Annotated in this window: 53 protein-coding genes and 1 pseudogene (2 of these 54 cut by a window edge); 23 read left to right on the top strand and 31 right to left on the bottom strand. The window is 65.3% G+C overall.

Going from position 1 to position 56717, the window contains the following annotated elements:
• Positions 1 to 536, top strand: the 3' portion of a protein-coding gene (locus TSA1_RS35410; protein ID WP_430649807.1) for an acetamidase/formamidase family protein. 406 nt of this gene lie to the left of the window's left edge; the window shows 536 of its 942 coding nt (coding positions 407-942); its start codon lies beyond the left edge, outside the window; its stop codon occupies positions 534 to 536.
• Positions 537 to 579: 43 nt separating this feature from the next.
• On the opposite strand, the gene hydA is transcribed toward TSA1_RS35410, so the two are convergent.
• Genes hydA through TSA1_RS35385 form a run of 5 tightly spaced genes read right to left on the bottom strand, consistent with a single transcriptional unit; the run spans position 580 to position 5358 of the window.
• A complete protein-coding gene (hydA, locus tag TSA1_RS35405; protein ID WP_174719217.1) occupies positions 580 to 1989 on the bottom strand; it encodes a dihydropyrimidinase in 1410 nt (469 codons plus the stop codon).
• A gap of 11 nt (positions 1990 to 2000) precedes the next feature.
• Positions 2001 to 2732 carry a maleate cis-trans isomerase family protein gene (locus TSA1_RS35400; RefSeq protein WP_100180358.1) on the bottom strand — a complete coding sequence of 244 codons (732 nt, stop codon included), beginning with the start codon at positions 2730 to 2732 and terminating at the stop codon, positions 2001 to 2003.
• 10 nt (positions 2733 to 2742) lie between these two features.
• Positions 2743 to 3519, bottom strand: a complete 777-nt coding sequence (locus tag TSA1_RS35395) for an ABC transporter ATP-binding protein (RefSeq protein ID WP_100180357.1) — start codon at positions 3517 to 3519, stop codon at positions 2743 to 2745.
• Positions 3519 to 4370 (bottom strand): ABC transporter permease, encoded by an 852-nt coding sequence (locus TSA1_RS35390; protein WP_100180356.1) that lies wholly within the window; start codon positions 4368 to 4370, stop codon positions 3519 to 3521. Before TSA1_RS35390 ends, TSA1_RS35395 begins: the two co-directional genes overlap by 1 nt.
• Positions 4354 to 5358: an ABC transporter substrate-binding protein gene (locus TSA1_RS35385; protein ID WP_100180355.1), complete on the bottom strand. Its 1005-nt coding sequence runs from the start codon at positions 5356 to 5358 to the stop codon at positions 4354 to 4356. Before TSA1_RS35385 ends, TSA1_RS35390 begins: the two co-directional genes overlap by 17 nt.
• 198 nt (positions 5359 to 5556) lie before the next feature.
• Here TSA1_RS35385 and TSA1_RS35380 point away from each other — a divergent pair, with 198 nt between their 5' ends.
• Both TSA1_RS35380 and TSA1_RS35375 read left to right on the top strand, forming a co-directional pair.
• Entirely contained in the window at positions 5557 to 6264 is a 708-nt protein-coding gene (locus TSA1_RS35380; protein ID WP_100180354.1) for a GntR family transcriptional regulator, read from the top strand.
• A 2-nt stretch (positions 6265 to 6266) separates the two neighbouring features.
• On the top strand, positions 6267 to 7016 hold the full coding sequence (locus tag TSA1_RS35375) for an aspartate/glutamate racemase family protein (RefSeq protein WP_174719367.1): 750 nt from the start codon (positions 6267 to 6269) through the stop codon (positions 7014 to 7016).
• Here the strand turns inward: TSA1_RS35375 and TSA1_RS35370 are convergent.
• Positions 7013 to 8404 (bottom strand): amidase, encoded by a 1392-nt coding sequence (locus TSA1_RS35370; RefSeq protein WP_100180352.1) that lies wholly within the window; start codon positions 8402 to 8404, stop codon positions 7013 to 7015. The genes TSA1_RS35375 and TSA1_RS35370 overlap by 4 nt on opposite strands.
• A gap of 88 nt (positions 8405 to 8492) precedes the next feature.
• Between TSA1_RS35370 and TSA1_RS35365 the strand changes: the two genes are divergently transcribed.
• Genes TSA1_RS35365 through TSA1_RS35350 form a run of 4 tightly spaced genes read left to right on the top strand, consistent with a single transcriptional unit; the run spans position 8493 to position 12357 of the window.
• Positions 8493 to 9587 (top strand): ABC transporter ATP-binding protein, encoded by a 1095-nt coding sequence (locus tag TSA1_RS35365; protein ID WP_100180351.1) that lies wholly within the window; start codon positions 8493 to 8495, stop codon positions 9585 to 9587.
• A 29-nt stretch (positions 9588 to 9616) separates the two neighbouring features.
• Positions 9617 to 10663 (top strand): ABC transporter substrate-binding protein, encoded by a 1047-nt coding sequence (locus TSA1_RS35360; RefSeq protein WP_100180350.1) that lies wholly within the window; start codon positions 9617 to 9619, stop codon positions 10661 to 10663.
• Between the two features lie 15 nt (positions 10664 to 10678).
• Positions 10679 to 11542, top strand: coding sequence for an ABC transporter permease (locus TSA1_RS35355; protein ID WP_100180349.1), 864 nt, complete (start codon positions 10679 to 10681; stop codon positions 11540 to 11542).
• Positions 11542 to 12357: an ABC transporter permease gene (locus TSA1_RS35350; RefSeq protein ID WP_174719216.1), complete on the top strand. Its 816-nt coding sequence runs from the start codon at positions 11542 to 11544 to the stop codon at positions 12355 to 12357. Before TSA1_RS35355 ends, TSA1_RS35350 begins: the two co-directional genes overlap by 1 nt.
• Here the strand turns inward: TSA1_RS35350 and TSA1_RS35345 are convergent, their stop codons facing one another.
• Positions 12358 to 12693 carry a hydroxyisourate hydrolase gene (locus tag TSA1_RS35345; protein WP_174719215.1) on the bottom strand — a complete coding sequence of 112 codons (336 nt, stop codon included), beginning with the start codon at positions 12691 to 12693 and terminating at the stop codon, positions 12358 to 12360.
• A 26-nt stretch (positions 12694 to 12719) separates the two neighbouring features.
• On the opposite strand from TSA1_RS35345, the gene TSA1_RS35340 reads away from it, so the two are divergent.
• A complete protein-coding gene (locus TSA1_RS35340) occupies positions 12720 to 13916 on the top strand; it encodes an MFS transporter (protein ID WP_100180346.1) in 1197 nt (398 codons plus the stop codon).
• Positions 13897 to 15264: an amidase gene (locus tag TSA1_RS35335; protein ID WP_100180345.1), complete on the top strand. Its 1368-nt coding sequence runs from the start codon at positions 13897 to 13899 to the stop codon at positions 15262 to 15264. Before TSA1_RS35340 ends, TSA1_RS35335 begins: the two co-directional genes overlap by 20 nt.
• Positions 15265 to 15427: 163 nt before the next feature.
• Here the strand turns inward: TSA1_RS35335 and TSA1_RS35330 are convergent, their stop codons facing one another.
• The 10 genes from TSA1_RS35330 to TSA1_RS35285 all read right to left on the bottom strand — a co-directional run bounded on the left by TSA1_RS35330 (position 15428) and on the right by TSA1_RS35285 (position 25567).
• On the bottom strand, positions 15428 to 16189 hold the full coding sequence (locus tag TSA1_RS35330; protein WP_100180344.1) for an SDR family NAD(P)-dependent oxidoreductase: 762 nt from the start codon (positions 16187 to 16189) through the stop codon (positions 15428 to 15430).
• Between the two features lie 21 nt (positions 16190 to 16210).
• Positions 16211 to 17950 carry a nitrilase-related carbon-nitrogen hydrolase gene (locus tag TSA1_RS35325; RefSeq protein ID WP_100180343.1) on the bottom strand — a complete coding sequence of 580 codons (1740 nt, stop codon included), beginning with the start codon at positions 17948 to 17950 and terminating at the stop codon, positions 16211 to 16213.
• A gap of 13 nt (positions 17951 to 17963) precedes the next feature.
• Entirely contained in the window at positions 17964 to 18953 is a 990-nt protein-coding gene (locus TSA1_RS35320) for an acetamidase/formamidase family protein (RefSeq protein ID WP_100180342.1), read from the bottom strand.
• A 29-nt stretch (positions 18954 to 18982) separates the two neighbouring features.
• Positions 18983 to 19702, bottom strand: a complete 720-nt coding sequence (locus TSA1_RS35315; protein ID WP_100180341.1) for an ABC transporter ATP-binding protein — start codon at positions 19700 to 19702, stop codon at positions 18983 to 18985.
• 1 nt (position 19703) lies between these two features.
• Positions 19704 to 20420 carry an ABC transporter ATP-binding protein gene (locus TSA1_RS35310; RefSeq protein ID WP_100180340.1) on the bottom strand — a complete coding sequence of 239 codons (717 nt, stop codon included), beginning with the start codon at positions 20418 to 20420 and terminating at the stop codon, positions 19704 to 19706.
• Positions 20420 to 21484, bottom strand: a complete 1065-nt coding sequence (locus TSA1_RS35305; RefSeq protein ID WP_100180339.1) for a branched-chain amino acid ABC transporter permease — start codon at positions 21482 to 21484, stop codon at positions 20420 to 20422. The genes TSA1_RS35310 and TSA1_RS35305 overlap by 1 nt, the downstream gene beginning before the upstream one ends.
• Before the next feature lie 15 nt (positions 21485 to 21499).
• Positions 21500 to 22372 carry an ABC transporter permease subunit gene (locus tag TSA1_RS35300; RefSeq protein ID WP_100180338.1) on the bottom strand — a complete coding sequence of 291 codons (873 nt, stop codon included), beginning with the start codon at positions 22370 to 22372 and terminating at the stop codon, positions 21500 to 21502.
• A gap of 114 nt (positions 22373 to 22486) precedes the next feature.
• Positions 22487 to 23734 carry an urea ABC transporter substrate-binding protein gene (locus tag TSA1_RS35295; RefSeq protein ID WP_100180337.1) on the bottom strand — a complete coding sequence of 416 codons (1248 nt, stop codon included), beginning with the start codon at positions 23732 to 23734 and terminating at the stop codon, positions 22487 to 22489.
• A 10-nt stretch (positions 23735 to 23744) separates the two neighbouring features.
• On the bottom strand, positions 23745 to 24410 hold the full coding sequence (locus TSA1_RS35290) for an ANTAR domain-containing response regulator (protein WP_100180336.1): 666 nt from the start codon (positions 24408 to 24410) through the stop codon (positions 23745 to 23747).
• Positions 24407 to 25567: a transporter substrate-binding domain-containing protein gene (locus tag TSA1_RS35285; RefSeq protein WP_100180335.1), complete on the bottom strand. Its 1161-nt coding sequence runs from the start codon at positions 25565 to 25567 to the stop codon at positions 24407 to 24409. The genes TSA1_RS35290 and TSA1_RS35285 overlap by 4 nt, the downstream gene beginning before the upstream one ends.
• Positions 25568 to 25704: 137 nt before the next feature.
• Here TSA1_RS35285 and TSA1_RS35280 point away from each other — a divergent pair, with 137 nt between their 5' ends.
• Positions 25705 to 25908 carry a hypothetical protein gene (locus tag TSA1_RS35280; RefSeq protein WP_100180334.1) on the top strand — a complete coding sequence of 68 codons (204 nt, stop codon included), beginning with the start codon at positions 25705 to 25707 and terminating at the stop codon, positions 25906 to 25908.
• Between the two features lie 86 nt (positions 25909 to 25994).
• Positions 25995 to 26894 carry a LysR substrate-binding domain-containing protein gene (locus TSA1_RS35275; protein ID WP_100180333.1) on the top strand — a complete coding sequence of 300 codons (900 nt, stop codon included), beginning with the start codon at positions 25995 to 25997 and terminating at the stop codon, positions 26892 to 26894.
• A gap of 164 nt (positions 26895 to 27058) precedes the next feature.
• Here the strand turns inward: TSA1_RS35275 and TSA1_RS35270 are convergent, their stop codons facing one another.
• The 8 genes from TSA1_RS35270 to TSA1_RS35235 form a co-directional block, all read right to left on the bottom strand.
• Positions 27059 to 28549, bottom strand: a complete 1491-nt coding sequence (locus tag TSA1_RS35270) for an amidase (protein ID WP_100181518.1) — start codon at positions 28547 to 28549, stop codon at positions 27059 to 27061.
• A gap of 16 nt (positions 28550 to 28565) precedes the next feature.
• The gene (locus tag TSA1_RS35265) at positions 28566 to 29363 is read right to left on the bottom strand and encodes an FAD binding domain-containing protein (protein ID WP_100180332.1); all 798 of its coding nucleotides are present in this window, start codon (positions 29361 to 29363) and stop codon (positions 28566 to 28568) included.
• Between the two features lie 11 nt (positions 29364 to 29374).
• Positions 29375 to 31762: a xanthine dehydrogenase family protein molybdopterin-binding subunit gene (locus TSA1_RS35260; RefSeq protein WP_100180331.1), complete on the bottom strand. Its 2388-nt coding sequence runs from the start codon at positions 31760 to 31762 to the stop codon at positions 29375 to 29377.
• A gap of 2 nt (positions 31763 to 31764) precedes the next feature.
• On the bottom strand, positions 31765 to 32256 hold the full coding sequence (locus TSA1_RS35255; protein ID WP_174719214.1) for a (2Fe-2S)-binding protein: 492 nt from the start codon (positions 32254 to 32256) through the stop codon (positions 31765 to 31767).
• Positions 32257 to 32275: 19 nt separating this feature from the next.
• Complete coding sequence (locus TSA1_RS35250; protein ID WP_100180330.1) at positions 32276 to 33382, bottom strand: ABC transporter ATP-binding protein; 1107 nt, start codon at positions 33380 to 33382, stop codon at positions 32276 to 32278.
• Positions 33383 to 33389: 7 nt separating this feature from the next.
• Positions 33390 to 34295, bottom strand: a complete 906-nt coding sequence (locus tag TSA1_RS35245; RefSeq protein WP_100180329.1) for an ABC transporter permease — start codon at positions 34293 to 34295, stop codon at positions 33390 to 33392.
• The gene (locus tag TSA1_RS35240; RefSeq protein ID WP_100180328.1) at positions 34292 to 35170 is read right to left on the bottom strand and encodes an ABC transporter permease; all 879 of its coding nucleotides are present in this window, start codon (positions 35168 to 35170) and stop codon (positions 34292 to 34294) included. Before TSA1_RS35240 ends, TSA1_RS35245 begins: the two co-directional genes overlap by 4 nt.
• An 81-nt stretch (positions 35171 to 35251) precedes the next feature.
• Complete coding sequence (locus TSA1_RS35235) at positions 35252 to 36601, bottom strand: ABC transporter substrate-binding protein (protein ID WP_100180327.1); 1350 nt, start codon at positions 36599 to 36601, stop codon at positions 35252 to 35254.
• A 104-nt stretch (positions 36602 to 36705) separates the two neighbouring features.
• Between TSA1_RS35235 and TSA1_RS39155 the strand changes: the two genes are divergently transcribed.
• The 3 genes and pseudogenes from TSA1_RS39155 to TSA1_RS35205 form a co-directional block, all read left to right on the top strand.
• Complete coding sequence (locus TSA1_RS39155) at positions 36706 to 36996, top strand: hypothetical protein (RefSeq protein WP_145984419.1); 291 nt, start codon at positions 36706 to 36708, stop codon at positions 36994 to 36996.
• A 413-nt stretch (positions 36997 to 37409) separates the two neighbouring features.
• Positions 37410 to 39128, top strand: coding sequence for a hypothetical protein (locus tag TSA1_RS40205; protein WP_174719213.1), 1719 nt, complete (start codon positions 37410 to 37412; stop codon positions 39126 to 39128).
• Positions 39065 to 40342: pseudogene (locus TSA1_RS35205) on the top strand (carbamoyltransferase family protein); the annotation flags it as partial. The gene TSA1_RS40205 and the pseudogene TSA1_RS35205, both read left to right, overlap by 64 nt.
• A gap of 70 nt (positions 40343 to 40412) precedes the next feature.
• Here the strand turns inward: TSA1_RS35205 and TSA1_RS35200 are convergent.
• Genes TSA1_RS35200 through TSA1_RS35175 form a run of 6 tightly spaced genes read right to left on the bottom strand, consistent with a single transcriptional unit; the run spans position 40413 to position 46278 of the window.
• A complete protein-coding gene (locus TSA1_RS35200) occupies positions 40413 to 41462 on the bottom strand; it encodes a LacI family DNA-binding transcriptional regulator (protein ID WP_100181516.1) in 1050 nt (349 codons plus the stop codon).
• Complete coding sequence (locus TSA1_RS35195; protein ID WP_100181515.1) at positions 41459 to 42103, bottom strand: ThuA domain-containing protein; 645 nt, start codon at positions 42101 to 42103, stop codon at positions 41459 to 41461. The genes TSA1_RS35200 and TSA1_RS35195 overlap by 4 nt, the downstream gene beginning before the upstream one ends.
• A gap of 10 nt (positions 42104 to 42113) precedes the next feature.
• Positions 42114 to 43211, bottom strand: a complete 1098-nt coding sequence (locus tag TSA1_RS35190; protein WP_100180322.1) for a Gfo/Idh/MocA family protein — start codon at positions 43209 to 43211, stop codon at positions 42114 to 42116.
• Between the two features lie 22 nt (positions 43212 to 43233).
• Complete coding sequence (locus TSA1_RS35185) at positions 43234 to 44082, bottom strand: carbohydrate ABC transporter permease (RefSeq protein ID WP_100180321.1); 849 nt, start codon at positions 44080 to 44082, stop codon at positions 43234 to 43236.
• On the bottom strand, positions 44075 to 45016 hold the full coding sequence (locus TSA1_RS35180; protein ID WP_100180320.1) for a carbohydrate ABC transporter permease: 942 nt from the start codon (positions 45014 to 45016) through the stop codon (positions 44075 to 44077). The genes TSA1_RS35185 and TSA1_RS35180 overlap by 8 nt, the downstream gene beginning before the upstream one ends.
• Positions 45017 to 45018: 2 nt before the next feature.
• On the bottom strand, positions 45019 to 46278 hold the full coding sequence (locus TSA1_RS35175) for an extracellular solute-binding protein (protein WP_100180319.1): 1260 nt from the start codon (positions 46276 to 46278) through the stop codon (positions 45019 to 45021).
• 167 nt (positions 46279 to 46445) lie between these two features.
• On the opposite strand from TSA1_RS35175, the gene TSA1_RS35170 reads away from it, so the two are divergent.
• The 9 genes from TSA1_RS35170 to TSA1_RS35130 all read left to right on the top strand — a co-directional run.
• Positions 46446 to 47204 carry an SDR family NAD(P)-dependent oxidoreductase gene (locus TSA1_RS35170; RefSeq protein ID WP_100180318.1) on the top strand — a complete coding sequence of 253 codons (759 nt, stop codon included), beginning with the start codon at positions 46446 to 46448 and terminating at the stop codon, positions 47202 to 47204.
• A 206-nt stretch (positions 47205 to 47410) separates the two neighbouring features.
• A complete protein-coding gene (locus tag TSA1_RS35165; RefSeq protein WP_100180317.1) occupies positions 47411 to 48661 on the top strand; it encodes an ABC transporter substrate-binding protein in 1251 nt (416 codons plus the stop codon).
• 125 nt (positions 48662 to 48786) lie between these two features.
• Positions 48787 to 49614: a helix-turn-helix transcriptional regulator gene (locus TSA1_RS35160; RefSeq protein WP_100180316.1), complete on the top strand. Its 828-nt coding sequence runs from the start codon at positions 48787 to 48789 to the stop codon at positions 49612 to 49614.
• Between the two features lie 192 nt (positions 49615 to 49806).
• Positions 49807 to 50817: a branched-chain amino acid ABC transporter permease gene (locus TSA1_RS35155; protein ID WP_100181514.1), complete on the top strand. Its 1011-nt coding sequence runs from the start codon at positions 49807 to 49809 to the stop codon at positions 50815 to 50817.
• A 1-nt stretch (position 50818) separates the two neighbouring features.
• Positions 50819 to 51901: a branched-chain amino acid ABC transporter permease gene (locus tag TSA1_RS35150; RefSeq protein WP_100180315.1), complete on the top strand. Its 1083-nt coding sequence runs from the start codon at positions 50819 to 50821 to the stop codon at positions 51899 to 51901.
• Complete coding sequence (locus TSA1_RS35145) at positions 51894 to 52676, top strand: ABC transporter ATP-binding protein (RefSeq protein ID WP_100180314.1); 783 nt, start codon at positions 51894 to 51896, stop codon at positions 52674 to 52676. Before TSA1_RS35150 ends, TSA1_RS35145 begins: the two co-directional genes overlap by 8 nt.
• The gene (locus TSA1_RS35140; protein WP_100180313.1) at positions 52669 to 54882 is read left to right on the top strand and encodes an ABC transporter permease; all 2214 of its coding nucleotides are present in this window, start codon (positions 52669 to 52671) and stop codon (positions 54880 to 54882) included. The genes TSA1_RS35145 and TSA1_RS35140 overlap by 8 nt, the downstream gene beginning before the upstream one ends.
• A gap of 3 nt (positions 54883 to 54885) precedes the next feature.
• Positions 54886 to 55719, top strand: a complete 834-nt coding sequence (locus TSA1_RS35135; RefSeq protein ID WP_100180312.1) for a phosphoenolpyruvate hydrolase family protein — start codon at positions 54886 to 54888, stop codon at positions 55717 to 55719.
• Between the two features lie 27 nt (positions 55720 to 55746).
• Positions 55747 to 56717: the beginning of a flotillin family protein gene (locus TSA1_RS35130; RefSeq protein WP_100180311.1), read on the top strand. The gene runs 1939 nt beyond the window's last position; the window shows 971 of its 2910 coding nt (coding positions 1-971); it begins with the start codon at positions 55747 to 55749; its stop codon lies off the right edge, out of view.

The following is a 56717-nucleotide window of genomic DNA, read 5'->3' as shown; positions in this document are numbered from 1 at the left end:
CGCGCCTGCCCTGGGGACAGGAGCTGCCGCTGTCCCCCTTCTTCGGCAATTTCGGCGTCGCGCCGCCGCTCGCCTGGGGCCGGTTGTCCTCGAAGGAGCCGCGGGCGTTCGGCGGCAACATGGACAACAAGGAGCTCGGCGCAGGCAGCACGCTGTATTTTCCCGTCTTCGTGCCGGGCGCGCTGTTCTCCGCCGGCGACGGCCATGCGCTCCAGGGCGACGGTGAGGTCTGCCTGACGGCGATCGAGGCCGCGCTCACCGGCACCTTCGAATTCCACGTCCGGCGCGATCTTCGCCTCACCTCCCCGCGCGCGGAAACCGCGGTCGACTGGATCACGATGGGATTCGACGAGGACCTCGACGATGCCGCCAAGGCGGCGCTGCGCGACATGATCGCGCTGATCCGCGAGAGGAGCGGCCTCAGCGCGCAGGACGCCTATACCCTCTGCTCGATCGCCGCCGACCTCAGGATCACGCAGATGGTCGACGGCAACAAGGGCGTCCACTGCGTCCTGACAAAATCCCGCATGCCCTGACCGCGCCCTTCTCCAGACCAGGCGCCAAGCGATCCGCGCCTGATCAGATCAGGCTCGACTTGCCGCGGCTCAGCACCTCGCCTGCGCCCTTGTCGCCGACGATCTCGCCCTGGTCGTACACGACCCGCCCGCGGGCGATGGTGGTGACGGGCCAACCGGTGACGTCAAAGCCTTCCCAGGGCGTATAGTCCGCGCCATGGTGAAGATCGGCCTGCTGAATCTTCTTCTTCAGCCTGGGGTCCCACAGCACGATATCGGCATCGAAGCCGACGCCGATTGAGCCCTTGCGCGGATAGAGGCCGTAGATCCTCGCGTGGTTGGTCGCCGTCAACTCGACGAACCTTTGCAGCGTGATGCGTCCCTTCGAGACGCCTTCCGAGAACAGGATCGGCAGCCGCGTCTCGACGCCGGGAATGCCGTTCGGCACCCAGCGGAACGAGGTGCGGGCGTTCGGCGTCAGCTTACCCCTGGGGTCATCGTAGCGGAACGGGCAGTGATCGGACGAGAAGGTCTGGAACACGCCTGTGGTGATGCCCTCCCAGATCGCCTGCTGGCTCTCGGCATCGCGCGGCGGCGGCGAGCAGACGTACTTCGCGCCCGTGATGTCCATGTTCAGGCCCTTCATGTCGTCGGCCGTCAGCGTGATGTATTGCGGGCAGGTCTCGGCATGAACAGGCAGGCCGCGCTGCTGCGCCCAGCGCACCTGCTCCATCGCCTCGCGCCCGGAGACATGCACGATCATGATGGGCACGCCGATCACCTCGGCATGGCTGATGGCGCGATGCGTCGCCTCGCGCTCGACCGCCTGCGGCCGCGACACGCCGTGATAATAAGGCGCGATGTGGCCCTCGCGTTCGAGCTTCGAGGTCAGGAAGCGGATGGCATCGTAGCCCTCGCAATGGACCATGACCAGCGCCTCCTCGCGGCGCGCGACCTCGAACACCTCGAGCAGCTGCTTGTCGCTGAGCACGAGGTCGTCATAGGTCATGAACACCTTGAAAGAGGTGTAGCCGTCCTTGACCAGGGCCGGCAGCTCCTGCCCGAGCACGACCGCGGTCGGATCGGAGATGATGAGGTGGAACGCAGTGTCGATATAGCACTCACCTTCCGCGAGTTTGCGGTAGTTCTCCACGCAGGTGCGCAGCGAGGTGCCCTTCTCCTGCAGCGCGAACGGCAGCACCATGGTGTTGCCGCCGGCCGCTGCTGCGCGCGTGGCCGAGGCGAAATCGTCGGCCATCACGACGTCGGGGCCGGAGGGCTGGGAGATGTGGACATGGCTGTCGATGCCGCCCGGCAGTGCCAGCAGGCCGGTCGCGTCGATCTCGCGCGCAGCACCTTCGAGATGATCGGCAATGCTGACGATGCGACCGTCGCGAATGCCGATGTCGGCGCGGAACTCGTCGCTGGCCGTCACGATGGTGCCGCCGCGAATGGCGAGATCGAGCTGGGTCACAGGCGCCTCCGTTACTTGATGACCGCTGGTGTCTGGAAGATCCGGCCCCACGGCGCAAGAGCGGAGATGTCCCCTCCGGCCAGCTCAAGGGTTCGCCACAACGTCACCGCGACCGAATCGAGCACGGCAATGTTCAATTCCCGTTCGAGCGAAGCCGCAAGCGCGGCCCCGTCGAGATTGGTGCAAAGGATAACAATCGCGTCGGCACCTTCCAACGCCACCGCGCGGATCATGTCCGCGATGGTCGCAGGCGCAACCTCGCCGAAGGAGAAATTGTCGCGCAGGCCCAGATGCCGCTCGGCGGACGGGGCAACGCCCTCCTCGGACCAGACATCGCCGATCCGCCGCTGCACGTCATCGGTATAGGGCGAGACCAAACCGATGCGTCTCGCACCGAGCGCGCGCGCGGCATCGATGCAGGCGAGCGTGGATGTCGTCGCGGGTACGCCCGTGCGCGCCGCGATCGCCTCGCACAGGCTCCGGTCGCGGCCGATGCCGAGCCAGCTCGCGGAGGTGCCGTTCCAGGCGATGGCATCGACTTTTGCGTCGGCCAGCAAGTCCGCCGCCGGCAGCATCACCGAGGCGTCGAACTGGTTCAGCGCCGCGGTATCGAGCGCAATCTCGGTGACGCGGAAGCGCGAGAAATGGGCGGTGACATCAGGCACGCCAGCGAGCATCGCGCTGGTGACGGGCTCGAGCACCGAGTTGGAGGACGGCGTGATCATGCCGAGACGCTTGCGCATGGCCTTAACCTTACGACGCCTGCGCAAGCCGCGTCGACTCCTCCCGGATCAGGGACAGGACGTGGCGCTTGGCGTCGTTGAATTCGGGGCTGGTGATGTCGCGCGGGCGCGGCAGGTCGAAATTGACGGCCTCGCGGATGCGGCCCGGCCTCTTGGTCATCACCACGATCTTGTTGCCGAGCACCAGCGCCTCGTCGACGCTGTGGGTGACGAATACGATGGTGCAGCGCCGTTTCTGCCAGATCGCGACCAGTTCCTCCTGCATTTCGAGCTTGGTCTGGGCGTCCAGCGCAGCAAACGGCTCGTCCATCAGGATGACGCTGGGGTTCATGAGCAGCGCCCGGGCGATGCCGACCCGCTGGTTCATGCCGCCGGACATCTCGGAGGGATGATGGTGCTCGAAACCTCGCAGGCCGACGAGATCGATGAACTCCATGGCGCGGTCGTGCCGTTCGGCTTTGGCGACGCCCTTGAGCTTGAGATGGAAGGCGATGTTGTCGATCGCGGTCAGCCACGGCATCAGGGTCGGCTGCTGAAACACGACGCCGCGGTCGGAGCCCGGCCGCTCCACCTGCTTGCCGCCAACCAGCGTCCGCCCGGAGGTTGCCTGCTCGAAGCCGGCGATGATGTTCAGGAGTGTCGACTTGCCGCAGCCGGACGGGCCGAGCAGGCAGACGAAGTCGTTGGCCTCGATGTCGAGATTGATGTTGTCCAGCGTCAGGAGGTCGCGGCCGCGCCGCTTGTCGGAGAATACCTTGACGATGTTGCGAAGCTCGATTGCCGCCATCAGCCTGCCCTGCCCTGCACGGTGGTCGTCTGCTGCCAGCGCAGCGTGCGCGCCATGATCGCCTTGAGGCCGAGGTCGGTGAGATAGCCGAGCAGCCCGATCGAGATCATTGCCGCCAGCACGATGTCGTAGCGCAGGAAGTAGTAAGAGTCCCACAGCACGTAGCCGAGGCCGCTCTTGACCGCGACCATCTCGGCCGTGACCGTCAGCATCCAGGCCGAGCCGACCGCGATGCGCAGACCCGCAAAGATCGAGGGCAGCGCCGCCGGAAGCACGATGTCGGTCAACATCTGCCGCCCGTTCGCACCCATCATCGCGCCCGCGCGGACCAGATTATGGTCCACGGTCTTCACGCCATGGATCGCGTTCATCAGCACGGGGAAGAAAGCACCCAGGAAAACGAGGAAGATCGCCGGCTTGTCGGCGATGCCGAACCAGATGATGGCGAGCGGAATCCAGGACACCGGCGGGATCGGCCGCAGCATCTGCAGCGTCGGCTCCAGCGTCTTCTCGAACAGGCGCGACCAGCCGATCGCGACACCGGCGAGGATGCCGAGCAAGCTCGCCAGCGCAAAGCCGCCGAACACACGCAAAGCGCTGGCGAGCGCATCGCGCAGCCAGTGTCCGGAATAGGTCTGCGTGGTCTCGTCGAAGCCGAACACCCAGTCGCCGAGCGCGTGCAGCACGGCGCTCGGCGCCGGCAGCAGCGCGGGCGGAAGCACGCCGCTGCGGGCAAAAGCCTCCCAGCCTGCAATCAGCAGCGCCGGCACGATCAGGCGTTCGAGCCCCTGGATCGCCCGCGTCAGCCGAAGCGCAGGCCTTGCGGGCGAGACGTCAGTAACCGAGGTCATTCTTGGCCTTTCCGGTGGCCTGCTCCAGGAACGAATAGTCCATGTTTTTCTCCGCTTCCGCGGAGACGTCCTTCTGGATGTATTTGAGGTCGCGCATCATGGCGGCGATCGCGAGCGTTTGCGACCGGTGGATCGCAGGATCGGGCGAAGCGTTCTTCAGCGCCTCCGCCGCCACGTTCTTATCGAGGCCGGTCAGCTTGTTGATGACGTCGATCCACGGCGTCTTGTCGGCGACCAACTTGTTGTCGAGCTCGACCACGGCGCTGACGACGCCCTGAACACCAGCGCGCTGGCTGGCGATGACGTCAGAGCGCGTCACGATCAAATTGGTCAGATTGCCGGCCGCCTGGTCGTACGGCAGCACGAAGTGCTTGCCGGCACCGGCGAGCCGGATCTGCGAGGCGAATGGCTCGACCGAGCAGATCATGTCGACCTCGCCGCGTTGGAGCGCTGCAAGATGGTCGGAAGGGTTGGGGATGTTGATGAACTGGATGTCCTTGTTGGGATCGACACCCTGCTTGAGGAATGCGCCGCGCATGTGGATGTCCTGCGCGTTGCCGCGGGAGGCCGCGACCTTCAGCAGCTGACCGTCGCTCCTGCCCTTGGCGACGACGGCCTTGAACGCGGTCCAATCGTCGGGCGGCAGGTTCAGCTTCGCAGAGGAGAGACATTCCGAGCCGCCGTTGATCTGGCCGGACACGGCGACGACGTCAAAGCCCTTGTCGAGCGCGGTGATGTAATGGAGGTAGGTAACCTGCGCGACGTCGATGCTCTTCGAGATCAGGGCGGTGAGCACGTCGTTGCCCGAGTTGAAGCCGGTGGCCTCGACCTCGACACCCTTGGCCATGCCCGGGATCAGCGACATCGGCAGGCAGTGCGCGCATTTGGCGTAGCCGAGCTTGATCTTCGCGGTCTGCGCAATGGCGAGGTCGCCTCCGCCCAATATCGCGGCCATCACCACGAGGCCCATTCGCAAACTCGTCCGCATTGCTCACTCCGTTTCGAAGGCGCGAGACCTCGCGCGTCTCGGGAGATCATCGGTCGGCCTTCGCGGCAGCGCAACGGGGATTCTGCATGCTGCATACAATTTGCGCGCTATGCCATTGTTTTCAGCGACATGCGTCGGTATTTTGGGCAAGCAAAGCGGCCGGAAACGGCTAGGATGAACTGAAGCAACGAGGCGCGCGTGCAGCAGAAGTCGGAAACCCCGAAGGGCCGAAAATCGCCCAAACTCAAGAGGATGGGCTTGCATGAGCGCGCCGCCGCGCGGATGCGGACGATGATCATTCGCGGCGAGCTGGCGCCGGGCTCGCAGACCCAGGAGACGAGGCTGTCGAAGGAGCTGGGCGTGTCCCGTACCCCCCTTCGTGAAGCCATGAAGGTGCTCGCGGCCGAAGGGTTGATCGAGCTTCGCCCCAACCGCAGCCCGCGCATCGCCGACATCGCGATCGCCGGCATCTCGGAGTTGTTCGAGGCGCTCGCGGGGATCGAACGGCTGGCCGCAGAGCTTGCCGCCGAGCGCGCGACCGAACGCGACCTCGCCCGCCTGCGGACGCTTCAGACCCGGATGGAGGGGCATCACCGCAACGGCAAGCTCGACGATTATTTTGCCATCAACGGCGAAATCCACAACACCATCGTCCGGATGGCGCGCAACACGCCGCTCCGCGAAGCGCACGAGACACTGATTTCCCGCGCCGAGCGTGCACGCTATCTGGCCCTGGGTGCCGACAAGCGCTGGAGCAATTCGGTCGACGAACACGCCGGTATCCTCGCCGCGCTCGAGGCGCGTGACAGCGAGGCGGCAGGACGCCTGCTCGGCGCCCATGTCCGCCAGACCGGCACCGCGCTGCTCGAAACGCTCGCGCCCAAGCCAAAACTGACGGCGGCATGACCATGAAGCTGCTGCTGCTCAATCCCAACACCAGCACAGGGGTCACCCAGTTGATGAGCGATGTCGGGCAGCGCGCGGCCGCGCCCGACACTGAGATCATCCCCTGCACCGCGACACGCGGCGTGCCCTATATCGCGACGCGAACCGAGGCGCAGATCGGCGGCGCCATCGCGCTGGAGATGCTGGCCGAGCAGCACACCAAGGTCGATGCTGCGATCATTGCAGCGTTCGGCGATCCCGGCCTGTTCGCTGCGCGCGAGACTTTTGACATTCCCGTGGTGGGCATGGCCGAAGCCGCGATGCTGACCGCCTGCATGGCCGGACGGCGCTTTGGCATTGTCACCTTCGCCCAGGCACTCGGGCCCTGGTACGAAGAGTGCGTCCGCGACCACGGCCTGCGGGAGCGCTGCGCCGGCATCCGCATGCTCGATACGCCGTTCAAGGCGATTTCTGAGGTCGGCACCGAGAAGGAGGATCTGCTCGTCGACCTCGCGCACCGCGCCATCGTCGAAGACGAGGCCGATGTCCTGATCTTCGCAGGCGCGCCGCTCTCGGGCCTTGCCGAACGCGTCGCCGACCGGATCCCCGTCCCCGTCGTCGACCAGGTCGTTGCCGCCGTGAAGCAGGCCGAGGCGTTGGTGGCCTTGAGCCTACGCAAGGCCACGGCGGGCACGTACCGCCGGCCCGCTGCCAAACCCACCATCGGTCTTGCCGGCGCGCTCGCCGCCCGGCTCGAGCATCGCGACAGCTAGGGGAGCTTCGGCCGGCGATGCGAGAAGCCCAATTCGTTTTCGATGGCACGGCCGAAGGCAAACAGGCGGGATTCGCAGCCCGGTGGCGCGATGATCTGGATGCCGAAGGGCAGTTCGTCCTCCCCCCGCCGCACCGGCAAGGTCAGGACCGGGAAGCCGACCAGCGACACGATGAAGGTGACGGCGAGATAGTCGATCGGGGTTTCCATGGCTGCGCCGTCGATCGCGGTGACGTCACTGACCTCGTTCGGCCAGGGCAAGACCGAAGCCGCTGGCGCAATCAGGAAATCGGCGCGCGCGAACAGCTCGCGAAAGCTGCGGTAGATCGCGGTGCGCCGCCGCTCGGCGTTGAGGTAATCCTCCGCCGTGAGCTTGGCGCCCGCCTCGATGTTCCAGATCACGGTGGGTGTGAGCTCGGCACGGCGCGTCCGCAGCAATTCGCCATAGCTGTTGGCGATGTGCGCGGCGCGCAACGTGCGGAAGGTCTCGATAGCGCCGCTGCAATCGGGCGAAAACGGCATCAGATCCGCAACACCAGCGAGCGCGTCGCAGGCGGCAGCAAAACGTGCACCAACGTCGCGCGAAACGGGCGCCACGCCGAAATCAGCTGTCACGGCGATCCGGGGGCGTACTGCGAGCGGCCGATCGTCATTGCAGATGCCGGTCGAGATCGGATCGTTCGCGTCGCTACCAGCGCAGACCGACAGCGCCAGTTCGAGATCATCGACGCCGCGGGCAAGAAAACCGTGGCTGGCCAGCATGTCCCAACCGAGTGGCCGGCGCGGCGACGGGATACGGCCGGGCGTCGGCCGGATCGAGGCAACGTCGCAGAAGCTTGCGGGCGTACGCACGGAGCCGCCGAAATCGGTGCCGTGCGCCAGCGGCACCATGCCGGCCGCGACCGCGACGGCAGAGCCGCCGGACGATCCGCCCGAGGTCAGCGCGCGATCGAACGGATTGCGCGTCGGCCCGCACAATTTGTTGGTGCAGACCGCGCCAAAGCCGAACTCCGGCGTGTTGGTCTTCCCCAGGATGATCGCACCGGCGCGCCGCAGCCGCGCGACCACGAGATCGTCCTCGACCGGCACGTGGTCGCGAAACAGAACCGAACCGCAGGTGGTCGCAAGCCCCGCGGTGTCGGTAAGATCCTTGATTGCGACGGGCACCCCATGCAGCGGGCCGGTCGGCGAAGCCGCCGCGTCGCAGATGTCCGCCGCACGGCGGGCACCGTCCGCATCAACAGTCACGAACGCCGCCAGTTGCGCATCCTGATCCGCAATCCGCGCCAGATGCGCCTCGACGACGTCACGCGAGGACAGCTCGCCCTTCGCAATGGCGCGCGCGAGAATTGTGGCGGTGAGGTCGCAAATCGATTGATCCGAGGTCATCGGACTACAATGCCAAAACACACCGCAAAAAGCGACCGCGCCGGGCACGAGACTTGCTTTCTCCTTAGGGGCAACGGGAGGCAACACCATGGCTGAAGCGCAAGGCGGACGTTCGCTCGTCGTCGACGCCGTCACCCACCGCTACCCGAGCGGCGCGCTCGCGGTCGAGAACATCAATCTGGACATCAAGGGCGGCGAGATCATCGCCCTGCTCGGCCCATCCGGCTGCGGCAAGACCACCCTGCTGCGCATCATCGCCGGCTTCATCGCGCAGACCCAAGGGCGCATCATCATCGGCGACGACATCGTCGATGCGCTGCCGCCGAACCGCCGCGCGGTCGGCATCGTGTTCCAGAACTACGCGCTATTCCCGCATCTCAGCATCAGCGAGAATGTCGGCTACGGCCTCGCTGCCCGCGGCGTCGACAAGGCGACGCGCCAGCGCGAGGCCCAGCGCCTGCTGGAGCTGGTGCAGCTGCCGACCATGGCCGAACGGCTGCCGCGGCAACTCTCCGGCGGCCAGCAGCAACGCGTCGCGCTCGCCCGCGCGCTCGCGATCAAGCCGTCGATCCTGCTGCTCGACGAGCCCTTTGCCGCACTCGACAAGAATTTGCGCCTGGACATGCAGATCGAGGTCAAGCGGCTGCAGCGCGTCTCCGGCATCACCACGCTGATCGTGACCCACGACCAGGAGGAAGCCCTCTCGATGGCCGATCGCGTCGCTGTGCTGAGCCACGGCAAGCTCGAGCAGTTCGGCTCGCCGTCCGACGTCTACGACCGCCCGCAGACGCTGTTCGTGAATACCTTTGTCGGCTCGACCAACCGCATGCCCGGAATCGTGGTCTCGGCGGATCGCACCGCAGCAAAGGTGCGCCTCGACGCCGGCGCGGAGATCATCGCGCGGCCCGCCGCCGGCGCCCTCACCGAGGGGGGCCGCGTCACCGTGTGCATCAGGCCCGAACATCTGCAGTTCGTCGGCGACGAGACTGGCTTTGCCGGCGTGGTCGGCATGTCCTTGCCGCTCGGGGCCACCGTCGTGCACGAGGTCACCACCGCAGACGGCTCCGGCGTCAAGATCTCCCAGGCGCGCATCGGCGAGACGCGCGCGCTGGAGAGCGGCGCCGCCGTGCGCCTCGCACCACTCGCCCCTTCGCTCGCCAACGCATTTCCCGCAACGCTTTAGTTCCTGTCATTGTCCACACGGAGTTCGACATGATCCTCAATCGCCGCAGCCTGATGACGACCGCCCTCACGCTCGGGGCCATGAAGGCGTTTCCCGGGCTGAGCTTTGCCCAGGCCCGCCCGCTGGTGTTTGCGACCTTCACCGGGAGCTGGGAGGAAGCGCACAAGGCCGTGCTGGTGCCGGCCTTTCGCAAGGCCAACGCCGATGCCGCGATCGTGCTCGACCCCATGCTCTCGGTCGACCAGATCGCGAAGGTGAATGCCGCGAAAGCCAATCCGCCGATCGACGTCATGCTGCACGATCCCGGCCCTGCCCTCGTCGCGATCGGCCAGGACCTGGTCGAGCCCTATCCGGTCGAGAAGAGCGCCTATTACAAGGACCTGATCGCCGAAGCGCAGGAGCCGATGGGCCCCGCCCCGTTCTTCCAGGTCGTCGGCCTTACCTATAACCCGGAAGCCGTCAAGACGCCGCCGACCTCCTGGGCCGATCTCTGGAAGCCCGAGTTCAAGGGCCGCGTCGGCATCACCAACCTCAACTCGACGCTCGGCACCGGCTGGCTGGTCGAGATCGCCAAGATGCGCGGCGGCTCGGAAGCCAATGTCGATCCCGGCTTCAAGGCGCTGGAGGAACTCAAGCCCAATCTCGCCGCGGTGGCCGCCAATCCTGGCGCGCTCGCGACCCTGTTCCAGCAGGGCCAGATCGACATCTCGCCCGGCAATTTCAACGCCATCCAGATTCTGAAAGCGCGCGGCGTGCCGGTCGAGTTCGTGGCGCCGAAGGAAGGCGCCATCGCCTTCAAGACCACGATCCACATCGTCAAGAACTCGCCGAACCGCGAGCTCGCCTTCAAGCTGATCGAGGCAGCGCTGACCCCGGAGGTGCAGACCACCCTGATGAATCCGCCTTATCTGATCGTGCCGACCAACTCCAAGGTGACGATGGGCGGCGAAATCGCGCGCGTGCTCGCCAAGGACACTGCCGAGCTGAAGAAGAAGTTCGTGTTCCAGGACTGGAAGAAGATCAACGAGCAGCGCTCGGCCTGGATCGAGCGCTTCAACCGCGAGATCAAGATCTAGCGCAAGGACCTGACGATGGGCACGGCACCGGCATCACGGGACGTCACGTCCTATGGAATGGGATTGGCAGCGCCGCTGGCGTTGTTCTTCCTGCTGTTCTTCGTCGCGCCGCTGCTGCAACTGTTCTGGCTCTCGCTGCACAACGACACGGCCGGGCTCCATTGGGGGCTCGGCCAGTACCTGCACTTCCTGACCGATCCCTTCAGCCTCAGCGTGCTCGGCTCGACGCTGCTGCTGGGGGCCGAGGTGACGGCCGTCTGTCTCGTGCTCGGCTTTCCCATCGCCTGGCTCTATCAGCGGGTCGGGCCCAAGCTTCAGACCGTCATCATCCTGATCGTGCTGCTGCCGCTTTTGACCAGCGTTGTGGTGCGCACCTTCGCCTGGATCGTGATCCTGGGCCGCCAGGGCATCATCAACGCGACGCTGCAGTCCCTCGGGATCATCGATACGCCCCTGAAGCTGCTCTACACCCAGTTCGGCGTCGTGATCGCGCTGGCGCAGGTGCAGATGCCGCTGATGACGCTGCCGCTGATCACCGCGCTCGGCCGCATCGATCCCAATCTCGACGATGCCTCCTGCTCGCTCGGCGCGGGGAGCTGGCGCACCTTCTTCCGGGTCGTGCTGCCATTGTCGCTGCCCGGCGTAATCGCCGGCTGCACGCTGACCTATGCCGCCGCCATCACGGCCTTCATCACCCAGTCGCTGGTCGGCGGCGGGCAGATGCTGTTCATGCCGATGTATCTCTATCAGCAGGCCTCGACGCTGCAGAACTGGCCGTTCGCGTCGGCGATCTCGATCATCTTCCTGCTGGCCGTGCTCGCGGTCGTGTCGGTCTTCACCACGCTCGGCCGTCTGTCGCGGGGCTATGGAGGCGCATGATGGCTGGCCGCAAGCGCACCCTTGAGGCGTTCAGCTTCGAATTGGTCATGACATTGATCGCGATCATCGCGCTCATCCTGATCATCGCGCCGTCGCTCGTCGTCCTGATCGTCTCCTTCACCAGCGGCTTCTCACTGAAATTCCCGCCGCCGGGCTATTCGCTGCGCTGGTACGCCGAGCTCTGGGACGCCTGGCAGCTGCACTTCGCCGCGAAGAACAGCCTCATCGTGGCGCTGTGGGCGACGGGCCTGTCCGTCGCCCTCGGCGTCGCCGCGGCGCTCGCGATCTCGCGCTCGCAGGCCTTGTCGGCGCGGCTGCTCGATTCCCTCTTCATGTCGCCGCTGGTCCTGCCTGCGCTGGCTTTTGGTCTGGCCGCGCTGATGCTGTTCTCGCTGGTCGGCCTGCCGGTGTCGCCGCTGACCCTGGTGATCGGCCACACCGTGGTCTGCGTGCCCTATGTCGTGCGCAATACGGTGGCGGCGCTGGCCCAGCTCGAGCCGACGCTGCTGGAAAGCTCGGCGGTGCTCGGCGCGAGCCGCCTCTACACGTTCCGTCGCATCGTGCTGCCGCTGATCCGGCCCGGCATCATTGCTGGCGCCTTCATCGCCTTCATGTCGTCGTTCGACAACGTGCCGGTGTCGCTATTCCTGCGCGATGCCGCCACCGACATGCTGCCGATCCGGATGTGGCAGGATCTCGAAGGCAAGCTCGACGTCACCATCGCCGCGCTGTCGGGCGTGCTGATCATCGCCACCGTCGCGCTGGTCGCGGTCATGGAGCGCGTCACCGGCCTGTCGCGGCGGCTGACCAACTGATCAGGCGCCGCGGAACAGCGAATAGCCCCAGCGCGTGAATTTCAGCGGCAGGTGAAAATGCTCGTCAACGTTCTTGATGCGGAAGCGGAACGGCGTCACGGTCAGGAAGCCGTCCCGCTCGCCAAAGAACTCGCCGAGATGAAACAGCACCTCGTACTCGCCTGCCGTCACGCCGGCGCCTTGCGCAACGGCATGATCGAGCACCCCGTTGGCGCCGAGTCGCCCGTCGGCGATGCGCTGGGAATCCGGATCGATCCGCCAGATCTCGACGCGCAAGCCTTGCGCCGGGCGCCCGCTCGCCACGTCGACCCCGTGAATGGAAATGCCGCCTGCCACCATGTTCCTCCCATGAGCACGCCACCATGATAAACGCAGACGCAGCCGTTCGGCCAGCGCCCGCGTTGCTGCCGGCGCTGGGGGCGATGACCGCGCTTCAGGCCCTCGTGGCGCTGGCCTTGTTCGCGCCCGGCGTGGTCGCGCCCCGCGCCCATATCGAGGTCTGGCAGCTCTCGATGTTCTCCTGCGCGGTGTTCGCGGTCGGCATTCCCGCCTCGTTCTGGGGCGGCGGCTCCATCGCGCGGGTCGGCTCGCTCAGGATCGCGAGCCTGTGCGCGGCGGCCATCGTCATCAGCATGGCGCTGGCTTCGATGGGATCGAGCGCCGCCCTGCTGGCCGCAGGTCTCTGCCTCGGTCTCGCGATGGGGCCCGAAACACCCGCAAGCGCGGCGCTGCTGGCGCGACTCGTCACCGCCGAACGGCGCGCCTTCGTCTTTTCGGTACGCCAGACCGGCAATCAGATCGGCGCCGTCTGCGGCTCGCTGGCCCTGCCCGCGATCGCCATCGCGTTCGGGCCGGCCTGGTGCTATGCAGCCGTCGCGGCCTTGGCGCTGCTGGCTATCCTGCTGTTCGAGCGGCTGCGGCCGGCCTACGCCGGCAAGGTCGTCCCGCCCCCGACGCTCGATCTCCGCGCGCGCCTGGCGCTGGTCACGGCGGACCGACGGATCGCGATGCTGGCACTGGCCTCGATGCCGTTCAGCGCCATGCAAGTATCGCTCAACACGATCTTCGTCACGCTTGGCACAAGAGAGCTCGGCCTCAGCCATATCGAGGCCGGCATGGCGCTCGCCTGCGCGCAAGTCGGGGGCCTCGTCGGCCGGCTCGGCTGGGGTTACGTCGCCATGCGCCTCGATGCCTCGCGCATGGTCCTCATCGTCATCGGCCTCGGCATGGCCTTCTGCGCCGCCCTGCTTGGCCTCGATGGCGCATCGCTCGGCCGCACCGGGCAATTCGCCGTCGCGGCCCTATTCGGCCTGACGGCATCGGGCTGGAACGGAGTTTTTGTCGCGGAGATTGCCCGCCTCGCCCCGCAGGACAGGATCGGCGAGACCACCGGCGCGGTGCTGACCGCGTCCTATGCCGGCCTGCTGGCCGCGCCGGCCGTGGTATCGATCCTGGATGGTGTGGCCGGCCTCGGGGCTGCCTTCTTCGCCTTGGCGTGCCTCGCGCTGTGCGGCACATTGGCTCTGATCTGGGGAAGCCATGACAAAGCCGGTCAATAGAGCGCGCGAGATCGCAGCCGACGTCACCGACGGGCGGACGACCGCCGTCGCGGCGGCGAAGGCCGCCCTTGGGCGCATCGACGCCGCCAAGGCCTTGAACGCGGTGGTCACGACCGATCCCGCACGCACGCTCGCCGATGCCGCCGCTGTCGATGATCGCCTGCGTGCCGGCGAGAAACTGCCGCTCGCCGGGGTGCCCATCGTCGTCAAGGACAACATCTGGGCCGCTGGCTGGCGTGTGACGCAGGGCTCGCGCCTGTTCGCCGATTTCATCGCGCCGCAGGATGCGATCGCGATCGAGCGGCTTCGCAAGGCCGGAGCCGTCGTTGTCGGCATCGGGGCAACCTCGGAGTTCGCGAGCAAGGGCGTGACGACCTCACCGCTGTTCGGGCCAACGCGGCACCCGCTCGATCCCGCGTTGACTCCCGGTGGTTCATCGGGTGGTCCGGCTGTCGCCGTCGCTGCCGGTCTCGTGCCGCTCGCAATCGGGACCGATGCGGGCGGCTCCAGCCGCAGGCCGCCAGCCCATGTCGGTGTCGCCGGCTTCAAGCCGTCCTACGGCGCAATTCCTTATGGACCTGGCTTCGCCGAGCCGTTCTTCGGTCTCTCCGTGATCGCACCGATCGCGGCCGATGTCGCCGACATCGCGCTGGCGTTTGAAGCCATGGCGGGCGCCGATCCGCGCGATCCAGATTCCGCCGGCATTGCGCAAGAGGCCCAGGACATCGTGGACTTGCGCATCGCCTTCTCGCCGCGTCTCGGGCTCGATGTCGCTGTCGATGACGTCGTCGCCAACGGGCTGGTGTCCGCCGTCGCGCGGCTGGCCGCTGCAGGCTTGCCTGTTTCGCAACGCGATCCCGTCTGGCCGACCGGCGCCACGGAAGAAGCCATCATGCCGCTTCAGCATGCCGGCCTCGCCGCGCTCTATGGAGAGGCCTTTCGCAGGGAACCGGCCGTCTTCGATCCTGATATCGCCAAGCAGATCGAGCGGGGGCTGTCATGGTCAGGCGCCGAGGTGGCCGGAGCGCTGCTTGCAAGCGCTGCAATCGCCAAGGCCTTTGCCGCGCTCTTTGGCGAGATCGACCTGCTGCTGACGCCAACCGTCCCATGCGTCGCGTGGCCACTGGCGCAGCTCGGCCCCGACATGATCGGCGGAAAAGCCGCCAGCCCACGTGCCCACGCGGTGTTCACGCCTTTCGTCAATCATGCCCGCCTGCCGGCGATTTCGATTCCGTGCGGAGCCGATCGGCGCGGCCTTCCTTTCGGCCTTCAGATCATCGCCGCGCGCGGGCGGGACCGTATGCTGCTTGACGCAGCGCGAGAGATCGAAGCCATATTGCGAACGTAATCCAAGCGCAGCGCTTCGCTGCCCTCGCGGCAGTCAGTACCCGTTACGGCAGGGATGTCGATACGCCCTCCGCGATCGCGGCCGCCCCTTGCGGTGACGCACATGGTCGACGGCAACGAGTTTGCGTCCTGGCGAAATCCCGCACGCCCAGGTCGCCCCCTTGCTAGAACTGGACGCCGCGCGTCAATGCACCGTCGACAACGAGGTTCGTCCCGGTGATGAAGCTCGCCGCGCGGCTCGCGAGAAACACCACGGCGTTGGCCATTTCCTGCGGTGTCCCCATCCGTCCCATGGGATTGAGCGCCAGCGCGGTCTTGTAGAGCTCAGGATTGTTGTCCTTGATCATGTTCCAAACCCCACCCTCGAAATAGGTGTTGCCCGGCGAGACCGAATTGGCGCGGATGCCCTTCCCTGCAAGCTGATTGGCGAGCCCCTGAGTGTAATGGATGATCGCCGCCTTGAAGGTGCCGTAGGGGCCGGCGGCGAAATCGACCTCACGCCCCGAGACGCTCGATATGGTGACGATCGCGCCGGCCGCGCTCTTCTCCAGATAGGGCATGGCCGCATTCACCAGCCGGACCGTACCCATCATGTCGGTCGAAAATTCCTTCTCCCAGCTTTCGTCGTCCTGCCCGATCGCAAGCGCGCTGACATTGGCGACGACGACGTCGATGCCGCCGAGCTTTGCCGCCATATCTTCGACCCAGGCCTTCAGCACGGCCGCATCGGCGACGTCGACCGCACCGCCAAAGGCGGCCACGCCCCTGGCCTTGAGTGCTGCGACCGTGCTCTCGACCTCGGCCAGATTGCGGGAGCACACGCCGACGTCGGCCCCCTCCGTGGCAAATGTCTCGGCGATCGCGCGGCCGATCCCCTTGGTGCTTCCCGTGACGAGAACCTTGGCGCCCTTGAGTCCCAGATCCATGATCGGATTCCTCTTCTCGGTTCAGTAGTTGGTCGCAGCTGCCTTGACCAATCCGCGATAGCTGTGCGGCATGCGCATCGACACCAGATCCTTTCGCCGCACGACGTTGGTCGGATAGACGCTGTCGAGATTGGTGGTGTCGACAAGCACAGTAGCAAGGCCCGTGCCGCCCGCCGCGATCGCCTCACGCCGCGGAAACGCGAACGTATCGGGGCCGAACACACCGCTCAGGCCAGGATAGCCACGCTCGGGATCGACGACATTGGCGAAGGCGAAGAACAGGTTGTTTTCGCCGGCGCGGACGCGGAAATGATGCCAGTGATGCGGATCCGGACCGGTTGGAATCGGTTTCGGCTGCACCACCTCCGTGCCGGCATGCGACGAACTGAAGCGCCCCTTGATCGCGGCCGGGCACGCAATGAGATCGCAGCCGCGCAGCGCCAGCACCCGGCCCGCCTCCGGAAACGAGGCGTCGTGGCCGATCAACATCCCGATGCGGCCGATCGGTGTGTCGACGACGGTCCAACCGTCGCCGGCGGTGGCCCAGCTTCGCTCGTCAGCGGTGAGATGCGTCTTGCGATAGACCGAGATGTCTCCGTCCGGCGCGACAAGGCAGGCGCTGTTGTAGTGCGTGTCGCCGGCGCGCTCCGCGAGGCCGCAGACGAGATAGAGACCCAGTTCCGCGGCGAGTTCCTCCAGGCGATCGGTCACCGGACCGGGTATCGGCTGCGCTGACGTCACGGGATCTCCAAGACCCGTTACCGCGAGCTCGGGGAACACGACGAGATCCGCGCCTTCGGCGCTGGCCTTGCGCGCGAGCGCCGCGATCTCCGCGAGATTCTGGTCGATGTCGTCGCCCGGCGCAAATTGCGCGACGCTGACCCGCGATGTCTTACCGGGCGGCCACGGCTCATGGCCGTAGAGACCGAAGAAGTCGCGTGGGTTCCAGCTGAACGTATCGCTCAGCAGCTCCGGATAGAGCTCCGGGCGCCGCTGCGCAAACACGGTCTCGCCAAGCACGCGGCGCGACCGCGCGGCGTCGAGGTCGATCTCCGACAGCAGCACACCGTCGCCCCTGTCGCGCACGGCGATCACCTGCCCGTCCGGCGCGATGACACAGCTGCCGCCGCTGAACTGCACGGTGCGCTCGAGCCCCCAGCGGTTGCTCTCGAGGACGTAGCAGCTGTTTTCGAAGGCGCGGCTGATCCAGTATGGCGCCGGCGTGCGCTCGGCCAGCCAGTTCGAGATGTGGCAGATGACGTCCGCGCCGCCGAGCGCCATCAACCGCGCGGTTTCGACGAAATGGATGTCCATGCAGATCAGCAGCGCGATCCGCCCGATCGGCGTCTCGAACACCTGGTTGTGCAGGTCGCCCGCCGCCGCCCATTTCGGCTCGGAGATATAGGGATGCGTCTTGCGGTGGCGGCCGACGATACCGTCGGGCCCGATCAGGACGGCCGTGTTGAAGTAGATGCCGTCCTCATCGACTTCAGGCATCCCGACCACGATGTAGCAGTCATGCTTGCGCGCCAGCGCCGCAAAGCGGCTCGTGGTCGGCCCCGGAATGGCCTCGACGAACGGTGCGACCTCGGCCCGGTCGAACCAGCAATAACCGGTCGTTCCCATCTCCGGCGTGACGATCAGCTCTGCACCGGCCTCCGCCGCCTGCTCGCAGAGTTCGAGCAGGCGCGCGATGTTGCGCTCCTTTTCGAACATGGTCGGCTCGAACTGGACGGCGGCGACCTTGTGCTTGGTGGACATGATCCGGCCGGCCTCAGACGAGATAGGATTTCTTGATGGAGGCGCCGAGCGTGTATTTGGGATCGACCATGTTGCCGAGGCGGATGCGTCCGGCCTGGGTCAAGAGCATGTAGGCGTCGATCTCCTCAAAACCGTAATCGGCCGCCATCCAGCGGCAGAGCTCGCGGTAGGCGATGCGGGCGGCATCCTCCATCGGCCGCGCCGAGCCGATGGTCATGATGAAGTCCTTCGTTTCCAGCCGCGGCCAGGCGATGGTCCAGTTCTTGATCAGGTCGATCTGCACCGTGGTCATGGTCGGATGCTCGATGGCGACGCCGCAGAGCTCGCCGTCACCTTGCGCCGCATGACAGTCGCCGAGATACAGCAGCGCGCCCGTGGTGTTGACCGGCAGGTAGATGACGGCGCCGACGCCGACGTCCGGCAGGTCCATGTTGCCGCCGTAGTAATCGGGAACGAGCGAAGAGATCGCCTCGATCTCCGGCGAGGTCCCGATGGTGCCGATGAAGGGCTCATAGGGCAGCGTGATCTTGTCGTTCCATTTGGTGCCGGTCTGGGCGTCGATCTCGAGCTTCTTGACGCGCTCCGGCAGCGCCGGATTGAGCAGCGCCGTGTTTCCGGTGCTGACCAGGCCGCCGAACTCCGGCATGATCACGGTGGTGCCGCGCGGCTGCGGCCCGCGCGGCACGATGCTCTCGATGTAGACCGCGAGCACGTCACCCTTCTCCGCGCCATTGACATGGATTGGCCCGTTCTGCGGATTGAGGAACGGGAAGTTGAGGATCTTCGACGGACTGTCGGTTTCGTGCTTGATGGCGCCCTCGAACGCATCGTGCGTCTCGGCAGAGACGACCGCGCCGGGATCGACGGTCAGCACCGGATTCACGTAAGGCCCGTACACATAGTGATACTTGCCCTGCTCGCTTTCGGTGATCGTGTATTCCTTGCCGCGCTCGCCCTTGGCGACGCCTTTGCGCGCCATGATCGACTCGTTCTGCCAGGCCATTGCTGTTCTCCTTGGTTGAGCGTCGTTTCTTAGACTGCCAGATGGCGGCGCATCTCCGCCTCGTCGTCGAGCGCAGAGCGGTCGAGACTTGCGACGATGCGCCCCTTGTCCATGACGTAGCAGCGCTGCGCCATGGCGCGGATCATGTCGAGGTTCTGTTCGACCAGGATGATGGTCACCCCGGTCCTGCGGTTGAGCTCGACCATGTTGCGTGCGATGTCCTGGACGATGTTGGGCTGGATACCTTCTGAGGGTTCGTCGAGCAGGATCAGGTTCGGATCGGCAATCAGGACCCGTCCGATCGCGAGTTGTTGCTGCTGGCCGCCGGACATCGTGCCGGCCCGCTGATGCCAGCGCTCTTCGAGAATGGGAAACGCCGCGACGATCTTGCGCCGCCCCGCCTCGGGAATGCCGCCGCCCTTGATCGCGGCGCCGACCGCGACATTCTCGCCGACGGTCAGGCGCGGAAACACGTCGCGTCCCTGCGGGACATAGCCCATGCCGAGGCGCGCTCGCTTGTGCGCCGGCAGGGATTCCACGGCCTCGCCGCGATAGACGATCGAGCCGCTCATGGCCGGCACCAGACCGATCAGGCTCTTCATCAGCGTCGACTTGCCGACGCCATTGCGCCCGATGACGGCGACGATCTCGCCCTCCCGCACCTCGATCTCGAGCCCCTGGAGCACCGGCTTGCCGCCATAGCCGGCCCGCAGAGCCAACGTCGAGAGGATGACTTCCTTGCGCGGCATATCAAGCATGGGCCTGCCCCAGATAGATCGCCGCCACGCGCTCGTCGGCTACGATCTCGTCGATCGAGCCCTGCGCAAAGACCTGGCCGAGATGCAGCACGGTGACGCGCTGGGCGACCTGGCGCACGAACGCCATGTCGTGCTCGATCGCTAGCACGGTCATGCCGTCGGCATTGAGCCGCTGCACCATCTCGCCGGTCATGCGGGTCTCCTCCGGCGACATGCCGGCGGTCGGCTCGTCCAGCAGCAGGAGGCGCGGCTTCAGGCTGATCGCCATGCCGATCTCCAGCCATTGCTTCTGGCCATGGCTGAGATTTCCGGCCGTTTGCGCCTGCTCGGATTCCAAACCAAGGAAGCCGAGCAGACGGCCGATCTCGGCCTCGAGCTCGGCGCCGCGATGCCGGCTCTGCAAGGCGATCTCGAGGTTCTGGCGAACGGACAGGCCCTTGAAGACGCCCGGGACCTGGAACTTGACCGACAGGCCACGATGAATCCGCGCAAAGGATTTCAGCGCCGTGATGTTCTCCCCGGCGAAGAGAATCTCGCCGCTGCCGGGATGATGCTCGCCGAGGATCAGCCGGAACAGCGTGCTCTTGCCGGCGCCGTTCGGGCCGATCAGGCAATGGATCTCGCCCGGCTCGAGCGTGAGATCGACCGCATTGGTGACGTGCAGGCCGCCAAAGTGCTTGTTCAGCTTGCGAAGCTCGAGCAACGACATCAGCCGGCCCTCTGCGTCAGGCGCGCGGCGAGCCGCCCGAGCCAGTTCATGGCGCCGAGCACGAGACCATTCGGGGCGATGAGGACAGTCAACACCAGCAGCACGCCCATGAAGACGAGCGCGTACTGGCTGCCGTAGATCGTGAGCGCCTGGAACGCGGCAAGCACCACCAGCGTGCCGACCACGGTCGAGGTCAGGTCGCTGCGGCCGCCGACGGCGACCCAGATCAGCGGCAACGCGGCCGCCGTCATGCCCATGCTCGACGGCGTGATGTACTGGCCCCACGCGGTGTAGAGCACGCCGGATATGCCGGCGAGCGCGGCGCCGATGACGAAGGTGATGAGCTGGTACTTGCGCACGTCGTAGCCCAGCATTTCCGCGCGTTCCGGGTTCTCGCGGATCGCGACGATGACGTTGCCGAACGACGAGTTCATCAGGATGCGCAAGGCGAGATAGACAAAGACCAGGAGGCCCAGCACGAAATAGTAGAGCCCGACATCGGCGAACAGCACGATCGGTTCGCCCGGCCACGGGATGGTGAGCGGCGGCATCGCGCTCATGCCGTTGAAGCCGTTGAGGCGCGCAGCTCCGATGTGCCATTCAGGGCCCGCGGTCTGCGCCATGAAGCGCTCCAGCATCAACGTCACGGCGAGCGTGACGATGCCGAGGAAGACGCCGGCGATCCGGCCGAAGAACATGAAATAGCCGAGCAGGACCGCGAACAGCGCGGCGATCGCGACCGCCGCGACAAACGCAACCAGCGTAAAGCCATAGGCCGCGCCGAAATTGAGCGTCAGGACACCGTAGCCATAGCCCGCGATGCCGAAGAACGCAGTCTGCCCGAAGGACAGCGAGCCGCCGTAGCCCCAGATCAGGCACAAGCTGAGCGCGATGAAGACCCAGACGAAGAAATACACGGTGTTACCGACGGTATAGCCGTCGCTGAATAGTGGATAGGCGAGCGCGACCGCGAGCACGATCGCAAACAGGCCCCAGAAAGCCCGACCGCGACCGACGGTCTGCGGGCCTTCGAGACGGCGAAACAACGAGAAGAAACCGGTCACGACGCCATCACTCCGTCAGGTCCGCTCGCGCAGCACGAAGCCGGAGATGCCTTTCGGCAGAACCCGGACCACGATGATGACGGCAACCAGCAGGCCGATCTGGCCGAACAGCTGCCCCTGCCACGACGTCATCACCGATTTCACCACCGCCAGCACAGCGCCGGCGGGCGCGGTGCCAAGGAAGACGTCTGCGCCGCCGATCACCACGGTGACGAAGGCCTCCATGATGAAGGTCGCCCCCATGGTCGGCACGAGCGTCATGGTCGGCGCGTAGAGCCCGCCGGCAAGCCCGGCGAGCCCCGCGCCGCAGGCGAAGGTGAGGCTGTAGACCAGGCGCGTATCGACGCCGAGCGCAGCCGCCATATGCGGCACCTGGATGGTGGCGCGCGCCAGCACGCCGAAGCGGGTCCAGTTGAACAGCGCATAGAGGCCAGCCAGCACGCCGAGCGCGGCACAGAACAGCACGATGCGATAGATCGAATAGGAGTAGTCGCCGACCTGAAAGCTGCCGAACGGCGTGCCGACGCCCGCCATGGTCGAGCCCACCATGATCAGGGTGCCCTGCGTCGCGATCAGGCTGAGGCCCCAGGTGGCGACGATGGTGTCGAGCGGACGGTCGTAGAGATGGCGGATCACCGCAAGCTCCACCAGAACGCCCACCAAGGCGGACACGATCGTGCCGGCGACGATCCCGAGCGGCAGCGGCAGGCCCGCATGCACGGTTGCCGCAGTGACGTACGCTCCGCACATGATGAACTCGCCATGGGCGAGATTGATGACGCCCATCATGCCGAAGATCACCGCGAGTCCGCAGGCCGAGAGCACCAGGAACGCGAAGGCGTCGCCGAATTGATAGAGTGCCGAAAAGACGTGGGTCGCGATGTCCATGAACCAACCAGTCTGTCGCAAGACGCGACGTCACCGTCGCAGATGTCCGTGATCGCCCCGGCCCGCCGGCAACGCCGGGACGTGCCCGGAGGGCCGGAGCGATCGGCCGCCGGGTCAGGGTTTCGGCGGCGGGTTCGACGGCGTGTACTGAGCCATCGGATCCTTCTTGGTGAGGTCGCAGCCGGCTTCACCCAGCCAGTACGGCTTGATGTCCTCCCAGGTCTTCGGGAAGGAGATCGCATGATCGGCGCCGACCTTGGCGAGATAGATGGTGTGCGACATGTGCTGGCTCTTCGGATCGATGCAGACCTTGCCCTCAGGCGCGTCCATGCAGACGTCGCCCAGCGCGATCACCTTGCGGATATCCTCACGCTTGGTCGACTTCGCCCGCTCCACCATCTGCTTGTAGAGATAGACGGCGAGGTAGGAGTTCTCCGCCTCCTGGTTGACATAGGGCTCGCTCGGGAATTTCGCCTTGAACTTGGCGTAGAACTCCTTGCTCTTCGGCGAGTCGATTTCCTCGATGTAGTTGGTGGTAACGTACATATCCTTCAGGCTCGGCGGCTTGAAGCGCTTGTGCTCGTAGCCCTGGCCGACGTTGACCGAGGACGCCATCGGCAGGTTGACGTTGGCGGACGCCGCCTGCTCGTAATAGGAAGCCTGCGCGGTGCCGACCAGCAGTGTGACCACGAAGTCCGGCTTGGCCTTCTGGATGTTCTGGATGCTCTGCGAGAACTGCGACACGCCGAGCGGGATGAACTCCTCGCCGGCCATCTTGCCGCCGTTCTCCTTGACGATCTTGCGCACCCATTCCGCCGAGATCTGACCGAAATTGTAATCGGCGGCGAGCGTGTAGACATTCTTGCCGTACTTCTCCATCATGTACGGAATGAGCGTGGAGAACTGCTGCTCCGGCACGGCGCCGGTGACGATCATGTGGCCGTCGCAGACGCCGCCTTCGTACTGATTGTTGTAGAAGGCGAAGCCGTTGAACTGGTCGACGATCGGCCGATAGGCCTCGCGCGAGGCCGACGAGAAGCCCGCGAACACGACGTCGACCTTGTCGCGCTGGAGCACACGGCGCATGAACTCCTGGTAGCGGGTGTTGTCGGACTGCGTGTCGTAGGGAACGAGTTCGAGCGGCCGGCCCATGATGCCGCCGGCTTTGTTGATCTCGTCGGCGGCAAGCTGGATGGCGTGAACCTTGCCGATCGTGGCCGCGGCGAAATCGCCGGACTGATCCTCCAGCACGCCGAGCTTGATCGGGTTCTCCGCCGCGAGCGCCGATTGTAGGGGTGATCCGAGGACAAGCGTCCCCGTGAGGGCTGCGGCGCGCAGCCCCCGCAATACAGACTTGCTCATTTTGCTTCTCCTAGATGGCTTGCTTGTTGCCGCCTTGCAGCATGATGCCGGTCGTGCGGCCGGTCGTGTCGGGCGGCTTCGCCCGCTTGCTCAGAAACTCCTCGCAGTAGAGTTCCATGTTTTGCCGCGCGCGCATGCTTTCGCGACGGAGCTGGGAATAGGCACTCTCCTCGTCGAGGCCGCCCTGCTGCATCAGCAGGATCACGGCCCGGATCACCGCGCGGCGGCCGCGGCGGCGTTCCTCGAGGTCCTGCAGGCGCTCGTTCATTTCGGCGCGCAGCAGGAACTGGTTGATGCCCATGAACAGAGAGGTATAGACCGCGCCGCCATGCACCGGCTTGCGCAGGAACGAGGTCGCACCGAGATTGACCAGCGCCTTCAGCCGGCTCGGCGCCTCGACGCCGACGAGGCCGATCACCGGTACCGGCGGCAACCGCGAGGCCGGATGGACCTCGATGGAGACGGCGCCTTCGAGATCGCCGTCGACGAACAGGATGTCGCGATCGGCCTGGAGGCTCGCAGTCTCAATCTGCGCGCGGCCGTCGATGATCTCAGGATATTCGGTGGAGACGCCGAGCTTGGCGAGGGTCGTTTCCAGCGTGCTCTCCCAACCGCCTCGCCGCGTCACGACGATGGCGCGGCCGCCCTTGAAATTCTGTAGCAGTCGAGAGCTCATTGTTGCACCACTTTCAAGAGCGGAGAGCGCATTGCGCCGGCAAAGCGCGGCGACGACTGGACGAGATAGGGATCGGGCGCGATCGGCTCGCGCGATTCCAGCAGCACTTCGAACTGCCCGTTGGCCGCCGAGCGGCCGATCCGCGGCGTGAGCCAGGCGTGAAAGGTCTGCCGGTCGATACGGACCTCTCCTTGCGGTGCGCGCAGCCGCTGGTCGGCGACCGCGGCCCGCACCGTGCGAGCGTCGTCGGTGCCGGCCTGCGACAAGGCCGCCGCGAGCAGCTTGACGGCGATATAGGAGGCTTCGGCGTCGGCCGACGACACCGGCCCCTCCGGAAACGATCGCGTATAAGCCGCGATGAAGGCGGCATTTTCGGGGGAGTTCAAGGAAGAAAAATAGACGCTCGATGACAAATGCCCATCGACCGCATCGAGGCCGATCTCGGGCAGCTCCGGCTCCGACAACGTGCAGCTGGCAACGGGGATTTCCGCTGCCTGATCGATGCCACGTGCGCGGCAGGCGGCGCGGAACGCGCGGAAGAAGGCGTAGGCGCTGGTGCCGATCAGGTTGTTGAAGACGAAGTCGGGCCGCTGGCCGATGATCGCCGCGATCACCTGGTCGACTTCGGTATCGCCGACCGAGAGATAGCGTTCGGCCAGCACCGTGCCGCCACGCGCGGCAAGCGCCTCGCGGAAGATGCGATTGTTCTCCCACGCCCAAATGTAGTTGGAGCCAACGCAGAAGGCGCGCTTGCCGACGCGCGTCGCGAGATAGTCGACCAGCGGAAGGACGTGCTGATTTGGCGCGGCCCCCGTATAGACGACGTTGTCGGAGCTCTCGAAGCCCTCGTAGTGCGAGGGATACCAGAGCATACCGTCGAACTTCTCGAAGCAGGGAATGACCTCTTTCCGGCTCGAGGAGGTGTAGCAGCCGACGACGTGACGGATCCCGGAGTTGAGCAGATCCCGGCTAAGCGAACGGTACCGGGCGAGATCGCCGGTTGGATCGACCACGACCGGCTCCAGCGCGATCGTGTTCGAGCCGGCGTTCATCTCGTTGAACGCGAGCAGCGCTCCGTTGAGCATCGAACGCGCGACGACGCTGTACGATCCCGTGGTCGAGAACATCACACCGATACGATATCGCGCTCGTGCCATCACTCGATCCAAAAACAAAAAAGCGCCCACCGGCCGTTAAGCCGAGGGCGCCCTCGCCGCCAACCAAACACGCGAGATGCACGTGGTGTTGGAAATGATTTGAACTCGTCGCGTTGACGGGCTGAGCTGCCCAACGCTTGGACGATACGGTCGTTGAGATCGAAACCGAAGTCAAGCGCGTTGTTGCAGCGCAGACTGCTCCAATTCATATCGCCATGCAGCAAATCTGTGCAGCGTTGTTGTGCCTTGATCGGGTCGAGCTTCGCTCGATCTCTCGCCGTCCTGCCTTCAGTCTCGCGATTGATGGCGTCGTCGCGAATGCGATAGCTTGCTCCGATTGAAGCTGGTCCCGCTGCGTCACCATGACCGCCGAGGCCGCGTGCGCTAGCATGGGTTTTGCATAAATTGTGGGCGATATGGACGCCGCATGAACCTCATCAGTCTCGATATCCGCATGCTCCGGTCGTTGATCTCGGTGGTCGAGACCGGCAGCATCACCGAGACCGCGCGACGGCTGGGCCGCACCCAACCGGCGATCACGCTGCAGTTGCAGCGGCTGGAGGAGCTGACCGGCAAGCAATTGTTCGAGCATGGCGGCCGCAGGCTGATCTTGACCGACGACGGCACCACGGTCCTCACCTACGCCAAATCCATCCTCCGGTTGCATGACGAGCTGATCTCGCAACTGGCGTCGCAGGAGATCGAAGGCCAAGTCGTGCTCGGCACGCCCGATCTCTATGCCGCTTTCATGCTGCCGCAGATCCTCAGCGTGTTCCGGAAATCCTTTCCGCGGGTGCAGGTCGAGCTCAACTGTGCGCTCTCGACACCGCTGGTCGGCCTCGTCAAGCGCGGCGATGTCGACATCGCGCTGGTCACGCGCATGAACGATTTCACCGGCGGCCAGGTGGTGCGGCGCGAGCAACTGGTCTGGATGACCGGCGAGCAATCCGCCGCGCATCTGGAACGTCCGATCCCGCTCGCGCTGTTGCCGCCGGGCAATATCTATCGTGACTACGCCATCGACACGCTCGAGCGCGCGAATTTGCGCTGGCGCATCGCCTGCGTCAGCGAAAGCGTCGGCGGACTGCAGGCAGCGGCCTTTGCCGGTATGGCCGTCACGGTGCTCGGCCGCAGCGCATTGGTGCCGGCGATGCGCGAGATCGGACCGAACGAGGGTCTGCCGCCGCTGCCGAAGATCGAGCTGCTGCTCTACAAGTCCAGCGGCGCCACCTCGAAAGCCGCGACCGCGCTGCACGACTATCTCGCGCATTACCTGCGCCTCGACGAAGAGCTCAGCGGCCGCGGCGCACCGATCGAGCTGGGTTAGACTCACAAAAACGCGAAAACAACCCCATGCACAGTAGAACGCCCTTGTTTGCAAAGGGTTTTTCGCGCGTCATTTGAGGGAATAGCGAGGCCCTCGATTGCCTACCGTGCCTGAGCGACCTGACACGTCGGGCAAAACACCTGTACTATTGCATGATAAGCGCTTCACCCCTTGGCGCGCCCTCCACTCCCCTCGCGTAGTGCGAGCTGCGGCCAGAACTTCGCCCAGGGTTGCGCCGCCTCGAATGCCGCGGCGATACGAAAGATAGTAGGTTCGTCGAGCCAAGGCGCGATGATCTGCAGGCCGATCGGCATGCCGTCGCGATCGAAGCCGCAGGGCAGCGTCGCCGCCGGCAGACCTGCCAGATTGATAGGCCAGGTGAACGGAGACCAGCCGAGATGCGGATCGACCTTGCTGCCATCGACGGTGTCGACGCCGATCTGGCCGGCCTCGAATGCGGTGACAGCAACCGTCGGCGTCACCAGCACATCGACGCGCTCGAACAATTTGACGAAGGCATTGCGCGTCTGGCCGCGGCGGTAACTCGCCTCGATGTAATCCGTGCCGCTGTAGCGCCGTCCAGCGCCGATGACATTGCGATAGTCGGCCTCCGAACCTGCAAGATCGGTTGCGGACTTGCTCGCAACCGCCGCCGCCTGTTCGGTAAAGGCGATCGGCTTCAGCGTATGCTCCAGAATGCCGGGGTCGAGACCCGGGCCGTCCATGGTGACCTGCGCGCCACAGGAATCGAGCGTGGCAAGCGCCTTGCCAAATGCCGCGCACACGTCAGGGCTGACGGCGGCGTAGCCGAGATCGGCGCTGGCGCCGATACGAATGCCATCCAGACGCCCTGCATTCGTATCGAAGCGACGTGCGGACACGGGAAGGCTTGCGGCGTCGCGCAGATCGTAAGCAGCGATGACCTCCAGCGTCAGCGCGGCATCCGCGACCGTACGGGTGATCGGGCCGGTATGGGCGAGCGAGGCCCAGGACGGCGGCGAGAAACCGGGCGAGCGCGGCACGAGGCCAAAGGTCGGCTTCAGCCCGAACACGCCGCAAAAGGAGGAAGGCACGCGGATCGAGCCGACGCCGTCGGTGCCGATCGCGATCGGTCCGCAGCCGGCGGCAACGCCGGCGGCCGCACCGCCGCTCGAGCCGCCACTGGTGCGGCTGGGATTCCAGGGATTTCGCGTCGTGCCCGTGACCGGACTGTCCGCCGTCAGCTTGTAGCCTGACTCGCAGGTCGTGGTCTTGCAGGTGATGATCGCGCCGGCAGCCTTCAGGGACGACACCACGGCGGCGTCGGCATCGGGCACGAAGTCCTTATTCATCGGCGAGCCGGCATAGGCCGGAACGCCCGCGACGAAGACGAGGTCCTTGACCGTGACCGGGACCCCGGCGAGCGCCCCCTTGGCTTCGCCCGCGCGCATCTCCCTGGTGAGCCGATCGGCCTCGGCCCTCGCCTGCTCGTACATCGGCGTCACCACCGCATTGCAGGCTTCGTTGGTCGCCTGAAGCGCGGCGATGGTGTCGTCGACGACGTCGCGCGGCGTGAACGCCTTGCGCCGGTAGCCGGCCATGATCTCGCTTGCAGAGAGCGCGCCAAGGCCAGTCGGCGCCGGCGGGAAGGCCGTTCGGCCGGAACCATCAGTCATCATCAAACCTAAAGAGCTAGCTGAGCGCCGCGTCGACGGCGCGTTTGGCCATCACCGTGACGAGATGCGCACGGTAGTCGGCTTCGGCGTGGATATCGGAGGTGAGACCGTCTGTGTCGATCTTGATCGCCGCGATCGCGGTCGGATCGAAATTGCCGGACAGCGCCGCCTCCATCGGCGGCACGCGGAACACGCCCGGCCCCGCGCCGGTGACGGCGACGCGGACCCCGTCGGCGACTTTCGCGACGAACACGCCGACCAGCGCATAGCGCGACGCCGGCGCCTTGAACTTGGCGTAACCCGCCTTGAGGGGCACGGGGAAGCGGATCGCGGTGATGATCTCGCCGGGCTCAAGTGCGGTCTCGAACAGGCCGAGGAAGAAACTGTCCGCCGCGATCTCGCGCGTGCTGGTGACTATGGTGGCGCCAAGACCGAGCACGCCGGCCGGATAGTCCGCTGCCGGATCGTTGTTGGCAACGGAGCCGCCGATGGTGCCCCGGCTACGCACGGCGGGATCGCCGATCATGGACGCCAGTGCAGCAAGCCCCGGGATCTTCGTCTGCACCAGTTGCGAGGCGGCAACCACCACATGCGGCGTCATCGCGCCGATCGTGATGGTCGCACCGTCGTCGGTGATACCCTTGAGGTCTCCGAGCTTCGACAGATCAACCAGCGCGACCGGGCTTGCCAGCCGCTGCTTCAGCGTCGGGATCAACGTCATGCCGCCGGCAACGAGCTTGCTGTCCTCGATCGAGGTCAGAAGCTTTGCCGCATCCGGAATCTGGTTCGGCTGGTGATAGGCAAATGGTTTCATTGTTGTCCTCCCTATTCCGCCGCGACCGGCAGCGACGCGTTTTGCAGCAGGCGCCAGATCCGGTTCGGTGTCGCAGGCATGTCGACATGGGTGACGCCGAGATGCGAGAGCGCATCGACGACGGCATTGATGACGGCCGCAGGCGAGCCGATGGTGCCGACCTCGCCGCAGCCTTTCACACCCATCGGCGTGTGGGTGCACAGCGTCGAATGTGTCGAGACCTGCATCATCGGCAGATGGTCGGCGCGCGGCATGCAGTAATCCATCAGCGAGCCCGACAGCAGCTGGCCCGAGCCTTCGTCGTAGACCGCATTCTCGAACAGCGCCTGGCCGACGCCCTGCACGATGCCGCCGTGCAGCTGACCCTCGACGATCATCGGGTTGATCACCGTGCCGACGTCGTCGACCGCGGTGTAGTTGACCAGCGTCACCGTGCCGGTCTCCGGATCGACCTCGACCTCGGCAATATGGCAGCCGCCGGGATAGGTGAAGTTGACGGGGTCGTAGTAAGCCTGCTCCTCCAAGCCCGGCTCCAGCACTTCGAGCGGATAGTTGTGCGGCACATAGGCCGCGCCCGCGATCTCCTCGAAGGTCTTGATACGGTCCGTGCCGGCGACGGAGAATTTGCCGGCCTCAAACTGGATATCCGCCTCGGCGGCTTCAAGCAGATGGGCGGCGATCTTCTTGCCCTTGACGATCACCTTGTCGGTTGCCTTCGACAGCGCGGCCCCGCCGACCACGAGGGAACGCGAGCCATAGGTGCCCATGCCGAACTGGACGCGGTCGGTATCGCCGAACACGATGTCGACATTCTCGAAGGCAACGCCGAGCTTCTCGGACACGATCTGCGCAAACGTCGTCTCGTGGCCCTGGCCGTGATTGTGGGTGCCGATCATGACCGTCACCTGGCCGGTCGGATGCACGCGCACCGTGGCGCTCTCATAAAGGCCGCCGCGCGCACCGAGCCGTCCCGCAAAACGCGACGGGGCAAGGCCGCAGGCCTCGACATAGGTGGAGTAGCCGAGCCCGCGGAATTTGCCTTTGCTGGCGGACGCCGCCTTGCGCACGCCAAAGTTCTTGACGTCGGCTGCGACCAGTGCACCGTCGAGGCAGCCCATCGGATCGCCGGAATCGTACTGCACCAGCACCGGCGTCTGATACGGATAGGCTTCCTTCGGGATCATGTTGCGGCGGCGGATCTCGACGCGGTCGATGCCCATCTCGCTGGCGGCGACATCGACCATGCGCTCGAGCACGAAGGTTGCCTCGGGCCGGCCCGCGCCACGATAGGCGTCGACCGGCACGGTGTTGGTGAACACCACCTTCACATTGCAGTAGATCGCGGGCGTGGTGTAGACGCCGCCGAGCAAAGGACCATAGAGATTGGTCGGGATGTTCGGCCCGAAGGTCGAGAGATAGCCGCCCATATTGGCGAGCGTGTTGACGCGGAAGGCGAGAAACTTGCCGTTTTCATCGAGGGCGAGCTCGGCCTCGGTGACATGATCGCGGCCGTGACGGTCGGAGACGTAGCCCTCGGAACGGCTCGCGACCCATTTCACCGGCCGCCTCACGCGCTTGGCGGCCCACGTGATCACCGCCTCCTCGCCGTAATGAAACTGCTTGACGCCGAATCCGCCGCCGACATCTGGCGCGACCACGCGCAGCTTGTGCTGGGGAATGTTCAGCACCAGCGCCCCCATCAGGAAGCGCACGACATGCGGGAACTGGCTGGTGGTCCACAGCGTGTAGCGATCGGTGCCCGGCTCGTATTCGGCGATCGCCGCGCGCGGCTCCATGGGATTGCCGATCAGGCGGTTGTTGACGAGGCTGAGCTTGGCGACATGCGCCGCCTTCTTGAATGCGGCTTCGACCGCAGCCTTGTCGCCGAGCTCCCAGTCACAGCAGATGTTGTTCGGCACATCGTCGAACAATTGCGGCGCACCGGGCCGCACCGCCTCCAGGACGCCGACCACGGAGGGCAGCACCTCGTAGTCGACCTTGAGGAGCTCGGCACCGGCATTCGCCTGCTCCGGCGTCTCCGCGATGACGAAGGCGACCATGTCGCCGACGAAGCGCACCTTGTCCTGCGCCAGCATCGGAAACGGCGGCTCCTTCATCGGCACGCCCTTGGCGTCCGTGATGCCCCAGCCGCAGGGCAGCGACCCGAGACCGTCGGCCTTGACGTCGTCGCCGGTCAGGACCGCGATGACGCCGGACGAGGCCAGCGCCGCGCTCTTGTCGATGCCGCGCAGCACCGCGTGACCATGCGGCGAGCGCACGAACACGCCCGCCGTCATGCCCGGACGCTTGATGTCGGAGACGTAATTGCCGCGGCCGGTGAGGAAGCGCTGGTCTTCCTTGCGCTTTGGTGCAGCGCCGATTCCGATGACTTCACCCATGGTCACTCTCCCTTGGCGGCGTTCATGGCGGCAGCGCCTGATATCACCGAGATGACGATGTTCTGGTAGCCGGTGCAGCGGCAGATGTTGCCTTCGAGGCCGTGGCGGACGTCGGCCTCGGTCAGATCAGGCTTCTCGGTGGCGAGCGCCACCGCGGTCATCAGCATCCCGGGCGTGCAGAAGCCGCATTGCAGGCCGTGATGCTCGCGAAACGCCTCCTGCATCGGATGCATCCGGTTCGAGCCGGGCGCGCCTTGCAGGCCTTCGATGGTCAAAAGTGTCGCGCCGTCGAGCGCGGGGGCGAGCAGCGTGCAGCTCTTCACGGGAATGCCGTCGAGATGCACGACGCAGGCACCGCACTGGCTGGTGTCGCAGCCGATATGGGTGCCGGTGAGATTGAGTTGCTCGCGCAGGAGGTCAGCCACGAGCGTGGCCGGCTCGACATCGACGGTGGTGGGTCGGCCGTTGAGGGTGAAGGATATCTGCAAGGTCATGCTCCTGCGCGACGGGTCTTTAGGCGAGTGGCAAAGCGCTGCCGGTGGCCCATGTGGCCATCACGACATCGCCGACGGTGAAGGGATCCGCGAAGAAGGTCTTCTCCGGCACGTAGGCGACGAACTCGTCGTCCGGCACGGTGTCGAGCATGACCTTGACGAAATAGCCCTGGTATTCGATCGCGAGGACGCGGCTCGGCAGGGACGTGGTGCAGCCCGGCGGCAGGTCCCTGCCCGGCCGGACCAGCGCGACGTCGTCGCGACGCACGGCGATGTCGACCCTGTCGCCGACGCTCACGGTGGAGCGCGCCTGCAAGGGCACCTCGATGCCGGAGGGGGCGGCTTGCGCGAGCACGAAGCTTGCGCCGTTGACCTTTTCCACACGGCCCGACAGCACGTTCTGGCCGCCCATGAATTCGGCGACGTAACGATCATGCGGATGGGCGTAGACGTCGCGGGCCGGACCGGCCTGCTTGATCTTGCCCTGCTCCATCACCACGACGAGATCGGCGAGCGCAATCGCCTCGATCTGGGTGTGAGTGACATGGATGAACGTGATGCCGAGCTCCTGCTGCATCCGCCTGAGCTCCTGGCGCATCTGGACGCGGAGCTGCTCGTCGAGCGCGGACAGCGGCTCATCGAGCAGCAGCACGCGCGGCTCGGTGATCGCGGCGCGCGCCAGCGCGACGCGCTGCTGCTGGCCGCCGGAGAGCTGCGCCGGCAGGCGGTCGGCGAACTGCGTCAGCCGCACTTTCTCGATCATGGCGTCTGCAGCGCGCAGGCGATCGGCCTTGGACTGCCCCCGCACGCGCAGGGCAAAGGCGATGTTCTCGCGTACGGTCAAATGCGGAAACAGCGCGTAGGACTGGAACATCATCGCAGTGCGGCGCTGCACCGGCGCGAGCCCGACGACATTCTGGCCGCCGATCACGATCTCGCCTGCCGTGGGGTCCTCGTGCCCCGCGATCATGCGCAGGATCGTGGTCTTGCCGCAGCCGGAGGGGCCGATGAAGCAGCAATAGGCGCCGTCCGCGATCCTAAGGTTGACGCCGTCAACCACATTGGTGACGCCGTCAAAGCTCTTGCAGACGCCTGCCAGCTCGATATCGCCGCGATCTTTCTTCATGCCTGAATCAACCCTTGGCCCGGCTGCCACGCTTCTTCTGAAGCAACACGATGGTGCCGAGGCTCGCACCGATGACGATGAAAGAGACGATGGTGGTCACGGTGCCGAGCGCGTAGAGCGAGGGCGAGGTGACGTTCAGCGTCATGCTCCAGATCTCCAGCGGCAGTGTGTTCAGCGAGCCCGCGGTCTGGAGACTGCGCGCGAACTCGTCGTAGGACAGCGTGAAGCCGAACAGCGCGACCGCGACGAGGCCGGGCGCCAGCACCGGGATCATCACCAGACGGATCGACTGCCAGCGGCTGGCGCCGAGATCGTAGGCAGCCTCCTCCCAGACGTGATTGAAGCGCGACATCACTGCGAACATCACCAGCACACCGAACGGCAGGGTCCAGGAGAGCTGCGCTCCCAGCGCCGAGGTGTACCAGGCCGCGTCGAGCCCGAGCGCCTGGAACAGCAGACCGGTGCCGAGGCCAAGCACGAGGCCGGGCGCCACGAGACTGCCGATCATCATGTAGAACACGAACGTGTCGCCGCGGAAGCGGCGGCGAAAACCGAGCCCGGCGAGGAACGAGACCACCACCGTGATGATGGTGACGATGACGGCGAGCTTGATCGAGCGGTCGAACGAGCCCTTGACGTCGCCGGTCCGCGCCTGGGTGAAGAGATCGACGAACCAATGCAGCGAATGGCCCTTCATCGGAAACACGAGGCCGCCGCGGATGTCCTGGAACGACAGGATGTAGATGCAGAACATCGGACCGTAGAGCGCGATCACATAGGCCGCGAACAGCGTCGCCAGCACGTAGAACGTCCAGGGCCGGCCGCCCGTGCTCGGGGCAATCGCCTTGGTCGTCGCAGGCGCGACCGGCTTGGAGGATTCGGTCTCCGGCATGTCGGCAAGCACCGCGCTCATCGCGTGATCTCCTGCCGGATGTCGACCGTGCGCAGGATCAGAGAGATGATAGCGACCAGCACCAGGGTCAGCAGCACGGCGGAGGCCGCAGCCGTTGGATATTGCAGCACGCCGACATCCTCGTAGAACGCGCTGACGACGGAGGCCGAGCCGCCGCCGGACATCACCTTGACCACGAAGAAATCGCCCATCACGATCGAGACCACGAAGATGGTACCGAGTGCGATGCCGCTCTTGGACATCGGCACCACGATCAGGCGCATGATGTCGAAGCGGCTGGCGCCGGCGTCGATCGCGGCCTCGATCAGCTTCTTGTCGATCCGCGCCATGGAATTGAAGATCGGCACGATCATGAAGATCGTGAGCTGGTGGACATAGGCGATGACGACCGCGAGGTCGGAGAACAGCAGCACTTCCAGCGGCTGACGGATCACGCCGGTCGCCAGCAGCGCCTGGTTGATCAGGCCCTCCTTGCCGAGCAGCGGGATCCAGGAAATCATCCGGATGATGTTCGAGGTCCAGAACGGCACCGTGCAGAGCAGGAACAGGCCGATCGCCAGCAGCTGGTTGCGGACGTGAAACACCAGGAAATAGGCGACGAAGAAACCGATGATCAGCGTGAAGGCCCAGGTCAGCACGGTGAACTTGATCGTCGCCAGGTACAGCTTCAACGTCAGCGCCGAATGCAGCACCTCGAAATAGCTTGCGAGCGTGAAGCCCGGCGTCAGCCCACCGAAGCCGTCGGTCGCAAAGAAGCTCGCGGCCAGCACGACCAGGATCGGCGCCACGAAGAACGGCACGAGCACCAGCACCAGCGGCGACACATAGAGCCACCCGGCGAGATTTGCGCGTGACGGATTTTGACTGGGCTGCATGTCGGCGAGTGCCTTGAAGTCGGTCTCGTCGCGCCGGCGCGTCGCCGTGCCGGCGCATCGTTCAGGTCAGGGAAGCAGGTTTCAGGCCACCTTGAAGTCGTTCCAGCGCTTGTTCATGTAGGCCGCCTCGTCCATCAGCGTGTTCCAGCACGAGATGTTCTTGACGCGGTCGAGGAACGAGCCGCCGTCACGCTTGGTGCCGGCCTTCTCCATCGCAACGCCGTAGGGATCGTTGATCACCTCCGGCGCCGGCTGGCCCTCGTACCAGAACGCCCATTCGGCCGGCGTGAGGAATTTCTTCGCGGTCGAGGGCACCGGGCTGTAATAGCCGTAGCGCGCGACGAAGCCGCCCTGCCAGCCCGACAGATACCAGTTGAGATATTCATAGGCCGCATCGAGCTTCTTGCCGGAGAGATGCTTCATCAGGCCCATGCCGTTGCACCAGCCGCGATAGCCTTCCTTGCCGTTCTTGACGTTCACAGGCGCGTAGACACAGGGGATCTCCTTGACGCGAACGGCGGCGACCGCCGGCGACCACATCGACTGGATCACCACCTCGCCCGCCGCCATCAGCTGCACCGACTGGTCGAAAGTGGTCCAGGTCGCTCGGAACTGTCCCTGCTTCTTCAGCTCGATCAGCTTGTTGCAGGTGAAGTCGATCTCCTCCTTGGTCATGTTGCCCTTGTTGCCGTACTTGATGAGCCCGGCGCTTTCGAAGCAGAGCGCGGCATCCATGATGCCGATCGCGGGCACGTCGAGGATCGCGGCCTTGCCCTTGAACTTGGGATCGATCAGGTCCTTCCACTCGGTGACTTCGTGGCCGACCAGGTCGGGGCGATAGCCGATGGAGTCGGCGTTGTAGACCTGCGGCAGGAAGGTCGCCCACTCGGTGACGCCGTCGTGCAGATCGGTGGAGTCGGGTTTGGAGATGTACATGGCCTCATAGGGCGAGATGCCCTGGCGCGGGATCTTGTGGCCGTCGATCTCGCCCTTGGTGAAGATCGGCAGGATGTTGTCGAACTCCTTGATCTTCTTGACCTCGATGCCCTGGATCACAGAGCGCTTGGCGGCCAGCTTGGCCTGCCAGCCCTCGAGGTCGGCGATGTCGACCGTATTAGGCTGGCTTATGAAGCGGTTGATGGCGGCTGAGGTGTCGAGGTTCTGCATCGTCACCTTGAAGCCGAGGTCCTTGGCGGCCTGGTCGCCGATCGCCTTCACCACGGAATAGGACACGCCGACATGACGCAGCTCGATGTCCTTGATCTCCTGCGCCCAGATGGTCGGGAATCCGCGGATCGCGTCCGACCCCGCGGCTGCGCCCGCAATTGCGGCCGCCCCCTTCAACAGCGTGCGCCGGCTCAGCTTTTTCGCGCGCCTCGCATTCGCTTCCGCCGGATCGGAAGTGAATGTCCCCTTACCTCTGTCAGACATGGCAACCCTCATTGGTTACGATGAACGCTTGCCGATCGGCATTGACCGGCTGCGGATGTAATCAGTTGCGCGCGAGGCTAGGGGCAGGATTTTGCGAAGTAAAATTGGAAGTAAAAATTTGCGACATAAGCGCCATTAATGGCTCAAATCTCTGCACTTCCGCGCAGCACGCGGCTCAGGAAGGCGGCACGGCATATGGGCCGAACGCGATGGAGAGGAGCTTCTCCGGACTTTCGTTTGGCGAATTGTTCGAGGTCTGCCCCACCTTTCGTCAAAGCTCCTCATACTGCGTCGAGCCGAACAGATTGCCCGCGGCGTCCATGATCAAACCGGCAATTGGCGTGGCTCCGTTCGTGCTGTTCAACGACGTCAACACCGTCGGCATGCCGCTATAGATGCTAACGCTCCTGACGATTTCGAAGACAGCGCCGTAACCGTCCGCTCCTCCATTTTCAGTCGCTCTCGCGGATTCGACAGGCGATAGCGACCGGGCATCGATGCAGCGCCGACAAAATGACGTTCGGCAGCCCGAAGTGGCCGCCATTACCCCGGCGCCTAACCAGCACAAGTTGACACCGCAAGGCCGTCGCGAACGCCGGCATCCGTGACCAGGCCGACGATGCCCTTGGCGACGCAAGCCGTCGCCGGCATCTCGCCGGAGCCACCCTGCTCGGGATGATCGCCCCGAGCGACCCAAGGGATGCCCGATCGCGCGCCTGCTCGCATTCTTGCCCATTTGACCCTCGTAGAGTCCTTGGATAGGTTTGGCTGCAACCTCCGATGTCCCCCCGAGAGAGCCACGACCAAGGTGAGCGCATTCGTCTCTGCGAACAGCAAGGCCGCCGATCCCGCATCACCAATCGGTTCCAGCTTTCGACGCTTCACCGTTGGATTCGTTGCATTCCTAGCTGTCCCTCCGCTCGCCCTCTGCGCGCTCGTCGTTTTGGTCGATCCCTACTATTTGTTCGGAACCCCTGACATTGCGGGGATCAATGTGGTGCGGCCGCGCTACGAAAATCACGACCCCGTCGTGAAGCCGTATCAGGTGCGCCGCATCAAGCCGGACGCAGTGGTCTTGGGCAGCTCCCGCGCCGAGGTCGCGCTCGATCCGCAGCATCCCGGATGGAACGGCAAGAATGTCTTCAACTTCGGCCTGCCTTCGGCCACCAGCTACGAGGTCATGCTGGCGTTTCTCCACGCACAATCAGTGGCACCGCTTAAGCAAGCGGTGGTGGGCCTGGATTTCTTTGGATTCAATATCTTCTTTCCGCGCGACCAGGCTTACCTGGAGGGTCGATTCTCCGGCGACGGGGTTCGGGCCTTCGCCGATTTTCTGACAGCCGAGCCTGCAAAGCGCCGGACGGACGGCGCCACCGAACCGCCCGCATCCGTTGCCACGCCTGTCCCCGGGGACGTCGCCCGCGCGGAAGCGGCCGCGGGTCCTGCCGGGATGTTGGAGGGCAGTCCGCCTGCCGACTGGAACGAAGCGCTCTATCTTCGACTTTATCCGGATGTCGCTGCCGAGGTCCGGCGAGGCACCTTCGTCAGCGGCTATCATCACTATCTTGCTGCCGGACGCGCCGAGGGTCGGCAGACCGGAGTGCCGCCGCCCGGCTGGAATGAGGCGCGGTATCTTCGAATCTATCCCGATGTCGCCGCCGAGGTTCGGCGCGGCACTTTTGTCAGCGGCTATCACCACTATCTTGTCGCCGGGCGCGCCGAAGGCCGACAGGATGGCACCCCGCCTCCCGACTGGAACGAAGAACTCTATCTGCGCGTCAATCCCGACGTGAGAGCGGAGGTCGCTCGCGGCACCTTCGTCAGCGGTTATCACCACTATCTCGCCGCCGGCAAAGCGGAGCATCGCGAGGGCGGCTTCATACCGAAAGCCTGGAACGACAGGCGATATCTACAGGTCAACCGCGACGTCGAGTATCAGATCTCGCAAGGTTCTTTTCTGAACGGCTATCACCACTATCTGGCGGCCGGGCGTGCGGAAAAGCGGATGGGCGGCTTCCTGCCCGACGGCTGGAACGAAGCCGGCTATCTGTCCAGAAATCCCGATGCACGCGTCCGGTTGGCGCTTGGCGAATACGGCGACGGCTATTCGCACTACGCGGCCGTCGGCCAGAAGCAGGGACTGATGGGGGGACTTCCTGCTGCCGATTATTCGGACGTACTTCTGTCGCGTTGGCCAGCGCTCGGAAAGGCGGCGTTTCAGGTCGGAGAGCTATTCCGCCTGGTTTTTTCGACCACGGCCGTACACGACGCGATCGCAACACTTCGCGGGCAATCGGAGCCGGTGTCGTTCAACAGCCGCGGCATGCGCGTTTGGGACTGGCAAGACGACAAGATTCGCACGAACGGCGGAAACGGCAGGGCCTTCCGCAACAACCTCCTGAGCTGGCGGTGGTACATCTGGCTCATGCCGCCGCGATACATGTATTGCTTCAGCAATCCCGACTGCTGTATTCGGCCTTCACGTACTACACCGGCTTCAAGGTCAATTCGGGCGAATACAAGCTGATGGGCCTTGCCCCCTATGGCGAGCCGAAATACGCGCAGCGCATTCTCGATTCGCTGATCGATCTCAAGGCGGACGGCTCGTTTCGTCTCGACATGTCGTATTTCGATTATTGCACCGGGCTGACGATGACCAACGACCGCTTCGCCAGGCTGTTTGGCCAGCCGGTGCGCAGCCCGGACCAACTACTCATGCCTTTCCACATGGATATCGCGGCCTCCATCCAGGCTGTCCTCGAGGAGGCGGTGCTTCGTTTGACCCGCAGCCTTGCGGTTCAGACGGGTGCGCGCAATCTGTGCCTTGCGGGCGGCGTCGCGCTCAATTGCGTCGCCAACGGCAAGGTGTTGCAGGACGGCAAATTCGACTCGATCTGGATTCAGCCGGCCGCCGGCGACGCCGGCGGTGCGGTCGGGGCTGCATTCGCGGCCTACCATCAGTTCAGACAGCAACCGCGCCAAGCCGTGGCTGGCGACGGCATGGCCGGCGCGTTTCTGGGACCTGAATTCCCGCAAGAGGCGATCGAGCAGCGACTGTGCGCCGCCGGCGCTCGCTTCGATGTCCTCGACGAAGATGCAATGATAGAGACGACGACGGCGGCCCTTGCCGACCAGCTCGCGATCGGCTGGTTTCAGGGCAGGATGGAGTTCGGCCCGCGCTCCCTCGGCGCACGTTCGATTCTGGGCGATCCCCGCTCGCCCGCCATGCAGAAGAACCTCAATCTCAAGGTCAAGTTTCGCGAGAGCTTCCGCCCCTTCGCTCCGGCGGTTACGCGGGAGGACGTTGCGGACTGGTTCGAGCTCGATGGCGACAGTCCATACATGCTCCTGGTCGCCGGCGTCAGGAGCGATCGGCGTCACATGATGAGCGCGGACGAGCAGGCCTTGTTCGGCATCGACAAGCTCAACGTCGTGCGCTCGACGATCCCCGCGGTGACGCATATCGACTATTCCGCCCGTGTCCAGACGGTGAGCGCCGACACCAATCCGCGCTTCCATCGTTTGCTGTCGCGTTTCAAGGCGCTCACGGGCTGCCCGGTGCTGGTGAACACCAGCTTCAACGTTCGCGGCGAGCCGATCGTCTGCACGCCGGAGGATGCCTTCCGCTGTTTCATGGGCAACGAGCTCGACGTGCTGGTGGTCGGCAACTGCATCCTGAGAAAAGAGCAGCAGGATCCCGCACTCAAGCGCGACTACAGTTCGGCCTTCACGCTCGACTGAGCTTGCCCCATGCGGCGCTGCGCCAGCGATGCAGCAAGCCGCGCGGACGTCCTGGCATCAGGCGGGTTGACTATGGCAGATTGTCGCGCAGAAAAATGTCGATGCGGATACGCTCCTGGTCCGGGCTGATGGGCTCGCCCGAGCAATGCGCCAGCAGGACGCGCGCCGCGGAACGCGCTTCATGGCCGGCATCCTGGTTGATGATCGCATCGAGCGTGCCGCGGACCAGGAAACGCCGCGTGTGCTGGGTCAGCTCATGGGTGATCCAGACCACCTCGCGTGCGCGGCCCGACGCCTCGAGCGCATCGGCGATGCCGCGGTTCCCGGCACCGCAACAATAGATGCCGCGGAGATCGGCGTGGCGCGCCAGCAGCGCCGCCGTCAGCTCCCGCGTGCGGTCGCTGTCGTCGCGCCCCTCGAGGACAGGGAGCGTGCGCAGCTTCGGGTACTCGCTGGAGAGGATCTGGTGGAAGCCGTACTGCCGCTCGGTGTGGTCGCGCAGCGACAGCGATCCCGCGATCACGGCGACCGTGCCCTCGCTGCCGGTGAGGAAACGTCCCATCAGCGTCGCCGCAGTCCGGCCCGCGGCCGGATTGTCTATTCCGACGTAATGGAGACGGCGCGCGCTCGGCGCGTCCGAGACCAGGGTGACCACCGCGACCCCGCGGGAGGCAAGCTCGTCGATCGCGGCGCGCACCCTGGGATGATCGAGCGCGATGACGGCGACGCCCTGATAGGCCGGCGACAGAGTCTCCAGCGCGCCGGCGAGCACGTCCGGATCGAACACGTCGACATGAAGAATGTCGATGAAGCCGCGCTGGCCGGCGAGCCACTCCGCGGTGCGCTGGACCTGCTCGGTCAGGTTGGTCATGAAGCTGTTGCTGCCGCTCGGCAGCACGAACGCGAAGCGAAAACTCTGCCCGCGCGCAAGCCGCGCCGCCGCGACGTCAGCACGATAGCCGAGCTTTGCCACCGCCGCTTCGACACGAGCGACCGTTTTGGCGCGCACACCGTCGCGCCGGTTGACGACCCGGTCCACGGTCGCGAGCGACACCCCCGCGGCCCGCGCGACATCCTCGAGCGTGGCACGAACGACCGGCTGGGCCGCGCTGGCTGTCATTCGCGCGCCGCCCACAGCATGCCGCGGGTCATCAGCGTCCGGATCTCGGGCACATCGAGCTCGTAGGCGCGGTGGCCGAGCGAGGAATAGAATACCCTGCCCTCACCGTAACGCTTCTTCCACACCACGGGCATGACCACGCCCTCGATCCAGGACGCGTGCTCGCCGGTGAAGGTCGTCGTCGCCAACACCTCGTTGGCGGGGTCGACATGCATATAGTATTGCTCGGAACGATGCTCGAAACTCTTGAGACCCTTCATGATGGGGTCATCGGGCTTCGTCAAGTCGACCTTGTAATCGATGATGTTGCCGGGATGGGCAACCCACTGCCCGCCGCACAGGAACTGGTAGTCGACCGAATCGCGGAACGCGTCGCACATCCCGCCGTGATGGCCGGCGAGCCCGACCCCGCTGCGGACCGCCGCACAGAGATTGAGCGCCTCTGCCTTCTCGATCTTCGACATGGTGTAGATCGGGATGATCAGCGACAGATCGTGGATCGCCGGATCGGCGAACGCGGCCGTCGTGGTCTCGATCCGGACCTCGAAGCCCTCGGCCTTCAACCAGCCGCGGATCATCGACGCACAGAGATCAGGATCGTGACCCGGCCAGCCGCCCCAAACAATCATTGCCTTGCGCATGGTCATGTCCTCAGTCGATCTGTCCGGTTTCGCACCCCGTGGGCAGCATTGCCGGCCGCTCGACGCGGCTCTCGATTCTGACGCGCCGCCCTTCGTCGGCCGAGGTCTGGAACGCCTCCATCACCTCCAGGACATGGAACGCCAGCGCGCCGCTGGCGCGATGCGGCCGGTTGGCCAGGATCGCAGAAGCCATGTCGGCAACGCCGATGGAACGGAACTCGCCCTCGACGTGACCGTGCGTGAGCGGCACCGCCTCCCACTCGCCGCCGGTCTTGGCGACGTGCACCTCGCCGCCGAAGCGGTTCGGGTCCGGCACCAGTATGCTGCCCTTGTCGCCATAGATCTCGATCGGCGCGTGCCGGTGCTTCGGCACGTCAAAGCTCATCGTGATCGAGACCACCGCCCCGTTTTCGAATTCGAGGGTGCCCGCGACATGGGTCGAGACTTCGACGGGGATCAGTGAGCCGTTCATCGGCTGGCTGGTGACCAGGCGCTCGGATCGCGGCCGCGCGGTCGACCCCATCACGCTCGCGACCGGGCCGAGCAGCTGCACCAGATCGGTGATGTAGTACGGCCCCATGTCCAGCATCGGCCCGCCGCCGCGCAGGTAGTAGAAGCCCGGCGCCGGATGCCAGCGCTCGTGGCCGGGGCAGCCGAAGAACGCACTGCCCGCGACAGGCGTGCCGATCGCACCATCGTCGATCAGCTTGCGTGCGGTCTGATGCCCGCCGCCGAGGAACGTGTCGGGTGCGCAGCCGACGCGCAAATTCTTCCGGGCGGCGAGCTCCATGACCTTGCGCGCTTCGCCGACATCGATGCCGAGCGGCTTCTCGGAATGGACGTGCTTGCCGGCGTTGAGCACGGCGAGGCTGACATCGGTGTGGGCCAGCGGCACCGTGAGATTGACGACGATCTCCACATCATCGCGCTTGAGCAGCTGATCCACCCGCATCGCCGGCAGCCCGAAAGCCGCGCCCTGGCGCTCGGCGACGTCGCTGCGCATGTCGGCGAGCGCCCTGACCTCCATGACAGGGAAGCGTTGCGCCGCCTTGAGGTAGGCGGTGCTGATGACACCGCAGCCGATGATTCCGATACCCACTTTTCTCATTGTGATCTCCGTAAGGGTCCGCTCATCCCTTGACCGCACCTGCGGTAAGACCGGCGACGATATGCTTCTGGGCCAGAAGGAAGAGAATGATCGTCGGCAGGATGGTCAGCGTGATGAAAGCCAGGATCAGGTGCCATTCGGACGAGTATTCGCCCTGATACACCATGATGCCGAGCGGCCAGGGATAGAGCGCATCGGTGTTGAGCATCACCAGCGGCAACAGATAGGCGTTCCAGCTGTTGACGAAAGTGATGGTCCCGACGGTCGCCAGGATCGGCCGCGACAGCGGCAGCGTCACGTAACGGAAGAACTTGATGTAGCTGCAGCCGTCCACGAGGGCCGCCTCGAGCAGTTCATACGGAATGTCCTTGAAGAAGCGCCGCAGCAGCAGCACGCTCATCGCGAGGCTGAAGGCCACCTGCGGCAGCGCCACGCCGAAATAGGTATCGAGCAGCCCGAGATCGCGCACCTTGATGAAGAGCGGCAGCACCGCGGTCGCGGCAGGAAACAGCAGGCCGAGCGTCAAATAGCTGAGCAGCATCGAGCTGCCGTAGAACCTGACATGAGCGAAGGCGAACGCCGCCATCGAGGCCACGATCAGGGTCAACGTCACCGCCAGCGTCGAGATCGCCAGCGAGTTGCGCAACAGCTGCCAGTAGCGCGCGGAGAACAGGATATCCGCGTAATTCTGCCACTCCCAGTGCTGCGGCAGGCCGAACGGGTTGACGCGCAACTCTCCGAGCGATTTGAAGCCGCCGAGCACGGTCGCCAGCAGCGGCACGAGCACGAAGACGGCGACGGCCGCGAGGAACAGCGCCTTGAACAGGGCCGCCGGATCGAACGGAGCGCGGGAGGTCCCGGTGCTACTCATCGCGCATGAACCATCGCTTGTAGGTGAAGGCAAAGGTCACGCAGATCATGAACAGAATGACGCCGATGGCGCTGCCATAGCCGACCCGCATCCGGGAGATGCCGTTGTTGTAGAGGAAGCTCACCATCGTGTTGGAGGAATCCGCAGGTCCTCCGCGCGTCAACGGCATCACCAGGTCGAACAGCTGCAGCGAGCCGACGATGGCGAAGAACACGGAGAGACGGATGGTCGGATAGAGCAAGGGGACGACGACGTGACGCAGGGTCTGTGTCCGCGTCGCACCGTCGATGCGGGCGGCTTCGACCAGGCTCTTGTCGAGGCTCTGCAGGGCCGCGATGAACAGCATCATGTGGAAGCCGAAATATTTCCAGACGATGACGATCAGCACCGCCAGCATCGCCGTGTCGGTCGAGGCCAGCAGATGCGGCGGCTCGGCGCCGAAGGTGCGCCAGATCGAAGCGACCAGACCATAGTCGCCGTCATAGACGAACGAGAAGATCAGCCCGGTCGCGATCTCGGCCAGGATATAAGGCATGAAGAACAGCATCCGCAGCGCCACAGCACCACGAAAGCGTTCCGCGAGCATCAGTGCCAAAGCGAGCGCAAGCGGCAGCTGGACCGCAAGAGAAACTGCGATGATCAGGCCGTTGTTGCGCAAGGCGAGCCAGAATGCGCGCGTTTCCAGCACGAAACGGTAATTGTCGAGGCCAATCCAGTTGGTCGGCTTGCCGAAGCCGTTCCAGTTGAAGGCCGAGTACCAGGCGGCTTCGCCGATCGGCACCACCACGAACAGCGTGAACAACAGCAGTGCCGGCGGCAGGAACAGGATCAGGACCGTGAAGCGTCCGTCCCACCGCGGGCCCCGGACCGCGGCCTGCGAGGGCGTCTCGCCGGCAACGTCGATCGCCGACACCATCGCGATCCGCCGCCCCACCGTCAGTTACCCTGCTTCCACGCCGCTTCAATCGCCTTCGCCGCATCCTGAGGGTTCATGCTGCCGCCGGCGATCTCGGCGGTAACGTCGTTGACGACGCGGCCGACCGAGGGCCCGAGGCTCTGGTCATAGAAGTTCTGGTGATAGTTCGATTTCGCCAGATTGGCCGCGATCAGCTTCATGAAGGAATTGTTGAGGCCGGCATCCGCCCCCTGCACCACCGGGATGATGAAATTGCCGGCGGCAAGGCGCGTCTGCACATCCTTGGAGACGAAGTATTTCAGGAAATCGACGGCCTCCTTCGGCGAGCCCTTGGTGATCAGCCAGCCGGTGATGCCGCCGAGCGTATCCGTCGGCGCGCCCTTGCCGCCCGGCACGACCGGGAAGTCGAACCAGCAGATCTTGTCTTCGCTCAATCCGACCTTGTCGGCGGCGAGCGCGCGCTGCAAATGATAGACCGTGCTGATGGCGAGCGTCATCGCCGCCTTGCCGTCGCCGAAATAGCCGACAGCCTGCGGATTCTTGAAACCGAGGAAGCCGTTCTGGAACGGCTGGAGATCAACGAGCTGCTTGAAGAGCTCGCCGGATTTCTGGAAGGTCTCGCCGGCGAATCCGCCATTCTCGCCGCGCAGCGCCGCGTCGAACGCGCCCTTGCCGCCGATACGCACGGCAAGATGCGTCCAGTAGAAATGCAGCGGCCATTTGTCGGCGCCGCCGACCACGATCGGCGTCACGCCGGCTCCCTTCAGCGTCTTCACTGCGGTGAGCAGATCGTCCCAGCTCTTGATCGCGGCCGGATCGACCTTCGCCTTGGCCATCAGCTCCCTGTTGCAGAGGAAGCCGACCTGAGACAGCGCGGTCGGCAGGCCGTAGACCTTGCCATTGCTGGTGAAGGCCGCGAGTGCCGCCGGCGTCAGGCTGTCGCCATAGCCCTTCACCTGATCGGTGATGTCGTCGAGCACGCCGGCCTCGATCTGCGTCTTCAGAACGCCGCCGGCCCAGCTGTAGATGATGTTCGGCCGATCCTTGGATTGAAGGATGGTCGGCAGCTTGGCCTTGTAGGCCTCGTTCTCGAGGAACTGCATCTCGACCTTCACGCCGGGATGCGACGCCTCATAGCTGCGCGCGACCTCCTCCCAGATCTTCACCTGGGCCGGGTTGGCCTCGATGTGGAGCCATTTCACGGTGGTGTCGGCAGCGGCCCAATTGGCCCCGAGCAGGCATGCGGCAACGGCGAGTCCCAGCTTCCCGAGCAGCCTCATCACATTCCTCCCAACCGGCTTCTATTCTTTGCCTGCAATCCTGCCTTCAATTTTTGAGGTACGCAACTAAAATTCTGATCTATGACCCTCACGTCGGAAATGACTAAGCTTTGCGAAGAAAACGGACGGCGCTTCGCACCGCCCGCAAGCAAAGTCGAGAGGTGTCCATGGCTGCCCTTTATTCTGACCTCGCCGGCAAGGTCGTTCTCGTCACCGGTGGCGCATCGGGCATTGGTGCTGCGATCGTGCGGCGCTTCGCGCAGCAGAAGAGCAAGGTCGTGTTCTTCGACATCAAGGCCGACGAAGGCCAGCGCCTTGCACGCGAATTGTCGGATCAGGGGCTCGGCGCACATTTCCAGCGCGTCGACCTCACCGACATCGCAGCCCTGCGCGCCGGCATCGCACTGGCGCGCGAGGCGCACGGCGCGATCAACATCCTCGTCAACAATGCCGCGCATGACGAACGGCACGCGACCGAGGAGATGACGCCGGAATATTGGGACGACCGCATCGCGGTGAACCTGAAGCATCAGTTCTTCGCCGCGCAAGCCGTCTTGCCCGACATGAAGGCGGCCAATGCCGGCGCGATCGTCAATTTCGGCTCCGTGTCGTGGATCGCCGGGCAAGGTGGCATGGCCGCCTACACCGCCAGCAAATCGGGCGTGATCGGCCTCACGCGTTCCCTGGCGCGCGACTACGGCCCCTACAATATCCGCGTGAACGCAATCGCGCCGGGCTGGATCATGACCGAGCGCCAGCTCGAGAAATGGATGACGCCGCAGGGCGAGGTGGAGTTGATGCAGCGGCAATGCCTGAAGCGTAAGCTCGTCCCCGACGAGGTCGCGAAATTCACCGTCTTTCTCGCCTCCGACGAAGCCTCGGCCTGCACGGCGCAGCACTACATCGTCGATGGCGGCTGGGTGTGACATCTGATCCCGCGCCTGCTGCACCGCGAAACCACTTGCGCCGCAACATTCAAAAATGAGACTGCCCGTCAAGCCGGACGAGGCGTCCACGCGTGCACCGCATCCGACTTCGGCTAGCTTCCCTGCAAAGCCGCGGCCCGTTCGAGAGCCAGCGGCATCGCGCCAGTTTTGGCGCGGCAACAATCGACGACAGAGGGAGGAGCACAATGTCGAAATGCAGTATCGGACTGCTCGCGCTGAGCAGCCTGTTTCTTTCAAGCGCCGCGATCGCCCAGGAAAAGATCAAGGTGGGCGTGACCGCGACGCTCGAAGGCACCTACACCGTTCTCGGCGAGGACGGCATGCGCGGCCACCAGACCGCGCTCAACGTGCTCGGCAAGAAGATCGGCGACAAGGAGCTCGAATTCATCGTCGCCTCGACCGACGCGACGCCGGATTCGGCGGTGCGCGCGGTACGCAAGCTGATCGAGCAGGACAAGGTGCAGATCCTGCTGTCACCGCTCTCCGGCGACGAAGGCATCGCGGTGAAGAACTTCGCCAAGACCCATCCCGAGCTGACCTTCATCAATGCGGCTTCCGGCGCGCAGGAAACCACCTATGTCGACCCTGCCCCGAACTTCTTCCGCTACAACATGGACGGCGCGCAGTGGCAGGTCGGCCTCGGCAAATACGCCTATGACGAGAAGAAGTATCGCAAGATCGCGACCGTCGGCGAGGACTATTCGTTCATCTACACACAGGTGTTCGGTCTCGTGCTCGAATTCTGCGGCGCCGGCGGACAGGTCACCAACCGGCAATGGGTGCCGCTCGGCACCAAGGATTTCGCTTCGGTGATCGCCGCGCTGCCCGACGACGTCGATGCGATCTATCTCGGCCTCGGCGGCGCGGATGCCGTCAACTTCCTCAACCAGTATCAGCAGGCGGGCGGCAAGGCGCATCTGATGGGCGGTTCCATCATGATCGACCAGACCATCCTGTCGTCCAAGGGCAACGCCAAGAACGCCCTGATCGGCACCATCGCGGCGAGCGGCCAGGCTGACACCTGGGAGGACCCGGGCTGGCAGAAATTCGTGAAGGCCTATCAGGACGCCTTCCCGCCCAACAAGCGCTTTCCGAGCCCGTCACTGCTCGCCACCAACTACTATGATTCAACCATGGCGCTGATCCTCGCACTGCGGGAGGTCAACGGCGATCTCAGCGACAACCAGTCGAAATTCAAGGCCGCGCTGGCGAAGATCGAGCTCGATGCGCCCAACGGCAATATCAAGCTCGACTCCAACCGCCAGGCGATTGGAACCAACTTCGTCACCGAGGTCGTCGACGACGGCAAGGGCGCGCTGTTCAGCAAGGTCGTGAAGGTGATCCCGAACGTCAACCAGACGCTCGGCTACGATCCGGCGGTCTTCTCGAAGATCGGGCTGCCGAGCCGAACCGTTCCGGAATGTAAGAAGTACTGACGCATCACGGCTGCAAACACGCAACCGGGGAGCGACTTGCTGACGCGGTCGCTCTCCGCTCTTGCAATCTCGCCGGCGTTGTTGAACGCTGGGCGAAAAGACAAGAACATTCGGGAGGGGAAGGCATGAGCCGTGCGCTCGCCGTCTTCCACGGCCGGTTCGGTCGGGCGACGGTTTATCAGTTGAACCGCCCTTTCAATATCCACGCCCATCGTGAAGGTCATCTGATCTTCCATGTCGGCGGCATGCCGGCATGCATCGACGTCTCCGAGGGGCATTACGATCTCACCGGGACGTCCGTCGTCGCGGTCAATCCCTGGGAGCCGCACAATTTCCTGCCTGCCGATCTGGACGGCGGCGCGATCTTCTTCGTGCTCTACGTCAACGCCGAATGGTTCGCACCCGATGCATCGGGCACCCACCGGCTGCGTTTCGGCCGCACCCAGTTCAAGCGCACGCCGGCACTCGACAAGCACATCAGGCGGACCGCCGCGCTCGTGTGCGGCGCACCCTCGCTCTCCAGCCTCGATTCCGAGCTGCGGAGACTGATCGATATCTGTTACGACGAAAGCTGGCAGCAGGCCGAGATCGCGCGCGATCCACGCGCAAACGGCTCCGTCACCGATTTTCGCGTGCGCAAATGCATCAAGATGATGTCGGAAAGTCCCGGTGCCGAGATCGAGCTCGACACCATCGCACGGGAATCCGGCCTGTCGCGGCCGCATTTCTACCGGCTGTTCCGCGTCCAGACCGGCGTTACGCCGAATCTCTATCTGAACACGCTGATCATGGAACAGGCGCTCGAAGCGCTGGTGGCCAGCGAGACGCCGATCGCCGATATCGGCTTCGATCTCGGCTTCTCCTCGCAGAGCGGTTTCACCCGCTTCTTCGCCGCCAATGTGGGGATGGCCCCGACCGATTATCGTCGAGCGGCCAAGATTTTGCGCGCCTGAGCGCGGGCCACGAAAAGATACTCACGATCAAACGTCGCCCCCGCCGCCCGGCTAGGATGCCGGCAACGCGATCCTGAGATGATCGCGACGACGGGAGCGCACGTTCATGGCTAGGCGAGCAGCCGGTACAAGGCTGTCTGACCTGCATTCGATCGACCTTGGGCACGTGGCATGGCCGGGAAGGCGGCGCGCATGAGCCGCTTTGTCGAACGCCATCCGGCCTGGGCGCTGATTGCCATCATTGCCATTGCCGTCGCGCTCTGGCTGATCTTCGCGGTCTGGCCGCCGGGCCTCGAGGAAGCCATCGGCCGCAAGCGCGTGTTCCTCAACGCCGTGTTCAACGGCATCACGCTCGGAGGCCTGTACTTCCTCGTCGCCAGCGGCTTCACGCTGATCTTCGGCCTGATGCGCAACGTCAACCTCGCGCACGGCTCGCTCTATCTGTTCGGCGGCTATGTCGGCTATGCCATCAGCACAGCGACCGGCTCCTGGCTCCTCAGCTTCATCGTCGCCTTCATCCTTACCGCCCTGGTGGGCGTCCTGCTCCAGGTGATCGTGTTCCACCGGATGGAGGGACAGGATCTCAGGCAGACCATGGTGACGATCGGGCTGTCGATCGTGTTCGCCGATCTGATGCTGTGGGCCTGCGGCGGCGATTTCTACCAGGTTCAGACCCCGAACTGGCTGATCGGCCCCGTGGAGCTGCCGCTGATCACGGCGGTGAAATCCTCGGGCGAGCCGGTCTATCTCAGATATCCCATGGTACGGCTGGTGATCTTCGCCGCGTCCGTGGTCATCGGCGTGTCGATGTGGCTCGCGCTCAATCGTACCCGCATCGGCATGATCATTCGCGCCGGCGTCGACGATCGCGATATCCTCGCCGCGACCGGCGTGCGCATCCAGCTCGTCTTCGTCGCCGTGTTCGCATTCGGCGCCGGACTTGCGGGCATCGCCGGCGTCGTCGGCGGCACCTTCCAATCCCTGTCGCCCGGCGAAGACATCCGCTTCCTGCTCGCCTCCCTCGTCGTCGTGATCGTGGGCGGCATGGGCTCGATCCCCGGTGCGGCGCTCGGCGCGCTGATCATCGGCCTCGCCGAGCAGCTCGGCTCGGTCTACATCCCGACCTATGCCATCGTCGTGACCTTCCTGATCATGGTGCTGGTGCTGGCGATCCGGCCGCAAGGCCTGCTGGCGAGGCGCTGACATGTCGCTCGCCCACGATGCCCGCGTCGCCGTTCGTCCCGCCGCTGTGACGCAGCGCCCCGCGCGGACATGGCCGGAGATCAACAACCCCGCCGCCTGGATCGTAGCAGTCATTCTCGTGGTGATGCCGCTGATCGCGAGCGGCTTCTTCCTGATCGAGATCTTCGCGACCACGCTGATCCTCGGCATCATGGCACTGAGCCTGATGTTCCTCGCCGGCTATGGCGGCATGGTCAGCCTGATGCAGCTCACCATCGCGGGCTTCTCGGCCTACATGGTCGCCGTGTTCGGTATCAGCGGCAACGCCAATATCAGCCTGGGCTGGCCATGGTGGCTCGCGGTCCCCATGGCGCTGGCGCTGGCGACCGCGTTCGGCACGCTCGGCGGCGCCCTCGCGGTGCGCACCGAAGGCATCTACACCATCATGATCACGCTCGCGATTGGCGCTGCCTTCTACTATTTCACAAATCAGAACTGGGCGATCTTCAACGGCCATACCGGCATCAACACCGTGGCCACGCCGCACTTCTGGGGCGTGAACTGGCGCGCCGACATCCCCTTCTACTATGTCGTGCTCGCGGTCGCGGCGCTCTGCTATTTCGCAGTCGAGTATATCTCGCGCGCGCCCTTCGGCCTTGCCCTCCAGGGCGTTCGCGACAATCCGCGCCGCATGGCCGCGCTCGGCTTCAACGTCAATGCGCACCGCGTCGCCGCTTATGCCTTTGCGTCCTTCATCGCCGCGCTTGCCGGCGTGCTCCAGGTCTGGAACTACCGCCAGATCTCGCCGGGCTCGGTCAGCGTCGGCGCCTGCATCGACGTGCTGATCATTGCCGTGGTCGGCGGCATCACGCGTCCGATCGGTCCCTTCATCGGCGCGCTGATCTTCGTGCTGCTGCGCACCTTTGCGCTCGATTTCCTGGTCAGGCTCGGCCTCGACGGCAACCGCTTCCGCCTGCTGATCGGGCTCGGCTTCCTCGCCATCGTGTTCTGGTCCTCGGACGGCGTCATCGGCCTGTGGCAGCGCTGGCGTCAGAGCCAGCGTTCCCGCGACGATCGCCAGGGCGGAGGACGCGGCCATGGATAGCGTCGCGCAACGCCTCTCGGCCGTCGGCGCCGGCGCCGCGCTGGAACTGCGCGGCGTGACGAGGCTGTTCGGCGCGCTCGCGGCGCTGACCGACGTCACCATCACCGTGCGCCCCGGCGAGCGCCGCGCCGTGCTCGGCTCCAACGGCGCCGGCAAGACCACGCTGTTCAACTGCATCACCGGAGATTTCGCGCCCTCCTCCGGCACCATCCGCTTCTTCGGCGAGGACGTCACGCACTTCCCGCCCTATGAACGCATCCGCCGCGGGCTGCGCCGGACCTATCAGATCTCGGCGCTGTTCCCCGGCCTCACCGTGCAGGACAACGTCTATCTCGCCTGCCGCGGCGTCTCGCGCGGGCGCTTCTCGTTCCTGCGACCGGGACAGAACGATGCCTTGATGCATGCGGCCGACAACCTCGTCCAGGCCGTGCATCTGTCCGCCGTGAAGGACCAGCGCGTCGCCGAGCTCGCACACGGCCAGCAGCGCCAGCTCGAGATCGCGCTGGCGCTCGCCGGCGCCCCACGCTTCGTCCTGTTCGACGAGCCGGCCGCGGGCCTGTCGCCGACCGAACGGGCCGAGCTGATCGAGATCCTGACCTCGCTGCCGGCGCATATCGGCTACATCATCATCGAGCACGACATGGACGTGGCGCTGCGCGTCGTCGAGAGCGTCACGATGATGCACAACGGCCGTGTCTTCAAGGAAGGCCTGCCGCAGGAGATCGAGTCCGATCCTGAAGTGCAGGAGCTTTATCTCGGAGGCGGCCATGAATGAGGCCCGCCGCTCCGCCGCCGCGCTCGAGGTCCGCGGCCTCGACGTCTATTACGGCCATTCCCACGCGCTGCAGGGCGTCGATCTCACGCTGGAGAGCGGCGTGTTCTCCGTGGTCGGCCGCAACGGCATGGGCAAGACCACGCTGTGCAAGGCCATCATGGGCCTCGTGACCGTGAGTGGCGGATCGATCCGGGTCCGCGGCGAGGACGTCACGCGGCGGCCGCCGGCCCAGATTGCGCGGCTCGGCGTCGGCTATGTGCCGCAGGGCCGTCGGCTCTGGCGCTCGCTCAGCGTCGACGAGCATTTGCGGCTTGCCGGCGGCATGCGCCCCGGCGCCTGGACGGTCGAGCGCATCTACGACACCTTTCCCCGCCTCGCCGAGCGCAAGGACCATGGCGGCGGCCAGCTCTCCGGCGGCGAGCAGCAGATGCTGGCGATCTCGCGCGCGCTGCTCACCAATCCGCATCTGTTGATCATGGACGAGCCGACCGAGGGACTTGCGCCCGTCATCGTGGCGCAGGTCGAGGAGATGCTGCTGCGGCTCGGCGAGGACGAGGACATGTCCGTGCTCGTGATCGAGCAGAACATCGGTGTCGCCACCGCGATCTCGCGCAACGTCGCGATCATGGTGAACGGCCGCATCAACCGCATCATCGACTCCGCGCGCCTCGCCGCCGACCGCGACCTGCAGCAGCGCCTGCTCGGCGTCGGGCTTCACGCCGAGCTCGAGCCGGATCTCGACGTCGCCGAGGCCGGTGCCGAGGCAAAGCCGGCGCCGGCACCGCGCCGCGACGGGCCGATCCGCATTTACGTCTCCAACCCGACGATCCCGACCCGGTGGTCGCAACCGGTGCCGATCGCCCGCATCGAGGCGGCCGCGCGCACGCTCTCGACCCAAGTCGCACGGCTCGACGAGACGGCCCGGCGCAAGCGCGAGCCGGTGGCGGCGCAGACCGCCGGCCCGCCCGTCGTGCTTGTCGTCGGTACGCTCGACACCAAGGGGGTCGAGCTGCGCTACATCCGCGACATCATCGCGGAAAGCGGCCTGCGCACCCGGCTGGTCGACGTCTCGACCAGCGGTCGACATTCGTCCTGCGACGTCTCGGCGCAGGAGATCGCGCTGAACCACGGCCGCGGCGGTCCTGCCGTGTTCGGCTCCGACCGCGGTGCTGCTGTGACGGCGATGGCCGATGCCTTCGCCAGCTGGCTGCGGCGCCAGGGCAATGTTGCCGGCGTGATCTCGGCGGGCGGCTCGGGCGCCGCGTCGCTGGTTGCCCCCGGCATGCGTGCGCTGCCCGTCGGCGTGCCCAAGCTGATCATCTCCTCCGTCGCCTCCGGTGACGTCGGGCCCTATGTCGGTCCGGCCGACATCACGATGATGTACTCCGTCACCGACGTGCAGGGGCTGAACTCGATCTCGCGCGCGGTGCTGGCCAACGGTGCCAACGCGCTCGCCGGCATGGTCAGGGCGCGGCTCGAAGGACGCGAGGCAAAAGAGCGTGCCGTCGGCGCCGGCCTGCCCTCGGTCGGCATCACCATGTTCGGCGTCACCACGCCCGCCGTGCAGAAGATCGCCGCCGACCTGCGCGACGATTTCGAATGCCTGGTCTTCCACGCCACCGGCGTCGGCGGCCGTTCCATGGAAAAACTCGTCGAGTCCGGCCAGCTCGCCGGCGCCATCGACCTCACCACCACCGAGGTCTGTGATCTTCTGATGGGCGGCGTGTTCCCGGCGACGGAGGACCGCTTCGGTGCGATCATCCGCACGCGCATTCCCTATGTCGGCTCCGTCGGCGCCCTCGACATGGTCAATTTCGGCGCGCCCGAGACCATTCCCGAGCGCTACCGTGGCCGCAAGTTCCACGTCCACAATCCGCAGGTGACGTTGATGCGGACAACCGTGGAAGAGAACGAGCGCATGGGCCGCTGGATTGGCGAGCGGCTCAACCAGATGGATGGCCCGGTGCGCTTCTTCCTGCCCGAGGGCGGCGTCTCCGCACTCGATGCACGCGGCCAGCCGTTCTGGGATCCGGACGCCGACGCCGCGCTGTACCGCACGCTGGAGCGCACCGTGCGGCAGACCGGCAACCGTCAGCTCATCCGCACGCCGAAGAACATCAACGATCCCGACTTCGCCGCCGCCATCGTCAGTGCATTCCGAACCCTGTTCGGCCGCACCGGCGCGCGGCGGAGACAAGCGAGGTGACCGATGGCCAGGTTTGAACGCGCAGCCCTCCTGAAGAAGTTCCGCGACATGGCGCGGCGCGGCGAGCCGATCGTCGGCGGCGGCGCCGGAACGGGCCTGTCGGCCAAATGCGAGGAGGCCGGCGGCGTCGATCTCATCGTGATCTACAATTCCGGTCGCTATCGGATGGCCGGCCGCGGCTCGCTCGCGGGCCTGATGGCTTACGGCGATGCCAACGCCATCGTGCTCGACATGGCGAATGAGGTGCTGCCTGTGGTCACCAGGACGCCGGTGCTCGCGGGCGTCAACGGCACCGATCCGTTTCGCGACATGGACGTGTTTCTCGACCAGCTGAAGGCGCTTGGTTTCGCGGGCGTGCAGAACTTTCCGACCGTCGGGCTGATCGACGGCACCTTCCGCGCCAATCTCGAAGAGACCGGCATGTCCTATGCGCTCGAGATCGACATGATCGCCAGAGCGCACGACAAGGACATGCTGACGACGCCCTACGTGTTCAGCGAGAAGGAGGCGGCCGCGATGGCGATCGCCGGCGCCGACATCATCGTCTGCCACATGGGGTTGACGACCGGCGGCTCGATCGGCGCGCAGACCGCGCCGAAGCTGAAGGACTGCCCTGCCCGGATCGAGACCTGGGCTTCGGCGGCGCTCAGCGTCAATCCCGACATCCTGGTGCTGGCCCACGGCGGCCCGATCGCCGATCCCGCCGACGCCGATTTCATCATGAAGAATACCCGCCATTGCCACGGCTTCTACGGGGCGTCCTCGATGGAGCGGCTTCCCGTGGAGCGGGCGCTGACGGAGCAGGTACGTCAATTCAAGGCGATCGGCGCGCGCTAACGCCTGATAGGTTCGAGGGAGGGAAAGATGTCAGGGATGCTGGTCGGTGAATTGATCCTCTGGCTGATCGTCGCGATCGTCGTGATCGTCGTCGGCGTCTACATCGTGAACTGGCTCTATCATCGCTCCTCCAAGGAGACCTCGTTCGTCCGGACCGGCTTCCTCGGCGAGCGCGTGGTGATCAATGGCGGCGCCTTCGTGCTGCCGTTCATTCACGATTACACCCCGGTCAACATGAACGTGCAGCCGATGGGAATCGTGCGATCGCGGCAGGACGCGGTGATCACCCGCGACCGCATGCGCGTCGACATCGAGGCCGACTTCTATGTCCGGGTCCAGGCCACCCGCGAAGCCGTTTCCATCGCCGCCGCCACCCTCGGCCGCCGCACCATGGAGCCGGAAAAGCTTCACGCCCTGCTCGCCGGCAAGTTCATATCCGCCATCCGTTCGGTCGCGTCCGAAATGACCCTGGAGGAGATGCATGAGCGGCGCGGCGACTATGTCGCGCGCGTCAAGACCAATGCGGCCGAAGCCCTCGCCCAGAACGGCCTCGAGCTGGAATCGGTCGCCATCACCGATCTCGACCAGACCGACCTCGAGTTCTTCAACCCCTCGAACCGGTTCGACGCCGAGGGCCTGACCAACCTGATGGAGGACATCGAGGCGAGGCGCAAGCTGCGCAACGACATCGAGCAGGACTCGATGATCAAGATCCGCACCCGCAACCTGGAGGCCGAGCGGCAGGCGCTCGAGATCGAGCGCGAGAGCGAGACCGCGCGCCTGGAACAGGAACGCGACATCGAGATGCGCCGCGCCCTCCAGCGTACGGAAGTCGCCCGCGAGCGCGCCCTGCGCGAGACCGAGGCCGAGCAGGCGCAGATCTCCGCGCGCGAGACCATCGAGCGGGCCCGCATCGCCAATGACCAGGCGATCGCGGAGGCCCGCATCGCCTCCGAGCGCGAGACCCGCCAGAAGGAGATCGAGCGGACCCGCACCAT

This window comes from Bradyrhizobium nitroreducens, from assembly GCF_002776695.1.
GTDB lineage: Bacteria > Pseudomonadota > Alphaproteobacteria > Rhizobiales > Xanthobacteraceae > Bradyrhizobium > Bradyrhizobium nitroreducens.
The sequence above is the reverse complement of the archived record's forward strand: the minus strand, read 5'-3'. Positions and strand labels throughout refer to the sequence as shown.

Coding starts and splice junctions, on each gene's coding strand:
- TSA1_RS35165 (WP_100180317.1), top strand. CDS start 47,411: ATGTCGAAATGCAGTATCGGACTGCTCGCGCTGAGCAGCCTGTTTCTT.
- TSA1_RS35160 (WP_100180316.1), top strand. CDS start 48,787: ATGAGCCGTGCGCTCGCCGTCTTCCACGGCCGGTTCGGTCGGGCGACG.
- TSA1_RS35190 (WP_100180322.1), bottom strand. CDS start 43,211: ATGAGAAAAGTGGGTATCGGAATCATCGGCTGCGGTGTCATCAGCACC.
- TSA1_RS35200 (WP_100181516.1), bottom strand. CDS start 41,462: ATGACAGCCAGCGCGGCCCAGCCGGTCGTTCGTGCCACGCTCGAGGAT.
- TSA1_RS35340 (WP_100180346.1), top strand. CDS start 12,720: ATGATAAACGCAGACGCAGCCGTTCGGCCAGCGCCCGCGTTGCTGCCG.
- TSA1_RS35170 (WP_100180318.1), top strand. CDS start 46,446: ATGGCTGCCCTTTATTCTGACCTCGCCGGCAAGGTCGTTCTCGTCACC.
- TSA1_RS35295 (WP_100180337.1), bottom strand. CDS start 23,734: ATGAGCAAGTCTGTATTGCGGGGGCTGCGCGCCGCAGCCCTCACGGGG.
- TSA1_RS35350 (WP_174719216.1), top strand. CDS start 11,542: ATGGCTGGCCGCAAGCGCACCCTTGAGGCGTTCAGCTTCGAATTGGTC.
- TSA1_RS35155 (WP_100181514.1), top strand. CDS start 49,807: ATGAGCCGCTTTGTCGAACGCCATCCGGCCTGGGCGCTGATTGCCATC.
- TSA1_RS35140 (WP_100180313.1), top strand. CDS start 52,669: ATGAATGAGGCCCGCCGCTCCGCCGCCGCGCTCGAGGTCCGCGGCCTC.
- TSA1_RS35255 (WP_174719214.1), bottom strand. CDS start 32,256: ATGACCTTGCAGATATCCTTCACCCTCAACGGCCGACCCACCACCGTC.
- TSA1_RS35290 (WP_100180336.1), bottom strand. CDS start 24,410: ATGAGCTCTCGACTGCTACAGAATTTCAAGGGCGGCCGCGCCATCGTC.
- TSA1_RS35270 (WP_100181518.1), bottom strand. CDS start 28,549: ATGACTGATGGTTCCGGCCGAACGGCCTTCCCGCCGGCGCCGACTGGC.
- TSA1_RS35355 (WP_100180349.1), top strand. CDS start 10,679: ATGGGCACGGCACCGGCATCACGGGACGTCACGTCCTATGGAATGGGA.
- TSA1_RS35315 (WP_100180341.1), bottom strand. CDS start 19,702: ATGCCGCGCAAGGAAGTCATCCTCTCGACGTTGGCTCTGCGGGCCGGC.
- TSA1_RS35320 (WP_100180342.1), bottom strand. CDS start 18,953: ATGGCCTGGCAGAACGAGTCGATCATGGCGCGCAAAGGCGTCGCCAAG.
- TSA1_RS35395 (WP_100180357.1), bottom strand. CDS start 3,519: ATGGCGGCAATCGAGCTTCGCAACATCGTCAAGGTATTCTCCGACAAG.
- TSA1_RS35400 (WP_100180358.1), bottom strand. CDS start 2,732: ATGCGCAAGCGTCTCGGCATGATCACGCCGTCCTCCAACTCGGTGCTC.
- TSA1_RS35385 (WP_100180355.1), bottom strand. CDS start 5,358: ATGCGGACGAGTTTGCGAATGGGCCTCGTGGTGATGGCCGCGATATTG.
- TSA1_RS35240 (WP_100180328.1), bottom strand. CDS start 35,170: ATGCAGCCCAGTCAAAATCCGTCACGCGCAAATCTCGCCGGGTGGCTC.
- TSA1_RS35330 (WP_100180344.1), bottom strand. CDS start 16,189: ATGGATCTGGGACTCAAGGGCGCCAAGGTTCTCGTCACGGGAAGCACC.
- TSA1_RS35260 (WP_100180331.1), bottom strand. CDS start 31,762: ATGGGTGAAGTCATCGGAATCGGCGCTGCACCAAAGCGCAAGGAAGAC.
- TSA1_RS35135 (WP_100180312.1), top strand. CDS start 54,886: ATGGCCAGGTTTGAACGCGCAGCCCTCCTGAAGAAGTTCCGCGACATG.
- TSA1_RS35365 (WP_100180351.1), top strand. CDS start 8,493: ATGGCTGAAGCGCAAGGCGGACGTTCGCTCGTCGTCGACGCCGTCACC.
- TSA1_RS35145 (WP_100180314.1), top strand. CDS start 51,894: ATGGATAGCGTCGCGCAACGCCTCTCGGCCGTCGGCGCCGGCGCCGCG.
- TSA1_RS35265 (WP_100180332.1), bottom strand. CDS start 29,363: ATGAAACCATTTGCCTATCACCAGCCGAACCAGATTCCGGATGCGGCA.
- TSA1_RS35245 (WP_100180329.1), bottom strand. CDS start 34,295: ATGAGCGCGGTGCTTGCCGACATGCCGGAGACCGAATCCTCCAAGCCG.
- TSA1_RS35150 (WP_100180315.1), top strand. CDS start 50,819: ATGTCGCTCGCCCACGATGCCCGCGTCGCCGTTCGTCCCGCCGCTGTG.
- TSA1_RS35390 (WP_100180356.1), bottom strand. CDS start 4,370: ATGACCTCGGTTACTGACGTCTCGCCCGCAAGGCCTGCGCTTCGGCTG.
- TSA1_RS35175 (WP_100180319.1), bottom strand. CDS start 46,278: ATGAGGCTGCTCGGGAAGCTGGGACTCGCCGTTGCCGCATGCCTGCTC.
- TSA1_RS35185 (WP_100180321.1), bottom strand. CDS start 44,082: ATGAGTAGCACCGGGACCTCCCGCGCTCCGTTCGATCCGGCGGCCCTG.
- TSA1_RS35300 (WP_100180338.1), bottom strand. CDS start 22,372: ATGGACATCGCGACCCACGTCTTTTCGGCACTCTATCAATTCGGCGAC.
- TSA1_RS35335 (WP_100180345.1), top strand. CDS start 13,897: ATGACAAAGCCGGTCAATAGAGCGCGCGAGATCGCAGCCGACGTCACC.
- TSA1_RS35235 (WP_100180327.1), bottom strand. CDS start 36,601: ATGTCTGACAGAGGTAAGGGGACATTCACTTCCGATCCGGCGGAAGCG.
- TSA1_RS35195 (WP_100181515.1), bottom strand. CDS start 42,103: ATGCGCAAGGCAATGATTGTTTGGGGCGGCTGGCCGGGTCACGATCCT.
- TSA1_RS35310 (WP_100180340.1), bottom strand. CDS start 20,420: ATGTCGTTGCTCGAGCTTCGCAAGCTGAACAAGCACTTTGGCGGCCTG.
- TSA1_RS35325 (WP_100180343.1), bottom strand. CDS start 17,950: ATGTCCACCAAGCACAAGGTCGCCGCCGTCCAGTTCGAGCCGACCATG.
- TSA1_RS35275 (WP_100180333.1), top strand. CDS start 25,995: ATGAACCTCATCAGTCTCGATATCCGCATGCTCCGGTCGTTGATCTCG.
- TSA1_RS35370 (WP_100180352.1), bottom strand. CDS start 8,404: ATGACCTCGGATCAATCGATTTGCGACCTCACCGCCACAATTCTCGCG.
- TSA1_RS35360 (WP_100180350.1), top strand. CDS start 9,617: ATGATCCTCAATCGCCGCAGCCTGATGACGACCGCCCTCACGCTCGGG.
- TSA1_RS35250 (WP_100180330.1), bottom strand. CDS start 33,382: ATGAAGAAAGATCGCGGCGATATCGAGCTGGCAGGCGTCTGCAAGAGC.
- TSA1_RS35285 (WP_100180335.1), bottom strand. CDS start 25,567: ATGGCACGAGCGCGATATCGTATCGGTGTGATGTTCTCGACCACGGGA.
- TSA1_RS35375 (WP_174719367.1), top strand. CDS start 6,267: ATGAAGCTGCTGCTGCTCAATCCCAACACCAGCACAGGGGTCACCCAG.